Below are 50,106 nucleotides of genomic sequence, written 5' to 3'. Positions count from 1 at the left end.
AGCAGGCGCTCTCCCAGCTGAGCTAAGCCCCCATTATACAATTAAGAGTCGGGAAGACAGGATTCGAACCTGCGACCCCTTGGTCCCAAACCAAGTGCTCTACCAAGCTGAGCTACTTCCCGTTATTAAATTATTAAATAATAAATATAAAATGGCGCGCCCGATAGGAGTCGAACCCATAACCTCTTGATCCGTAGTCAAACGCTCTATCCAGTTGAGCTACGGGCGCATGTTTTATATTATATATGGTGCCGAGGACCGGAATCGAACCGGTACGGTAATCACTTACCGCAGGATTTTAAGTCCTGTGCGTCTGCCAGTTCCGCCACCCCGGCATCATAAAATAAAAATGGAGCAGAAGACGGGATTCGAACCCGCGACCCCAACCTTGGCAAGGTTGTATTCTACCGCTGAACTACTTCTGCATGATTCAGTTATAATCGGAAAACTGATGAGCCATAGAGGATTCGAACCTCTGACCCTCTGATTAAAAGTCAGATGCTCTACCAACTGAGCTAATGGCTCTTGAGATGGTGCCGGCCAGAGGACTTGAACCCCCAACCTACTGATTACAAGTCAGTTGCTCTACCAGTTGAGCTAGGCCGGCTATTTAAATGGTGGAGAATGACGGGTTCGAACCGCCGACCCTCTGCTTGTAAGGCAGATGCTCTCCCAGCTGAGCTAATTCTCCAAATATATATTGCCTGGCAACGTCCTACTCTTGCGGAACGTAAGTCCGACTACCATCGGCGCTAAAGAGCTTAACTTCTGTGTTCGGCATGGGAACAGGTGTGACCTCTTTGCCATTGTCACCAGACAATATTTTAAATTATTTAATTATGTGCGTTTCAATAACTCACTTAAATTATTTTAACTTCTTTCGTTAACATTTGCAATAGTCAATTTTACACTCAGTTAAAATCTTTTTTACAAAATTGTAACGCGTTCTTTTTGACGACCCTTTAATATTACTACATTCGGTCTTTTATGTCAACACTTATGTATCATCTTTTTTAAGAATTTATATTCATGCAAGATTGCTCATAAAACGTTGCTTTATTTCGTAGAACAATTAACAATTATACAGGGTTTTGAAAATTATGCAAGTGCTTTGCGAAAGTTTTTTAAAAGATATTTACATTTGCCGACCTCCCTCTCTTTTTATAAGAGATCATGTGCTTTTTGAGGCCCTTTATACATATAAAAGCAGGCGTGTCTTAAAAGGTGACACGCCTGCTTAATTATTCATTTTGTTAAGTACTCAGCTTATTTTTGACGCATGTATGGGAATAATAATACGTCTCTGATAGATGGTGAGTTTGTTAATAACATAACAAGGCGATCGATACCAATACCTAAACCACCAGTTGGAGGCATACCGTATTCTAATGCTTCGATATAGTCTTCGTCCATCTCGTGTGCTTCGTCATTACCTTGTTCTTTTTCTTTCAATTGCGCTTCGAAACGTTCTCTTTGGTCAATTGGATCATTCAACTCAGTGAATGCATTCGCATGTTCACGACCCACGATGAATAATTCGAAACGATCTGTGAAACGAGGATCTTCCGGATTTTTCTTAGCTAATGGTGAAATTTCAATCGGATGACCATATACGAAAGTAGGTTGAATTAATGTTTCTTCTACTTTTTGTTCAAAGAATTCATTTAAGATATGACCATATGTCATATGATCTGTAATTTCAATGTTATGTTCTTTAGCTAATGCACGTGCTTCATCATCAGATTTTACATCATAGAAGTTTACACCTGTTGCTTCTTTAACAGCGTCTACAATGTGTACACGTTTCCAGTCAGATTCTAAATCAATTTCATAATCACCGTAAGGGATGACTGCTGTACCAAGTACCGCATTTGAAATATGACGGATTGTACCTTCTGTAATGTCCATAATGTCATGGAAATCAGCATATGCCTCATAAAGCTCAATCATTGTGAACTCTGGGTTATGGCGTGTTGATACACCTTCATTACGGAATACACGGCCGATTTCATATACTTTTTCTAAACCGCCGACGATTAAACGTTTTAAGTGAAGTTCAATCGCAATACGCATATATAGTGTCGCATCTAATGCATTATGGTGTGTCACGAATGGACGTGCTGCTGCACCACCAGGGATTTGATGCATCATTGGTGTTTCTACTTCTAAGAAACCTTTGCTGTTTAAGTAATTACGCATTTCTTGGATGATTTTACTACGGTTGATAAATGTTTCTGTACTTTCTTGGTTTGTAATCAAGTCTAAATAACGTTGACGATAACGTTGTTCAATATCTTGAAGACCATGGAATTTATCTGGTAATGGACGTAATGATTTTGTAAGCATGATGAATGATTTCGCTTTGACGCTTAATTCACCTGTGTTTGTTTTGAACATAACACCTTCAATACCGATAATATCTCCTAAATCTGCCATTTTCCAAATATCAAATTGTTCTTCACCGACTTGGTCTTTACGGACATAAATTTGGATTTGACCAGATAAATCTTGAACGTGCGCAAATCCAGCTTTACCTTTACCACGTTTTGTCATTAAACGACCCGCGATTGAGACGTGGCTTTCATCTTCTTTTTCATGTAATTCTTCTTTAGAGAAAGCATCCCATTTTTCGTGTAGTTCAGCTGCGCTTGCTGTACGGTCAAAGCGTTGGCCGAACGGATCAATTCCTAAATCGATTAATTCTTGTAATTTTTGACGGCGGACCTGCATTTGGTCATTCATTTCTTCTGACATGTTATCTCTCCTTATTAAGCTTCTTGTGTTGCTTTATCTGCAGTAATTTCTTTTTGGAAATTCTGCAGGATATCAATCATTTCTTGTTCTGTGTTGGCTTGGTTTAATGCTTTACGGGCTTTTCCGTTGCCTTTAACACCTTTTAGGTACCATGAAGCGTGTTTGCGCATTTCCATAACACCAACCTTCTCACCCTTTAATTCTACTAGTCGGCGCAGATGTAATAAAGCAATTTCTACTTTTTCTTTCACTGTCGGTTCACCCATCAGCTCGCCTGTTTCTAAATAATGGACTGTACGGTAAATCATCCATGGGTTGCCTAAAGCTTCGCGCCCAATCATCACCGCATCTACGCCAGTTTCATCCAGCATTTTTTGCGCGAGTTCAGGGCTTGTCACATCTCCGTTGCCGATAACTGGAATATTAACCGCTTCTTTCACTTGTCTGATAATATCCCAATCTGCTTTACCTTCATACATTTGCACACGTGTACGGCCATGCAATGAAATCGCAGATGCTCCTGCACGTTCTGCCGCTTTCGCATTTTCCACTGCGTAAATATGATCGTCATCCCAACCAATACGCATTTTGCATGTAACAGGTTTATTGACTTTCTCAACAACTGCAGATACCATTTCATAAATCTTATTAGGGTCAAGCAGCCATCTTGCACCCGCTTCACAACGGATAATCTTATTCACTGGGCACCCCATATTAATATCAATAATATCAGCTGTTGTATTTTGATCAACATAAACTGCAGCTTCGACTAAACTTTCTTTCTCACCGCCGAAAATCTGCAACGATAACGGACGTTCATTTTCATCTATATACAACATATTCATTGTTTTCGGGTTATTGAATAAAATCGCCTTGTCACTGACCATCTCAGCGCAAACTAAACCCGCACCGAACTCTTTGACAGTCAATCTGAATGCAGAGTTGCACACCCCAGCCATAGGAGCGAGTACGACTCTATTGTCGATTTCTACATCTCCAATCTTCCACATAATTATTACCTCTCAATCTATCTCTTACGTTTATTGAACTTTTTTCACAGTTTCGTTAGGAACAGTTATATCTTTAATTTTGGTTTGTGTTCTTGGCTCTACCTTATTTGGTGCAATCTCTTGCAGCGGAATCAAGACAAAAGCACGTTCTGTCATTCGTGGATGCGGAATCGTCAAATCTTGTTCTTCAATGATTTGGTCACCATATAACAGGATATCGATATCTAAAGTACGCGGACCCCAACGTTCTTTACGTACACGATGCAGTTGCTGTTCAATCGCCAAGCCCCTTTCAAGGACGGCTTTTGGTGATAGTTCTGTTTGAATTTCCACACATAAATTTAAAAAATCCGGTTGATCGACATAACCGACAGGCTCAGTTTCATAAAATGATGAAACTTTCACTACTTTAATACCAGATTGTTCATCTAATAAACGTATTGCTTCTTTTAATTGGTTTTCTCGGTCTCCGACATTGCTGCCGAGTCCTAAAAATACATCAGTCATTTTGATTCACCCTTGTAATTTCCACACCTACGCCATCATAGTGACCTGGAATCGGCGGTACTTCTTTTGTTATACGTACTTTAGTTTCCAATACCCGATTATAGTGTGAATTTATACGATTTGCAATAAGTGCTGCGAGATGTTCGAGTAAATTTTTAGGTTCCCCTTCCATAATTTCTTTCACATCCGCATAGACTTCCGCATAGTTGATCGTATCTTCTACTTGATCGGACTTTCCTGCTTCAGTTAAATCAGTCGTTAATTCAACATCTACGACAAAGATTTGCCCAATTTCATTTTCTGCTGATAAGACTCCATGATAACCATAAAATCTCATACCATTTAAAAATATACGATCTTTCATCGTTCAATCTCCTTTAAATAATCAATGCCATGTGCAATACGCGCATTGAGTTTTACATTATGTACACGTACCGCTTGCACACCTTTCATCACACCATAAGCAGTCGTTGCTGCTGTCATTTCATCACGATCTTCTGGTCCTTCGTCTGAACCCATCATTTCTTTGATGAAGCGTTTACGACTCGTCGCAAGCAATACTGGATATTCTGTCGCAACTAATTCATCCAGTCGCTCCATAACTTCTCGTTCTTCCAATCTCGTTTTCGCAAAGCCGATACCTGGATCAATCCAGATTTTATTCGTCGCAACCCCTGCTGCTTCTGCACGATGTGCTTGTTTTAATAAATAAACTAGCATTTCATCCATGACAGGATCTTCACGTTGTCCATCTCCATTGTGCATCAAGACAATTTCAGCATCGTATTGTGCAACGACTTCAAACATTTTAGGGTCATATAAACCTGCCCATTGGTCATTAATCATTGTTGCACCAGCCTCTAATGCTGCTTTCGCAACCTCACGGCGAAACGTGTCGACAGACAATTGCACATTAAATTCGGAGAGTGCTTTAACAACTGGAATGACGCGTTCTAATTCATCTTCTAATAACACTTCACTGTGCCCTGGTCTTGTGGAAACACCGCCGATATCTACAATGTCGACACCTTCATCCATCATTTCCTTCACACGTGCAACCGCCGCATCTACAGAATTGTATTTGCCGCCGTCAGAAAATGAATCAGGTGTTACATTCAATATGCCCATGATTTTTGTATGTGCCATGTCTCTCTTCCTTTCATCATAACTGTGATACATTATATCAAAATTTTAACATATGACCGACCCCAAGCGTTCAAAAGGTGTTTGAAATGAAAAAACCGCCGTACCATTTCTCAAAAAGAGAAATGCGAACGGCAGTTCATCAATGTTTAACTTATTTACCTTCAAAAGAATATAAAGGTGTAGATAAGTAACGTTCACCATTACTTGGAAGTACAGTTACAACTGTTTTACCTTTACCTAATTCTTTTGCTTTTTCGATTGCCGCATAAATTGCAGCACCTGAAGAAATACCTGCTAAGATACCTTCTTCTTTAGCAACTCTGCGTGAAGTTTCCATTGCAGTTTCGTTGCCGATTTTAACAACTTCATCATAAATGTTTGTGTTTAATGTGTCAGGAACGAAACCTGCGCCTAAACCTTGTAATTTATGAGGGCCTGGTTCGCCGCCGCTTAAGACAGGAGAACCTTCTGGTTCGATTGCTACGATTTGAATACTAGGGTATTTTTCTTTTAAGACTTTACCTACACCACTTAATGTACCGCCAGTACCGACACCTGCTAAGAATGCATCGATTGTACGGCCTTCGAATTGTTCTACAAGTTCAGGACCTGTTGTCAATTCGTGGATAAGCGGGTTCGCTGGGTTTTCGAATTGTTGTGGTTCATAGTAACCATATTCTTCTTTTAATTCTTTTGCTTTTTTAATAGCACCTTTCATTGCTTCAGATCCAGGTGTTAATACAACTTCTGCACCGTATGCTTTTAATAAGTTACGACGCTCTTGACTCATTGTTTCAGGCATTGTGAATACAGCTTTGTAACCTTTTGCTGCTGCAACAAATGCTAAACCGATACCTGTGTTACCACTTGTAGGTTCGACAATTGTATCACCTGGTTTGATTTTTCCTTCTTGTTCAGCACGCTCGATCATCGCTAAAGCGATACGGTCTTTTACTGAACCACCTGGGTTTTGATACTCTAATTTAACATAAACATCTGCAGCATCTTCTGGTACGATGTTGTTCAATTTAACTACAGGTGTATCTCCAATCAGTTGTACAATGTTATCTACGGGTTTATTTGCCATAAAAAAACGCTCCTTTATTCTTAAAAGATATTTAATTAAGTCACCAGAACCTCATTAATAATACCCCGAAACAATTCAATTCTGATGCTTAGTCATGCCATTATTTCTATTAAACCTTATCTATTTCATCGGATATTATTATTTTATCAGATTTATACATTGTTCCACAAGTTCATTGTCTCTATTCTTTATTATTTCCTCTTTTCCCATAAAAGAAACGTCTTACACTGTGATTCGTTACAGTAAAAAAGCGAGACGTCTGATCGTCTCGCTTTTCAATGTGTTTATTTAGCATGCAATTCTTCGATTAAACCTTTAAGTTCCGCTTCACTATAGTGATATTTCGTACGGCAGAAATGACATTCTGCTTCTGCGCCATGATCTTCATCAATCATGCTTTGAATTTCAGCTTCACCTAAGCCTTTAATCGCATTTAAGAATTTTTCATGACTGCAGTTACATTCGAATTTCACGGGTACTGTTTCTAAGAATTTCACATGTTCTTTACCTAAAATCTCAGTCAACAGTTCTTCTGGTGATAATCCTTGATCAATCAATTGAGATACTGGTGTCATATGTGTGATGGCTTGTTCAACTTTTTCAATTGTCTCTTCTTTCGCATTCGGCATGACTTGAATAATAAAGCCGCCTGCTGCTTTGATAGAGTTATCTGGATTTACAAGCACACCTAAACCAACAGATGATGGGACTTGTTCACTTGTCGCATAGTAGTATGTGAAATCTTCACCTAGTTCACCTGACACAATCGGGCTTGAACCAGAGAAGTAATCTTTCATCCCTACATCTTTAACAACTGTTAATGTACCGTTTGTACCCACTGCACGTTTCACATCTAATTTACCTTGGTCATTTAATGGGAAATGTGTTTGTGGATTCGTAACGTATGCGCGTACGTCGCCTTTCGCATTCGCATCTGCTACAATACGTCCGATTGGACCTTGGCCATCTACAGTGACAGTTAATTTTTGGTCACCTTTCAACATGGCACCCATCATAACAGTTGCTGTCATTGTACGACCTAATGCTGCTGATGCTGTCGGCCATGTGTAATGTCTTGTTTGTCCTTCTTGCACTGCATGAGTCGTTACCGCTGCATACGCACGGATATCTCCATCAAATGCCAGTGCTTTTACTATATAGTCTTGAGTCATATCTTTTTACGCCTCTTTCTTCCACTTAATTTTCAACATTTATGATTTCATCGTTCAATTATTTTCGTTAAAAAATCTCTTTCTGCGTATTCCTAATGATAGCAGAAAGAGATTTTAATCTACATTATTTAGTTTCAGACAATAGAATCGTCTTATTTATCATTTCGAGGGTCAGAGTCATCTTTGTCTTTAGCTTCATGTGGTGTGTCATCTTCAGCTGCTTCATCAGAATGTTTCGTTTCTTGATGTGCTTCTGATTCTTTTTGACGTTTTTCTTGCTCGTCTACTTCAGCCTCTTCTTCTTGATATTCCTTGTCCTCTTCACGGACTTCTTCAAGGATTTCATCATAAGATTTACCGAATTTACCTTCTTGGAACTCTTCATCACCTTGTTTAACAACTTTCGCTTCATCATAGTTCACTTCAGGTAATTTACCTTCGTAGAATAATGAATGGATTTGTTCACGTACTAATGTTTCTTCTGTCAACAATGTCTTAGCGATAAGTTTAAGTTGATCTTCATGTTCAAGCAGGATTTGTTTACAACGTTCATATTGTTCTTTGATGATACGTTGTACTTCTTTATCGATTTCATAAGCGATTTGACCAGAGTATTCTGGTTCGCCTTGCATATCTTTACCTAAGAACACTTGACCGCCGCTCTTCGTAAACTGCATTGGTCCGAGTTTCTTACTCATACCGTATTCAGTTACCATTGAGCGCGCAATTTGTGTTGCACGTTCGAAGTCGTTTGATGCACCTGTAGACACTTCATTGAAGTTGATATCTTCAGATACACGACCACCGAGCAAGCCGCAAATCTTATCAAGCAATTCTGGCTCTGTCATTAAGAAGCGATCTTGTTTTGGTAACATCATCGCATAACCGCCAGCTTGTCCACGCGGTACAATTGTAACTTTGTGTACCACTTCAGCTTCATCAAGCACCATACCGATAATTGTATGTCCTGCTTCATGGTGCGCGACGATATTACGTTCTTTCTCAGAAATAACACGAGATTTCTTAGCTGGACCTGCGATAACACGGTCTGTTGCTTCTTCAATATCTCGCATGTCGATTTTCTTCTTACCGTCACGAACTGCAACTAACGAAGCTTCGTTCAGCAAGTTTTCTAAATCGGCACCAGAGAAGCCTGGTGTTCTTTGCGCAACTGCTTTTAAGTCTACTGTTTCATCTAATGGTTTGTTTCTGGCATGTACATATAGAATCGCTTCACGGCCTTTAACATCTGGACGACCGACTTGGATTTGTCTGTCGAAACGACCTGGACGTAATAACGCTGGGTCAAGGATATCAGGACGGTTTGTTGCCGCAATCATGATAATACCTTCGTTTTCGCCGAAACCATCCATTTCAACTAATAATTGGTTCAATGTTTGTTCACGTTCATCGTGACCGCCGCCGACACCGGCACCACGTTGACGACCTACTGCGTCAATCTCATCAATGAAGATGATACAAGGTGCGTTTTTCTTCGCGTTATCGAATAAATCACGAACACGGCTGGCACCGACACCGACGAACATTTCAACGAAGTCAGAACCACTGATTGTGAAGAATGGCACGCCTGCTTCACCAGCTACGGCACGGGCAAGCAATGTTTTACCTGTACCTGGAGGACCGACTAAGAGTACCCCTTTAGGGATTCTTGAGCCCATATCTTTGAATTTCTTATTGTCTTTTAAGAAGTCGACAATTTCGATTAATTCTTGTTTTTCCTCGTCTGCACCGGCTACGTCAGAGAAACGTACACGACGTTTTTGGTTGTCGTACATTTTAGCTTTGGATTTACCAAAGTTCATCATACGACCGCCGCCTCCGCCGCCTTGCGCTTGACTAAGGAAGAATATGAATAATAAAGCAATAACCAATACTGGAATCAATGTTGAAAGAATACTAACAAATACGCTTTGTTTTTCTTCTTCTTTAACTGTAAATTTTAAATCTTTTTGTTTTTGTGCTTCACCTGTGACTTTTTGTAAGTCTTTTTCGTTATTATATAGCATCGTTGAAGAATAATCTTCACCGTTCTTGGTCTTTCCAGTGATCATATAAACGTTCTGCTCAGGCTGAACTTCGATTGATTTCAAATCGCCTTTTTCAAGTTTTTCGAAGAACTGTGTATATGATAGTTGTTTCGGCATATTGCCGTTACCATTCAGCCAGGAAAATAAACCGAATATAAAAACGCCAATGATTGCGATTACAAGCACATTGCGAAAAGCTTTCTGCATGCGTTTTTTCCTCCTACTCCAATAATAAAACTAACAAAAATTGTAACACAATATAACTTTTAATGGCTAGTATTTCAACTTTGTAGAAAAAGTAAGCCTACTATAGTATTCATTTGTCGATTATTTTTGATAAATCTCTGGTTTCAATGTTCCGATGTATGGCAAGTTACGGTAAAATTCCGCATAATCCAAGCCGTATCCGACTACGAATTCATCTGGGATTTTTCTGCCTACATATTTTGCTTCGATATCTGCTTTACGACGGTTTGGTTTATCTAGCAATGTGACGATTTCTAAAGAATTCACACGACGAGATTTCAATAGTTCAGTAATTGATTTCAAAGTTGTACCCGTTTCTAGAATATCTTCTACGATTAATACATCTTTATTCTCAATAGAGCTGCCTAAATCTTTTAAGATTTTAACTTCTCCTGTAGATTCTGTACCGCCGTGATAGCTTGATACATCCATAAAATCAATTGCTAAATGTGTATCGATGCGTTTGATTAAATCTGACATGAACATTGCTGAACCTTTTAAAATGCCTACACAAACAAGGTCTTTATCGGCATAATCTTCTGTGATTTTTGCTCCCAGTTCACGGCAGAGTTGCTGGATTTCATCTTCCGTCATCAATATTTCTTTTAAATCTTCCTTCATTTCGGCTACACTCCTAAATTTATTATCTCTAATTTCCCTTCATAATCTGCCGCAGTGTACAAAGTACCTACTGCAATAATCTCCCCTTGTTTATTAAGCAATATGGGCAATCGCTCACGTTCAAATTTAGGAACTTTGCGATTGATCATTAAGCGGTTGACTTTCTGATGGCCTTCTTTGTTTGGTAGTACGAAGCGATCTCCCGATTGTCTCGAACGTATTACCATTGGGAAGTCCGAACCCTCAATATCATCATGAACTATAATGCGGTATGTACCATAATCATAATAACCTGGTTGTGTAATCCGCTGTGGTGTCGTCTCGTTTTTTGTGCAACCCATTATTATAAATTTATCATACACAATTTGAATATTCCATTTATCTGTCGCATAAATTATCGCTTGAGATTGAGAATTTTCAATTTGCGCAAACCATTCTTTATACGCTTGTTCAGAAATGGGAGCGCCTGATACATAAGCCTCAAGCAATTGATCCAGCACGATTGTTTTTAACGAATGCGACAATCTATTGAATGCAGTACGGTCTACCTGAATCATTTCTGACTCGTGCGTAACATGTTGGTTGATAAAATCATCTGCTGCTTGATGCAGTAAATCGAATTGCTCATCATGCCAAGCTTTCAACTTTAACAACTGCGCAGTATCTAGGTGGTCATTCGAATCAATGGTTGGAAAAATGCGATTACGAATATCGTTACGTACATAATGATTATCTTGGTTAGACTCATCTTCGAAATACGGCACCTGATACTCAGCTTGATACGCTTTAATAGCTTGTTTATCGGTATGCAGTAAAGGTCTGACTAAGCGATAACCGCTTCTCTCCTCTACTCCCTGCATCCCAAGTCTGCTTCTTGTAGACCGTCCTGTCATAAGACGATAGAAAATCGTCTCTAACTGGTCATCTAAGTGATGTGCTGTCAACAAAACAGTAGCACCTAATGCTTTCATTTCAGACTCAAACCAAGCGTAGCGCTTTTGACGTGCATCTTGTTGAATGCTCTTACCTTTATTAGTCAATGCGGATAAATCCAATTCGTGGGTGCGAAGCGGGATATGATGTTGCTGGCAATAACGTTCTAAGAAAGCCGCTTCTTCTAAAGAAGCCGATCTGATTCCGTGATTGACATGCAACACGGTCAGTTGGCGATATGTATGATGATAGTGTGTGGTCAACATATGTAATAATACCATGCTGTCGACACCTGTGGAAACCGCTAATGCAAGATGGTCATTTTCAGACCAGCCTTCTGTATAAATATTCATATCCTCACCTCGTCCTCATTTGAAATATACGCATGGATAAAATTTCAGACAAAAATAAAAGAGACTGTTCCCTTCGAAACAGTCATCTGCTTTATGTTGAATTATCGTCTTGAACCTCTTCCGCCGCGTCTTGATTCAGCTTGGCGTTTGATAGACGTCATTTTTTCTTCGCTATCTTTTAAGAAGTTGCTTAATTTCTTTTCAAAGTCTTCTGGTTTGTTATGTGATGGTTTGCCATGACCACCATGGCCGCCTCTATGATGTTGTCTTTTCGGACGATCTTTCGCTTTTTTAATTGAAAGACTAATTTTACCGTCGTCAGCAACAGATAGTACCTTAACTTCTACTTCATCTCCAACAGACAAGTGATCTTCCACATTTTCAACATAATTGTCTGCAACTTCACTGATGTGAACTAAGCCACTTTTCCCTCCAGGCAATTCTACAAACGCACCAAATTTTTTGATACCAGTGACTTTCCCTTTAAGCTTGCTTCCTACTTCGATTGACATATCCTAAATAAATCCTCCGATTTCTTTCAATTTTACTTAACTCTATTATATGCTTGTTGTGCTAATTTAACAATGGCATATCAGTTAAAACAGTTAGATATTATACTTTTCTTACATTAAAAACACATTAGACGTTATTTTCCTTCTTTTTTCTTCTCTTCAGGTAATTTAAAAATGACTTCCCCATCATTACTTAAATAATAATCGTCACGTGCGACTTTCTCTATATACTCTTTGTTATTCAAATTATTCAATTGTTCTTTCAAAGCAATTTCTTCATCTTGCTGTTTTTGGAACTTTTCTTCTTTTACTTTACGTTCCTGCGCATCTTCAGCATTGCTTCTTGTTTGAGAGATAACCATGACAGAAAGGACGATAATGATTGCGAGTAAAATCCCCGCAAAGAGCATAATACGACGTTTAACCACACGCTTTTTCATTTCGCGCTGTCTTTTTCTTCGGTTTTCGTTCTCGATATACCTGTTTTCCATATGCTCTACTTTTCTAGCCATGGTATGTCACTCCTTAGTCATTCTCATTAATACGTTCTTCTTTCACTAATTCATACATGCCTTTCGCATTCTCTTTCGACGCATGTTCGCTTAATCCAGTGACACGAATTGTAATCACACGTTGTCCGAAACGAATGACGATTTCATCACCGATTTTGACATCCGTACCTGCTTTAGCTGTGTTGTTATTCACTTGAACACGGCCTTGGTCACTGACTTCTTTCGCAAGTGTACGGCGTTTGATTAAACGAGATACTTTTAGATATTTGTCTAATCTCACGTTATTCCCCTTCTTTCTTTTCCAACAAAGCTTTTAATTCCGCTTCACTATAGTCTTTATTTTTGACTTCATCATACAACGTCATAAAATGGTCTGCAAATACTTTCTCAAATTTCACACGCGGCGTTTTGCCTTCTTTCGCTTTTGCTTCTGACCAAATACCTTTTAAGTCTTCGATATTTTCTGCTTTTGCGTCCGCAAACACATGCGGATGACGTCGAATCATTTTATCATTTAAACTTTCAATCACTTCAGTGATATCAATATAACCTTCTTTTTTGCCGATAGCCGCATGCAACAGCACTTGCAACAAGATATCGCCCAGTTCTTCAATCATATGCCAGTCATCTTCATGATCGATGGCTTCAAATAGTTCAAATGTCTCTTCTAAAAGATAACGTTTCAATGTTTCGTGTGTTTGTACTTTATCCCAAGGGCAACCTTTGTCATCATCTACTAACGTATCAATCACTTTAACCGCATAATCAAAATCACCATGCATTAAAGTTTCATCTTCAATACGCGGAATAAAGACGCTTGTTAAATTACTGAAGATATCGTGACGATCTAATTCGTATAGAGGCGTCTCAATTAATGTCGCTCCTGTGTTACGGGCGCCATCTACAATATAAACGCTATAATCATCAGGATAACGCTCCATCAATGTCAGCTTTAAATCTCCTGCTGTCATTGCGCTATACACTTGCGTAATCAACGTATGCGTACGGATATTCAGCTGTTCTGCTTTTAAAGCTGTTCCATCTAGTAAAGTGAAGCCTTCATTTGGGTCCACTTGTACCGCTTCAAACACATCATCAATGAAACTCTTACCGCCAAGCACTTTCACTTCAACCTCTGGATGTGACTGCGCATAGGCTGTCAGCAACGCTGTTGTCGTTTCTGCCACACGCGGATGACCTGGCACCACATAAACGACATTTTCTTGTTGTGCCGCTTCAATTAATTGATCAACAATCGCTTGGTACACTGCTTCAAACGCATCATGTGCTTCATATACTGGGTCAAAACTTGACCACTCTAATTGCGGTACTTCTGTTTTTAGCGCCTCAACCACAGGATGATCTAATGTACGTGCATAAATATGAGTTTGCTGGGTCAAATAGCGGTAAATCCCTAAAGGCAATTCATCTAAACCATAGTTGCCTAAACCTACAATTGTAATGGTATGACTCATCATTTTCGTCCTTTCTTCAAACGGTATAATTTATCTCCGAACGGCATATGCTGCAATTCACGATAAGTTAATAAATTCAATGTCGCAATCGCGATAATAACTACCGCAACACCAACGAGCGTCGCAAGCAGTAATTCTACCATACCTGTTAAACGCCCTTCTGTCGGTGTCATCCACATAATCAGCTGTACTGCCGCAGTCATCGCAATGACTGTCATAAGCAGCTTCGAGACAAAATTACGCATGTGACGCAAGCGATAGAATTGTAACGTTCGCCACTGCAAGATAAACGCAAACAAACATAATGACAGTACCGTACTGACACTTGCCCCGATAATACCGATGTTCGGAATCAATACAAAATTCATTATTAATTTTATAACTGCACCTAAGCCGAAAGCAATCAGAATCAAACGAGATTGTCTGCGTACTTCTAACAAAGCAATATTCACCATAATCAACGAAACACAAATGACCGTCAACATATAAATAACGAGCGTAGCGGTTAAGACATCATTTTTAAAGAACACACGGTTCATTAAAGGCAATAAATTCATTAATCCTGCGCCCGCCGCAACACTGATAGTCATCGTAATCTTCAACGTCGCATCCGCATATCGGTTCATACGTTCAAAGCGTTGTTCTGCAAACGCATTGGTTAATAAAGGAATCAACACAAAACAAAATGTTGTCGTCACAATCAAACCGATTTGAATAAAAGATGCGCCACGGTCATAAATCCCTTTTTGCACAATCGCTTCTTTAAACGATAAGCCATAATACTGCAAGGTGCGAATCACTGAGAAACTGTCCATCAATTGCCACGTCGTCACAATAAGGTGACTCGCTGAAAAGATAATAATCGCTGCAGTCAAACGTTGCCATACGAATTTAGTCATCTCATCTTCACGCAACGCAAACTCAAATTGAAACGGTCGTTTCACACTTAAGAAGATAGTAGCCGCTAAGAAGCCTAAAGCTGAAGCTAAGATGGCCCAAGTTCCTACTCGATAAATCGACCAATCCAACTGAACAAACACTACAATCAACACCAAGATAATACCGACACGCACAATTTGTTCAATGACTTGTGAAAAAGCCGGCGCATCCATTTGTTGACGTGATTGGAAACTGCCACGCAAGACACCTAAACAACCGACGACCAAGAAACTGCAACTCGCCATACGGATCATCGGCGTCAGATGCATATCACCCATCAGATGGGCAATGACAGGCGCCAAAATGAAAATCAGCGCAAACAAGATGAAACACACACCTTGTATACCAATCATGACATGACTGATTTTACGATGCGTCCAATGTGCACCGAAATTTTGTGTCACAGCACTCGGTATCGCATTCATCGATAAAATCGTCGCAAGCGACAAAAATGGATATACTTGTTGGTACGCATATAGCCCCGCATCACCGAGTACGTTTTGGTATGGAACACGATATATCGCACTCAGTATTTTGACCATCACTAACGCCAAAGTCAGAATGACGACACCGCTGAAGGCTGATTTACGCTTCATCTGGAATGACCATACTTTCTTCTAAAGCTTTCATCAAGAATTTCAAGCGGTCAAACCACGCACCTGCTTTTTTATTTTTCATAAGTGTCACAGTCATCGCACCTTCAGACACACCAACTTTCATATCTCTGCCAAGCGGCAACGTCTGTTTAAAGAGTGCTTCACCATTGATATCTTCTGTTCCTTTTTCAGACAGATAAATTTCAATCGCTTTGCCTGCATCTTTAATTCGCGTTACGCCGACATGTAGGGCATGAATACGGATTTCAACGATGTCTAATAGACGTTCTACTTCAACCGGATAATCGTTGAAGCGGTCGATAAGTTCATCTTTGATATCCATTAACTCATTTTCAGTTTCAATCTGACGTAATTTCTTATAGATTTCAATTTTCGATTGTTCATTCGGTATATAAGATGTCGGCAAGTACGCATCAATATTCAATTCAATTTCAATTTCTGGTGTTTCACTTTCTTGTTTAATACCACGTTTTTCATTAACCGCTTCTTCAAGCATTTGTGAATACAAGTCGAAGCCGACAGAATCGATAAAGCCGTGTTGTTGTTTCCCTAATAAATTACCGGCACCACGGATATTCAAGTCACGCATCGCAATTTTGAAACCACTGCCAAGTTCAGTAAATTCTTTGATCGCTTGCAGGCGTTCTTCTGCAGTTTCTGACAATACTTTGTTTGTCGGATGTAAGAAGTAAGCATAACCAACACGAGAAGAACGACCCACACGTCCACGCAATTGATAAAGTTGGCTCAGACCGAAGCGATCTGCTTCTTCAATAATCAACGTGTTCGCATTCGGCACATCGACACCTGTTTCAATAATTGTCGTCGTCACTAAAATATCGTATTCGCCATTGACGAAACCAATCATCGTATCTTCTAGTTCACGTTCTGTCATACGGCCATGTGCCACACCAATGGTCGCATCTGGCATCAACATTTGAAGCTGTTCTCTCTTTTCGTAGATGGATTGTACACGGTTGTATAGATAGAACGCTTGACCGCCACGCGCAAGTTCACGCTCCAAAGCTTCTTTGATAAAGTTCGTGTTTTGTTCTAACACGTAAGTTTGGACTGGGAAGCGGTTTTCTGGTGGCGTTTCAATCACAGACAGGTCACGTACCCCTAACATACTCATATGGAGTGTTCTTGGGATCGGTGTAGCTGTTAAAGTTAAAACATCCACATTCGTTTTCAGTGTTTTAATTCGTTCTTTATGACGAACACCAAAGCGTTGTTCTTCATCGACAACTAATAGACCTAAATCTTTATACTTCACATCTTTTGCGAGTAATTTATGTGTACCCACCACGATGTCGATGGTACCGTCTTTTAAACCTTGTTTCGTTTCTTTGATTTCTTTAGGTGTACGGAAGCGGCTCATCAATTGAATATTTACCGGGAAATCTTGCATACGTTCCAACAACGTTTCATAGTGCTGTTGCGCTAGAATAGTCGTTGGTACTAAGAAAGCGACTTGTTTCCCTTCCATGACTGCTTTGAAAGCTGCACGTAATGCCACTTCGGTTTTACCGTAACCGACATCACCACATAACAAGCGGTCCATTGGACGTTCTTTCTCCATGTCTTCTTTGATTTCATCAATAGATTTGGCTTGGTCCGCTGTTAAATCATAAGGGAAGTCCATTTCGAATTCGTGTTGTTGTTCTGTATCCGGTCCGAATTGATGCCCTTCTGCCATCTCACGCTCACGATACAGTTCAATAAGTTCATCCGCAATATCTTCAACACTCTGTTGAACTTTGGCTTTGGTTTTCTTCCACTCTGTACCGCCAAGTTTATTTAATTTAGGCGTTTTATCTTCTGATGCCACATATTTTTGAACTTGATCCATTTGATCAACCGGCACAAAGAGTTGGTCTGTTCCCTTGTATTGAATTTTAATATAGTCTCGGTGTACATCACCGACTTCAAGCGTTTCAACGCCTAAATAACGCCCTACACCATGGTGCACATGAACAACATAATCGCCGACTTTCAAGTCTTGATAAGATTTGATGCGTTCTGCGTTAGTCATCGTCGGTGTACGTTTCTTCGCTTTTTTCTGTTTAGATTTAAACAACTCGCGTTCTGTCACGACCGCAAGCGACATATAAGGCAACTCAAAACCTTCAGATAGACTGCCTTCTACAATAACTGCGTGTCCACCTTGAATATTCGCACTCGCACCCGCTTCTACAATCGGAATATGCATTTCATTCATCATGGCTTTGACACGTTCTTTTTTCGTTTCTGTTTCGACTAGTACCACAACCGTATAACCGTTATTGATATAACGTTGGAATTCAGAACGCATAATGTCATATTGGCCATAGAATTGTTGGACAGGTTTACTTGAGAATTTGATAATGTGATCTAATTTCACTGGCATACTTGCGGTAAACAGTGTGAAATAGGTGATGTTACGTGTTTTAATCAAGTTTTCAAAGGCATCATCGTCTAAGAAATATTGACCGATAAACCCTTTACCGCTTTCAATCAACTGCTGCATAAAGTCATTGACTTCAGACATCAATGTTTCTTCTGTATCTTTGACACGGTTATATTCATCAACGACGATGATCGCATTATTACTGATGTAATCGACCAGTGTCGCAGGTTGTTCGTACATAAAAGCGACCAATCTACGAATCACTTGGTGGTCAATAAAGTTCGTATCAAATTGTAAGAAGCTTTCATACGTATCTTTGACATCTTGACGTACAGCTTTTTCAATTTTAGGACGTGTTGTTTCATAAGCCGTTTTAAGTTCTGTTTTAATACGTTTCAAGACGTCCTCTGTGATGATATAGTCACTTGCTGAAGTGATATGAACATCGTCTTGGTTTGCTTCTGAACGTTGGCTTTCCACATCAAATTGACGAATTGAATCCACTTCAGTATCGAAGAGTTCAATACGTACAGGTTCACCAATCAATGGATAAATGTCAATGATGCCCCCACGAACTGAGAATTCACCGATATGTGACACGACACTTTCTCTGCGATAACCCATATTAACGAGTTTGTTGAAGAATGCATCGACATCAATGTCATCTCCGACTTTCAAAGTGATTTGGTGGTTTTGCCACATCTCTACAGGCGTCTGTAGTTTTTTCAGGCCGTTCAAAGGTATGATAAAGAACCCTCGCTGGCCTTGTGCTAAGGCAGTAAGGGTACGCACACGTTCGCTCATCAACTGCGGACTTTGTGTGGAGAATTCTTCAGTCATGATGTCTTGAAGCGGATATTTGTATATGTCTTCTGCTTCGATATACTGTTGTAAGTCTGCTTCTAATTTATCTGCTTGGTATAAGTTATTTGTCACCACGACCATCGGGCGATTTGAAGACAAATATTTTTCTGCCATTACTGTCGCTTTCGCCGCACCGGATAAGCCAGTGACTAAGACATTTTCATGTCCAAATACATCGTTTAACTCTTCATATCGTTTATCTTTATTTAAATAATCTGTAATTATTGATTTCACTTAGCCTCACCATTATATTCATTCATCACATGGTCGAAACGCGAACTCGCGATAAAATCTTCCACCGCATGTGCAGAATGTTCTATTACTTTTTGCATTGTTTCCATTTCTTGTTTTGAGAATTTCTGTAAGACATAATCTGGTACAGACATACCGTTGGTCGGTCTTCCGATACCGATACGGATACGTTTGAATTGATCTGTACCAAGATGTTGAATAATCGATTTCATACCATTATGACCGCCGGCACTGCCCTTTTGACGTAAACGGACTTGTCCTTGTGCTAAATCCAAATCATCATAGAGCACTAATAAATCTTCAACATCTACATTATAGTAATCCATTAACGGACCGACAGCTTCTCCTGATAAGTTCATCAAAGTCATCGGTTCAATGAATAATACTTTGTCACCTGCGACACGTTCAATCGTATATGCGCCACGGAATTTTTGTTTATCTAACTTTAATTGATTAGATTCTAATAAATAATCTATTACTTCAAACCCGATATTATGTCTGGTTTGTTCAAATCGTTTACCGATATTGCCTAATCCGACAATACACTTCATGCTTTTCTGCCTCCATCTCTTCTTTTCTTTTGATTTGGCATCGGTCATCTACACCGATGTCTATGTATCGCTTTATTCCCTATATTAACACAAATCAGGATAAACCCTGACACGTAAAGCATGTAATATGACGCAATAAAAAAGCCGATCACACAAAAATGTGAACGGCACAAATATAAGAAAAAATTATTCTTCTTCTTCGTCTTCTTTGTTTTCTCCAACAACTTCTGGTTCTGGAGTATCAGCGTCGCCTGCTTCAACTTCTTGGATTTCTTCTTCACTTGGTCCTTGAGTTGGAGGTGTTACAGTTACAACTGTATCTTCAGGATCGTTTTCGATTGTGAAGTCGCCTGTTACTTTCAAGTCTTGAACTGCGATAGTGTCACCGATTTCTAATTCAGTGATATCTGCTTCAAGATATTCAGGAATGTTGTCTGGAGTTGCAGTAACTTCAACGTAGAATAATGGTTGGTCAACTACGCCGCCTTCTTTAGCGCCTACTGCTTCACCAACTAAGTGTACAGGTACTTCAACAGTACGTTCTTCAGTCATGTTGATTGCTAAGAAGTCGATGTGTGTAACTTGGTTTTTAAGTGGGTCGTATTGGTAGTCAGCTACCATTACTTTGATTGTTTTAGAACCTACACCTAAGTCAATAACACCGTTACGTCCAACTTCACGGATAACTTTGATGAATTCTACTTCATCAACTTTAACTGATACGTTTTTTTGGCCGTAACCATACATAACTGCTGGTACTTTACCTGAGTTTCTGATTGCTGTTAAATCAGAACGTCTTTGTTTACCTTGACGGATAATAGACTTTAATGAAGCCATTTCCTTTTTCCACCTTTCGTATATGAGATATCAGATCGTTGCTTATAATAAGCGTTCAATAGTCAATCTCTCCGGCACTTGCCCATCGGTTGTTTGACCGCTTGCAAGTGTTTGATATGTTCGTTACAGAAAGTCACGAACGGAATTATTATACACATTTTTACAAATTACGTCAACTGCTCATTTGATTTAATACCGTGAAAATGAAAAAACTGCAGCCAAAGACTGCAGTTTTAATCATTAGTCGAATAATACACTCACTGATTCTCTTTCGTAAACACGAACGATTGCTTGAGCAATTAATCCAGCAATTGATAATTCAGTTGTGTTTTCTGGTTTGCGACCATCGTCAAGACGGATTGAGTTTGTCACAATCAATTCTTTGATTGCTGAGTTTTCAATACGTTCTTTCGCTGGTCCAGAAAGTACAGCGTGTGAACAACAAGCATAAACTTCTTTAGCACCTTTGTCTTTCAACGCTTGTGCTGCTAATGTGATTGTTCCAGCTGTGTCGATAATGTCGTCAATGATAATTGCAGTACGTCCATCAATATCACCTACGATATTCATAACTTCTGCAACGTTTGGTTTTGGACGACGTTTGTCGATAATTGCGATTGGTGTTTTCAAAATGTCTGCTAATTTACGTGCGCGTGTCACGCCGCCGTGGTCTGGTGAAACCACAACTGTTTCTTCTGGATCGATATCAGGATTGCTCTTGAAGTATTCCGCAAGAATCGGTACACCCATTAAGTGATCGATTGGAATATCGAAGAATCCTTGAATTTGTGGTGCGTGCAAGTCTAAAGCGATCATACGGTCTGCGCCTGCTACTTGAATCAAGTTAGCAACTAATTTCGCAGTAATCGGCTCACGGCTGCGTGCTTTACGGTCTTGACGTGCATAACCATAATAAGGAACCACAATGTTAATTGTTGCCGCAGAAGCACGTTTACATGCATCTATCATAATCAACAGTTCCATTAAATGTACGTTAACTGGATAAGATGTAGGTTGGATAATGAAGACGTCGCAACCTCGGATACTTTCTTCAATATTGATTTGGATTTCGCCGTCACTGAAACGTTTTACCGAACATTTCCCTAATTCAATTCCAATGTTATCCGCTACTTCACGTGCAAGCGGCTCATTTCCTTTCAACGAGAAAATCTTTAAAGATGAATTTTTATATTCATTAGCTAACATTTATAGTCCTCCATTTATTTGCATTCATGCGTCGTTCAGGTCGAACTGATACATAACATCCTATTTAATTTTACTGAATTGGACAAGATACATCAATAGTTGTTAGTCGTTATTTTTATTTAAATAGCCTGGTTTTGTTGTTTGTCTTGCGCGTGCAAGGGCTAAACTGTCATTTGGAATATCGTCTGTAATCGTTGAGCCAGCGGCGATTAAGACACCATCACCGACTGTTACAGGTGCAACTAGATTTGTGTTGCAACCGATAAATGAATCTTTTCCGATAATTGTTTTAAATTTATTTTTACCATCGTAATTGACTGTAATCGAACCACAACCGACATTCGTACGTTCGCCGATTTCAGCATCTCCGATGTAACTTAAGTGCGATACTTTCGCACCATCTTTAAGTTCTGCTTTCTTCACTTCGACAAAGTTGCCGACTTTCACTTCATTACCTAAATGTGCGTTTGGTCTTAATTGTGCGAATGGGCCTACTGTTGTATCATCGCCGACTGTCGCATCATTGACCACTGATTGTTTAATTGTCGTACGATTACCGATAGTACTGTTATTAACATCTGAGTATTGACCGATAACTGTATCTTCACCGATGACAGTGCCTTTACCTAAATGCACACCTGGTTCAATAATTGTATCCATACCAATTTGTACATCGGCTTCAATATACGTTGAAGCTGGATCAATTAAAGTGACACCATTACGCATATGATACTCATTCACACGTTCACGATAAGCCGCTTCTGCTTTACTTAACGCAACACGGTCGTTCACTCCCATAATTTCATCAAAGTCATCTGTACGATAAGCGTCTGCGATTTTACCCGCTTCAAGCGCTAACGTAATGACATCTAGTAAATAATATTCACCTTGTGCATTATCGTTTTTAACTTTTTCTAATAACTCGAATAATAAAACATTATCGAATGCGAAAATACCTGTACTGATTTCATCGATTTCGCGTTCAGCTTCTGTCGCATCTTTTTGTTCTACAATTTTAGCCAAACGGCCATCTTGATCTCTGACAATACGACCATATCCGAATGGATTGTCAGCTGTCGCAGACAGCACTGTAACACCTGCTTGTTGTGCTTCATGGTAATCTGCCAAAGCTTTTAATGTTTCAGGTGTGATAAGCGGAGTATCGCCGCACACGACCAACGTTGTGCCTTCTTTACCTTTCAATTCATCAGCTGCCATTTTCACAGCGTGCGCTGTACCTAATTGTTCCTCTTGGAAGCTATAAGATGATTGACTTCCTAAAGTTTCTTTCACACTTTCAGCACCGTGTCCGACGATTGTGACAATTTCATCTGTTCCTGCTTGTTTCACGCTGTCGACCACATGCTCAATCATACTTTTGCCCGCTACTTTATGTAGCACTTTGTAAAGTTTCGATTTCATTCTGGTACCTTTACCAGCTGCTAATACTACCGCATATCTCTGCATGACTGCGAACCCTCCAATAATTTTACACTTCGTTATTATTATAAATTAAGGTAAGTTGCACTTTCAAGACTCACCCTTACATCCGTTTGAGGAGATAAGCTGAACAAGTCCGTTTTATCATAGCATATCTTTTAATGTTTTACACAATATTGTTCGGCGATAAAAAAGACTCGTGTATTCAAGTTATCCAGCCCATCAAATGGTATAAAAAACCCTCGATCACATGACCGAGGGTTTAAAAGTTACATTTCTATCTTTAAGCTTTTAATTAAGCTTCTTCGTTATCATTATCTTCTGATTCTGATGGTTTCGCATTCTTATCTGGAATAACTTCATCAGTTTCATCATATACTTTCATCACTGCATCTTGAATTTCTTGTCTCATATCTGAATTAATCGGATGCGCGATGTCACGGAATTCACCATCTGGTGTGCGTTTGCTCGGCATTGCGACGAATAGACCTGAGTTGCCTTCAATTACACGCAAATCATGGACTACGAATGCGTCGTCTAGTGTGATTGACACTAGTGCTTTCATTCTTCCATCAGTTTGTATTTTTCTAAGTCTTACATCTGTCACTTTCATGTAGTGAGCCCCCCTAGTATATCTCTCTATTGTCTTATAGAAGCTTACAATATTTAATTAAAAATTATTTTCCTTTAACTTGAGCGATAACCTCAATCTCAACCTTTACGTCTTTTGGCAGACGCGCAACTTCCACACAGCTTCTTGCTGGTTTATGCGCATCGAAGTATAAGCCGTAAACTTCGTTGATTTCTTGGAAATCGTTCATATCTTTAATAAAGATATTTGCTTTAATCACTGAATCCATATCGGCACCCGCTTCTTGTAAAACCGCTTTAAGGTTTTCAAGTACTTGACGCGTTTGTACCTGTACTTCATCACTGACAAGTTCATTAAATTCATTTAGTGGAATCTGTCCTGAAGTGTAAACCAAATCATTCACGACAACTGCGTGTGAATAAGGGCCTAAAGCTTCAGGCGCTTTATTACTGTGAATCGTCTTCATGTTGTTGACCGCTCCTTTATGAGAATTTAGATAAAACATTACCTTGTTCGACTTTAAAGTCCTGATTGTATTCATCTACATCAGACAGTCTTACCAAGGAAGTATAATCTTCAATCAATCTTTGTTTGACTTCTTTAGATTCTACAAGTACTGATACCCCCTTGACATGCGCTTTAAACTCATTCATTAAATTCATCACGCCATTTATCGAGCCGCCCGCGCGCATAAAGTCATCGACAATTAATACATTCGAATTTTCTTTTAATGTGCGTTTCGACAAGACCATTGTTTCGATCTTGCGCGAAGAACCCGATACATAGTTGATAGAGACTGTAGAACCCTCAGTTACTTTATTATCCTTTCGAATAACAACTACTGGTAAATTTAATACATTTGCTACGGCATTGGCAAGAGATATCCCTTTTGTCGCAATCGTCACAATCGCATCTAAGTCTTCATCCATATAAATTGTCGCAATCAAACGTCCAACTTTATTCAACAATTCTGGATTGCCCATCAAGTCGGATAGGAATAAATATCCACCTGGCAATAAGCGCTCTTTTTCTTGAAGATGTACAATCACTTCATCAATCACTTGTTCTGCTTCTTCTTTGCTCATTGTCGGACGATATGTCACACCACCGCTTGCACCTGCAGTCGTAATCACTGTACCCAGCTTTTCTTTATGCAAGGTTTCGCGAACAATGTGGATGTCCTCACTGATTGATGATTTCGCTTGTTTAAATTTCTTCACAAAATGCGTCAATGGTATCAACTTGTTTGGATGGCTCATCAAATAATGAGTCATATACACAATGCGTTCGCTTCGTTTATAACGCAAGAGAATCCTTCCTTTCTTAACCTAGTAATCTGACTAAATAAACCTCGTTACAGCACCCGTGAACCGCGTTATATATGTTTTGTGCTTGCTTATAATGTTTCGCTAAGCTATATACCGTCGGGCCGCTGCCGCTCATCAACGCGCCATCTGCACCGCTGTTAAGCATATTTTGTTTCAGCTTTTGAATGTCTGGATGCATGTCCATGGAAATCGCTTCTAAGCTATTAGATAACGATGCACAGATTTGCTTATAATCTCCGTCTTCAATTGCTTTGATACATGCATCTGATTGTGTCGCTTGCTGCGGTGTTTCTTCAATACGCAACGCTTGAAACACACAAGGTGTTGAAATGCCGACGTTCGGCTTTGCGATGACTACCCAAGCTTTCGGTGGGCGTTTCAACAAACGTACTTTTTCACCATGTCCTGTACATACCGCTGTTTTGCTGTAAATACAAAAAGGCACATCGGAACCGACCTGACTTGCCAAACGACTTAAATCATCTAAGGACAAACCAAGTTCAAATAACCGATTCATTGCACGCATTGTGGCTGCTGCATCAGCAGAACCACCGCCAAGGCCTGCTGACACTGGGATTTCCTTTTCCAGCACAATCGTCACACCTTGTTGGATTTGATATGTTTCTTTCATCAGCATTGCTGCTTTATACGCTAAATTCTTCGCGTTTTCAGGCACAAAATTATAATCCACTTGTACAACAACACGTTGATCTTCACGCTTTTCAACAGTAACGCGGTCATTCAAGTCCACCGTTGTCATTACCATTTCAACTTCATGAAACCCATCATTTCTTTTATAAAGTGCATCTAAAGTGAAGTTAATTTTGGCAGGTGCCTTTTCATATATCATCTTACCGCCCACCTTTACTGTTAAATTTGCTTTAGTTCAGAAATGTCTGCTTCGCCTATCAGGCGACGAGAGAGGTTCCCTCTTCTTTCACAGCATTAAAATGACGTTCATCATTTGCATTAGTGTTATTATAACACGAACATTACCATATATCACAGTGCTTAATGTTATGAAAATGAAAAAGTTTTAACTAAGTTGCGAAGATGTTTTATATTCACGCTTCGTAAAGAGATACTTGCTGTTACTCAACTTCATACCTATGCATACAAATTTAAAATTTACATAGGAATTCCAATTTTCGATTCACAAAGCAACCCGCATCATCACAGTGAATAGCAAAACCACTACCACAAACTTAAAATTCTGTATAATGGCTAGCGCAATCTGTACAAGTATTCAGAAGACCTTTGAGATCTGAAGGTCCTCAAACCTAAAATAAAGCAAAATAAAAAAGAGGAATCCTGAATCAGGATTCCTCTTTTTTATACGAAGCATATAGCTTCAATGTTATGATATTCTAGTGTGCAACTGCATCCTGGTGATTTTCATCCACAAACGAAACTTGGACGTTTTCTGTCAACACATCAGTGTATGTATAAGATACACGTTCAAAGTTGTGTTTATCTTGGTCTAATTCAACAACGAATACCGCTGGATATGTTTCTGATAACACGCCGCAACGTTCGATTGTTTTTTTACGACCACCATTTGCTTTAAGTACAATACGGTTTCCTAAATGACACTCAAGTGCATTTTTGATTTCCCAAATTGATTTTGGCATATTGCTCCACCTCGCTACAAATTGTATTATAACACATTTATAGCGATTCAGTCAAATAAAATTTAAATTTTAACAATCGACGGGCAGCATGTCAACATTTTAAAACTCTAATTCCGGGAAATTTTTCAAGTTAGTGTACAAATTCGCAAATTCTTTAATAGATAATGTTTCTCCACGACGTCTTGGATCAACTCCACTCTCATCTAGCCAAGTTTTAATCTTGTCTTTCAGTTTTTTACCATCGAAAAATAAGCTTTGATAATTATTTGCGATTGTTTTTCGACGTTGGCTGAATGCTGCTTTTGTCATTTTAAAGAAGCGATCTTCATCGTCTACAGAGACAATCGGTTCAGTACGTTTCATCAGTTTAACCACAATCGAATCTACATTCGGAGGTGGCATAAAGACTGTTTTAGGCACAGTCAGTACTTTAGATGTTTCAGTATAATACTGCGCCACAATCGATAATGAACCATAAGCTTTTGTGCCGACAGCCGCATTTAAACGTTCTCCAACTTCTTTCTGCATCATCACCACATAGCCATCAATCGGTAAAGACTGAGACATCAAGTTCAATAAAATAGGTGTCGTTATATAATACGGTAAGTTCGCAACGACCATAATCTTATCGCAGTCTGAAAAATGTGTTTGCACTGCATCTACCACATTTGCTTTTAAAATGTCTTCATTAATCACAGTCACATTGTCATAATCTGACAAAGTATCATCTAAAACAGGAATCAAGCGTTGGTCAATTTCAAACGCTACGACTTTTTTCGCATGTTTCGCTAATTGTTCTGTTAAAGACCCCATACCAGGACCGACTTCAATAACACCCGTTGTTTCGTCAATGTTGCTCGCTTCGATAATTTTATGAATAATATTCACATCAATTAAGAAGTTTTGACCTAAACTCTTCTTAAAATCGAATTGATATTTATCTAACAAGGCACGCGTACGTGTCGGTGTTGCTATATCTTTTTTCATCACTTACGTTTCACTTCCTTTATCTTCATTCAAAGCAGCTCTGACATCTGCTTCTGTATAACCAAACGCATTTAATTTCTTTAAAAGTTGTTTGCCGTTGGAATGACCAATATGTAATTTACGCCCTAATACTTCTCGTTTATGACGCGCATCAGGCCCGACAATTAAACCTAAATCAATCAAAACAGCTTTGCTGATAGATTCCATGCCTTCTTCAAAGGGCGAAGATACATGCATTAACGCTTCTCTGATGGCTTCAAATGAGGCATGTTCCACCCCGATTTTACCACGTTTATTTTTCGCTTGTTCACGATCAATATACGCATGTTTCACACCTGGTACATGATCACGAATCGTATTTCGAATTTTATCACCCGGGAAATCTGGGTCTGTTAAAACAATTACACCTCTTGTTTCTTGCGCATATCGAATCACATCTAACGTTTCTGCATTAATGGCACTGCCATTTGTTTCTATCGTATCGCACTCTACTGCACGTTGAACACGCTCTGTATCATCGCGGCCTTCTACCACAATAAACTCATTTATTTTCATCGCTTTCGTCACCTTTCACAGTGTTAACTTTAATACTATACCATATCTGTCAGCATGAAAAATAAAACATCGTCACGTTATATCGTATCTTGTTTAATTATATATTTTGACGTCCAAAGCCGAAATCTTTATTATTTACATTAAGATGGAGAACAACATGCGCTAACATGTTATCACTCTGGGCCCGTTAAAAAGAGATGGCGAATGTTATAGCTATTCAACCAAAGTTGGATAGTTATTTTTTATGCCTTTATTTCCTTTGTTGACTACTCACAAGGATTAAACCTATCATCGTCAAGAAGACCATAAGCATTCATAATCACTCATCGTGTATCCTCTCTGGAGTTGTGCATCATAGACATCAGCCCTTTGAATGGATTAGCCACCATCTATCCAACTTGCTTGAAAAGGTTACAATATGAACAGAGCTTATATTCTTATATAAAAATATGATTTTAATATCATAAAAATGATACATTCAAACATGACGAAAGCGCCCTTCTGATGTAGAACGGCGCTTTCTCTTTATATTATTGATTTAAGTTAAATAATCTTTCCGCATTTTCAGTCGTTTGTTTTGCGACTTCTTCGTAACTGATATCGCGTAATTCTGCGATTTGTTCCGCAACTAATGTCACGCGCATCGGTTCGTTACGTTTACCTCTATAAGGGTGCGGTGATAAATAAGGTGCATCTGTTTCTACTAATAGACGATCTAATGGCACATGTTTTGCGACTTCTTTAGGCTGTTTCGCATTTTTGAATGTGACAGGTCCGCCTAATGAAATATAGAAGCCAAGTTTATTAATCACGACATCTGCGATTTCAGGTGAACCGCTGAAACTATGCATAATACCGCCGACTTCTTCTGCGTGTTCCTCCATTAGAATATCCACACAATCTTGTGTCGCTTCACGATTATGAATGACAATCGGCAAGTTCACACGTTTTGCGAGTGCGATTTGTTTACGGAACACTTCTTTTTGAACATCTTTTGGTGATTTATCCCAGTGATAGTCTAAGCCCATTTCACCGATGCCGATCACTTTAGGGTGCTCGGCTAATTTTTCAATCCATTGTTCACGTTCTTCTGTGTAATCAATCGCATCCACTGGATGCCAACCAATAATCGCATATAAGAAATCATATTGTTCCACAAGTTCCATCGCACGTTCAATCGTTGGTGTATCAAATCCAACGACAAACATGCGATCGACACCTGCATCTCTTGCACGGTCGATGACTTCTTGTAAATCTTCATCATATTGTTCTGCGTTTAAATGTACATGTGTATCAATTAACATGATGTGTACTCCTTTCATTACTGCTTTTCTCAGTGTTCATACACTATGATTATACCCATTCTTTCTATGAAACATTTGAAATTATGAGTAAGCGTCAAAGAAGCGGCTCAAACAGCATTCGCTGCAAGCCGCTTGTCTTGATTGTTCAATTATTTAATCACTGCACCGTTAGGAATCGCATTCGGCAAGCTGACAAGTGTTAAGACACCGTCTTTTTCTGCTGATAGAATCATACCTTCTGATTTACGGCCCATTAATTTTGCTGGTTTCAAGTTCGTCACAACTGCGACTTTTTTACCGATAATATCATCAGGTTCATAGAATTTTGCGATACCTGAAACGATTTGGCGTTGTTCTTCGCCTAAATCTACTTGAATTTTTAAGAGTTTATCTGATTTCTTCACATTTTCTGCATCCATTACTGTTGCAGCTTTGATTTCAACTTTATCGAAATCTTTAATTGTGATTTGAGGTTTCGCGTCTTCTTGTGCTTCCTCTTTTGTTTCTTCTTTTGCTTCTTCAGCTTGTGGTGCTGAACCTTGCATTGAGTCTTTAATAAATGCGACTTCTGCTTCTGTATCTAAACGAGGGAAAATCGGTTTAGGTTTTTCAGTTACTGTAATCGGTTCAGTTAATGCACCATATGAATTTAAGCTGTCTAGTTCATATAGTTCAGGACTATTGATGTGTAATTGCGCAAAGATTTCACGTGGTGCGTGTGTTAAGAATGGACGTAATAAGACAGCTGCGAAGCGGATATTTTCCACTAAGTGTGCCATCACGTTGCCAAGCATTTCTCTTTGGCTGTCATCTTTAGCTAAAATCCATGGTGTTGTTTCATCAATATATTTATTCGTACGGCTGATGAACTTCCATACTGTTGAAAGTGCAACAGAGAACTGTAAGTTTTCCATATTTTGATGGTATTCTTTGACTGTATCTAATGCGAATTGTTCCATCTCAGCATCTAAGTCATGTTTTGGTCCTTCATACGCAGGCAACTCGCCGCCGAAGTATTTGTTGATCATCGCAATCGTACGGTTGACTAAGTTACCTAAGTCATTGGCTAAATCAAAGTTTGTACGGTCAACGAACGCTTCTGGTGTGAAGACACCGTCAGAACCAAATGGTAATTCTCGCATTAAGTAGTAACGTGTCGCATCTAAGCCATAACGATCGATTAATACGTTCGGATCTACGACGTTACCTTTAGATTTACTCATTTTACCGTCTCTCATTAAAATCCAACCGTGTGCGAAAACGCGTTTTGGAAGCGGTAAGTCTAGCGCCATTAATAAAATCGGCCACACGATAGAGTGGAAGCGCACAATTTCTTTCGCCATTAAGTGTAAATCAGCCGGCCAATATTTTTGGAATAGGCTATCATCATCTGATAAATAACCAAGAGCTGAAATATAGTTCACCAACGCATCAATCCATACGTAAACAACGTGTTTAGGATTAGACGGTACTTGTACGCCCCAATCAAATGTCGTACGTGAGACAGCCAAGTCTGTTAATCCTGGTTTAATAAAGTTGTTAATCATTTCGTTCTTACGAGAAGGAGGTTGAATGAATTCAGGGTTCGCATCATAGAATTCTAATAAGCGATCCGCATATTTAGAAATATTGAAGAAGTAACTTTCTTCTTTAACTAATTCTACTTCATGTCCAGAATCCGGGCTTTTACCGCCGATAATATTGCCATCATTATCGTATTCTGGATCATCAAGTTGAGATTCTGTATAGTAAGTTTCATCCGGTACAGAATACCAGCCTTCATATTCACCAAGGTAAATATCACCTTGTGCTAATAGACGTTCAAAGACTTTCTCTACAACTTCTTTGTGACGTTTTTCAGTTGTTCTGATAAAGTCATCATTTGAGATCTCTAATTTTTCCCATAACGCTTTAATACCTTTAATCATGTCATCTAGGTATTCTAATTCTGTAAGGCCAGCTTTATGTGCCTTTTCTTGAATTTTTTGGCCATGTTCGTCTGTACCTGTCAAATAACGTACATCATAGCCTTGCATGCGTTTGTAGCGCGCAATGACGTCGCCTGCTACAGTTGAATAGGCATGCCCAATGTGTAATTTACCACTCGGGTAATAAATAGGTGTTGTTATATAAAATGTATCTTTCGCCATTCCATGCTCCTCCTTGTATCTTACATAATTAATATATCTAAATTCAGTATTGATTTCAATGCAGAGTCCCCGTCATGACAGTCTCATAAACACACTCAACATGACTTCTAACGCAAAATAAGTCCTTGTACTCTTCATATAAGTTCGACTGATTTGATTCCATATGTATATATTGTAACAATTCTAATGAACGGTGCATATAGAGACGATGTTGATTATGTAAAATTGACATAAAAATAAAAAGAAACTCACAAATGTTTATTTATGAGCCAAAACGATTTGATGTAGTTTTTTCTTGGTTAGTGATTATTAATAGGAAATAAGCTGACTATATCACCTATTATCTGCATTGAACTTATTCATTTGATTTATTATTCCTTAATCAACCCCTTGTATTGATAAAAGCAACAGAACCCGAGAAAGCGTTCTGTTGCTGAGAAATTAAGTAAATAATCTTATAATCGCAAACGTCACACTGACCACTGTAACGATGATTGCGATATTTAATAATTTTCCGCCTTGTTCTTGTTGGTATTTTTTGTATTTCGCACTACAAATAATACTTCCAACTCCAAAGATTGGCATAATTAATGAGAGGACAATAAAAACCCAAGCCCAAACTTTTAATGTTTTTCCTGCTTCTTTCACTTTTTCTGCCATGTTGTTGCGCTCCTTATATGTTTATTCTCCTGCTTTTTAGGAACAGGACACACCTATCTACTCATTTAGGAATACACACGTGTGTCCGTTCCTATGAAGCGTTATTTCACTCTTTTCAGTGAACCTTGTGCGTCTTTTTTGTAATGCAACTCATGTTTTTGATCTTTGAATTCATACTTCACTACTACTTGGTCGACGTCATCATTTCCAGAGAAAGGCATGGATGACATGCTGCCGATGAGTTTAGTCGGGAGGTCTACGTCTTCGTTGAAGTGAAGCGGCACAGTCAATTTTTTATCTTTCTTATCATAAACAACCTGTTTATGATCAATCTCAAATATTTTTACAGCTTCTAACTTTCTATCGGCTTTATGCAAATCATTTTTTACAGAACCAGGAAGAGGATCCCCCTTCGCGCAACCCATTACGATAACCATCAATAGGCATAAACTCATCAAACAAATTTTCTTCATAGTTTACTCCTTCGATTTAAATTATTAAATAATGATTGAATAGAAGATTAACAAAATCAACGTTCCTAACGGTCTGAGTGTGATAAACGAAAATTTTCCTCTTCTAACTGCTAATACAATATCAATAACCAAATAAATAATAACCATTAAAAATAGGATAAGATCTATTGTGAAAATACCGCCTGCTAAATCATCTTTTAAAACAGGCGTTAACTTTAATTTAATCGCAATCATACAAACAATAGAGATAATTGCTGAAATAATACCTTTATACTTAGATGAAGCAAGATTAATTTGAATACTTTCAATGTCTTCATACTGTCCCTTAGTTACTGAATGTTCTGAGAGAGGATCCAAACTTCTTAGCTTCACTTTATAAGGACGTGTCCAAAACGATTTAATCGCCAACCATCCGTATACCACTACACTTATAATGAGCACAAGTATGTAATTCTGTAATGAACTAAAACTAGAATCTACAAAGAAGAATGTAATCAAAAAGATTAACGCAGATATACCATAGGCAATCCATTGCAGTAATTTAATACCTTCCGCATACATTACCGAAGTAATATACACCACGTAATACAAACCTGCCATTAAAATTAATAATAAATATGTCATATGTTTTCTCCTACATTTCCATAACCTTTACTTTCAACATCTCACCTTGCCAATATTCAGGTTCAACTGAAAATTCTACCTTTGCCAAATTAGGCATGATTAGAACATCTAATTCTATAATGCTTTTACTTCTTTTTTGTTGGCGGGACTTAATTTTAGAATTTATTTTTTGAAGAAAGAATTTACTTCTGCCAGTTTATAATTCTTCGAAATCATAATATGAAGTTTTAAAAATAAAACATTTAAAAATGATTGTTTACCATTAGAATATGAATCAACTAATATTTTATATTATATATTGGTATTACTCTTTTAAATCATATTTTTTCCTGTACTCCATTTCCGCTTTGATATATTCATTAAAAATAATGATACATGTTGCATTAATAGAAAGTATAGTAAAGTTAGTAACATTTATTAAAAAGCTATTATCCCAAACATTTGGAACCAAAATGAACTCTACTATTTTTTGAGCATAAACTATCCATGACAATAATTGCACGCTGATTATCCAAATAAATTTTCTATTGTTTCTTTCTTTTCTCGTTTTTCCTTTGTATTTATCAGGATGCCTCAAAAAAAGTAAAATACTCCCTATATGAGCAAAATAACTTAATACCATAGCAGATATACCAATAATCCATATTCCATACAAATTATAACCTTGATGGGATGCAATTATATAAAATGCGTTATAGAGTACAAAGGTAAAATTATAAAATGATAACACACATACACCTGTACTAATTCTTAATTTTTTTTGGAAGCTTTCATAATTTTTAGGTTGCTTTTTTATAAAAATAGGCAACAAGCTAATTAAACAAATTAGTATTTCTATTCCTGTTACAATTTTAAGATGATTAGGTAATCCTGCAATTTTGGGACCACCATATAAATACGGCACAAAACTAAACAATAAAAATCCTAAAGCAAATAAAGCTACAATTTGAGAAACTGGTGTTCTTAATTTTCTATACAAATCTTCCATCGTTTCCATCCATCCTTATTTAAAATATGCTACCAAGCTTTTGCCAAATCCACCTGTCAAAGCACTACCAACTTTGAATGTAAGAAAAAGGCATAACCAATATACTGCCGATAAGTTTGGACAGGGGTTCTACGTCTTCGTTGAACTGAAGCGATCACGTCAATTTTTTATCTTTCTCATCATAAACAACCTATTTATGTTCAATCTCAAATATTCTTATAGATTCAAACTTTCTATTAGCCTTATGCAAATCATTTTTACAAACCCAAGAAGAGAATTACCCTTTAAAATTAGCAATAAATATATCATATGTTTTTTCCTACATTTCCATTACCTTTACTTTGATATCAACCTAACTCATGTCATCCATTTCGTGAATAACGTGATAATACGGTGATACAAGTTGAAATTGATATTTTTCGCAAAACCTTCAATTTCAGCTAAAACTTCTTTTTCTTCAGTTTCATATTGATTGATCTTTAATCGCCCTTCTAACATCTGATCAATATAAAGAACGTTCTAAATTCTAAGTCATCACTGGTCACAAATTGTGTATAAGTCGCCATCATTAAAGTAACATTCACTCGGTTATCTTTCATAAACCGTGTGTACACAAAAATTAATAATCCTTTCTTATTCAATCCATAACTCATCATAAGTTCTACAAAGTGTTTCGTGCATTTTCCCAGTTCCAACACGTTATAATCTAAATATTCTTTTCAAACTACAGGTCTATACATCATCTGCGAATCACTCACCTCTTTCATTCTAATTTGCACAGATTTCATATAATATAGTTAATATATACAACAGTTACATCTAGTTGGAATAACTCAATCATTTTTCATTTCACTATTTATATTATGTTCTTTTTCATAATCTAGCTTAGCATTCACAACCCCCAAAAAATCACAAATGTGAAAACGTTCGATATTAGTATTAAAAAATTAGTTGCGTTTATTATGAATTTGTTATCTTTCGCGTTTGGAATAGTTAAAAACTCAATGATCTTTTGAATATATACACACCATGAAATAATTTGGATTGATGTAACCCAAATTATTTTTTGATTATTTCTATCTCTTCTTGTTTCACCTTTGTAGCGATCTGGATGTCTAAAAAACAACAGTATGCTAGAGACATTAGCTATATAACTTATTAACATAAATGTTATTCCTACAACTCAGCAACCAAATAATTTATAATTATTTAATTTCCCAACAATAAAGAATATATTATAAATAATAAAAATTACATTATAGTACGAACATATAGTAATACCTGTCGAAATCCTTAGACTTTTCAAAAACGTTGAATAGTCAACAGGATGTTTTTTGAAGAATAAAGGAACAAAATCTAATAATATAACTATAATTTCAACAATTGATGAAATCACTAAATAATTTGGTGTATCTCTAAGATCTTTCCCTAAGAAAAAAGGATCACAACTAAACAACAACATTGCTATACTGAACACATTTAACACCTGGGTACTGGCATTCTTAATTTTCTATATATATCTTCTCGCATAAACTCATCTTTCATTAAAATAGGTTACCAAACTCTTAACAAAACTATTGGTTGTTATAACTAAACTCTCTTTAATTTATTTCTTCAAAATGTTTGAAAACCTGACATCCCCTATTTGCTGAAAATTTACCTTGTCATGGGTTAAGTCTGGTAAAGTACATCTAATTATTACTACAAGATTATGATTTAGCTCTTATCTCTTCTTAACTTATTTTATTTAAGCCATTGCACTTCATAACCCTATTTGCTATCTTAAGTTTTAGAAAATACTATTTACACTTTATTTGTTAATTAGTATTTTTAAAATTATCATATAAAACTTTACATGTTTTGTATAGAGCGTTTACAGTTTTTTTACACTTTGTTTTATCTCACTCTCTTTATTTTAATATCTTTGAAAAGGACTTTATAAATAATGAAAAACACAAAATTAACATTATCTTTTTTATCACTAATCATTTCCAATTCATTAACTTTAAGTAATGTTGTATCTTTTGAAACTCTAGAAGAAGCTATAAGTAAGCATTCGAATGCAGCTTTTAAAGTGAATACTTGAGATGACTCATTTACATACAGTTATGGTCAAAATGTTCTATCATAACCACAACATTCTGAACCAAGTACCATTCATACCAACCAACAAGCAAATAATTTATATACGCCGAGGCAATATACCTTATAAACGTGCAGCAGATGGTAATACTATCAGCACATTTTGGGGAGATGCTAAAAACTGAGCAAGCCAAGCACAAGCTGATGGTTTTATAGTTAATAATCAACCTAAAAAAGGTGCTGTTTTCCAAACACCCATAGGCGTTTGGGGACATGTGGCTTATGTAGAACGCGTCAATATGGATGGTAGTGTGTTTATTTCCGAAATGAACTATATTGCACCATACATCGTGTCTACACGTACTATTTCTGCTTCAGAAGCACGAAATTATAACTATATCCATTAATAATATGCAATATTAATAAAATATATTTAACCAAAATAATTAATGAGGTGACCTATGAAAAAGATATGCAGCACCATTATCATTTCTACTTTATTACTAGGAGGATGCAACAATTTGAATAATTCTTTCACAAACAAAGTTCCTGATACTATGCCTGTTAATGAATATAAAGGCCAAGGTTTTCAACCTCATGCTGAAAAGAAAGTCATTGAATTAGCAAAGAAACATTATAATGAATATGCAGAATTAGGAGAAAGATTCTTTCAAGATAATTTCGGTTTGAAGGTTAAAGCTACTAATGTGGTCGGCAGCGGAGATGGTGTGGAAGTGTTTGTCCATTGTGATGATCATGACATCGTATTTAATTCTAGTATTGTTTTAACATCAGACTCTTTAGGTCATAAAGGATCAATGCGTGCTAAAGGAGAAAGCGACGAACTTTCTACTCAAATCGGAAAAGTAGTCAGCGGCTTTGACTACAAAGCCAACAAGAAAGAATACGATGAACTTTATCAATACTTCAAAGATAATCAAAAAAAATACAGTTATTACGGGTTTACTAAAGAAGCTATAAATAAAACTCAAAATTCAGGTTATCAAAACGAATTTTTTTGGATTAATGGAAATCCTATGACATTAAAAGAGTATCATGAAAAACTTTATCCTTTGATTACTGAGAATGGAAAAACGTTCAAAGATAAATATTACAGCGTTCAAACATCACTGTATAATCAACCTAAATTTGAAATCGTCACTAACTTATTCTCTCGTAATAAAAGCTATAATAGAAAATCTATGTCAAAGAAAGTAGTAGAAATATCTAATGATATTGAGAAATCTATACCTAAAGAAATTCAAGTAAATATATTAGCTACTGATCAAATAATCAATTCTAACTCTGCAAGATATAACCAAAATTATGATCATAGAGTTGAATGGAGTATAAATAATGAATGAAATTACAGAACGCGATAAAATTGAATTAAGTAGCTATTGGCATATCAAGATATGAATAATAAAACTCGAATAAATGTTAATGGAAAATATTTTAAAATCATAGATTCATACCATTCCGAAAATTATTCAAATAAGAATGGTAGCCTCGATGCGGTTACGTTTGAATTATTAGATAAAGACAAAGGAACTGGCCAACAATTCATTGCTTTTCAAGGTACAGATAACACTGAAAAACCAAACCCAATCAACCCTTTAAGAGCTTTTTTAGCTGATGATTGATTAGAAAACATCAAGCTGGCGAATAACAAAAACAAAACAACTCCTTTATTAAATCAAACCAATGATTATATAAAAGATTATAACAGGAAAATTGCAGACGCTAAGTTACTAAGCGAAAAAGAATTTTTTCATAAGTATTATATACCTATTTCAACATATGAAAATAAACAATTAATTGGTATTGGCGGCAATTCTCAAGGAGGCGCTTCAGCTGCCTATCAAGGTATTCAACATTGTAGTATCCCAGTAACTATCACAAATAGTGCGATGTTGCCCTTATCATCATTTGATTATTTAGATGTACCTTACTATAAAAATATTATTAGATACCATAGTCATTATGACATCTTGTCTTGGATTCAAGATCCTTTTGTAAAACATGTGCCATCAAAGCGTGTCAATGTGGATAGTGGGGTACCGACTTTAAAAGGGCTAATCGACAGTCATTTAGGCTATAAAAGAAAATTCGATTCTAAGACTAATGGTTATAAAAACATGCCAATTCATACTGTAACATCAGTAAAAGATTTCGTATTAAAAAATGGAATGTACGCGCCTCTGACAATCAATATTATGATTGAAATGGACGAACGTCTCCCTATGAATGTATGGACTGGTGATGCGATTTCTGTTTCTGGAAATAGCGGACTGATTAAACTGGATATTGAAATCTAAATAAATTATCTCAAATGGTTTCGGGTGAAATGAGTACCATGCTACAAGAATGTGTATCTTATTTAAATGAAAGTTACAATATCTCCGAAAAGGAAAATGGTCAATTCGATACACGTAAATATAAATTAAAGGACCATTTTGAGAAAACGATTAAGCTTAATGAAGTTGAAGGCTGGTCAACATCCTATAAAGAACGTAGTCGTAACGTTGAAAGTAGCTTAAATGATTTAATGGACACAATAAATTCTATAATTTTAGCCTCTTTGATTATGCCCACATTTAAATCTGTTACGCTTTTTCTAACAAATGCTAAATTGCTAAAATCCCAAGTCGAAAAATTTATTGAAGAGATTTATGATCAAACAGAAAAAAAGATTAGTGAGCTCTTTAAAAATATTGAGCATGATATGCAAGATGGCATACCTGAAGAAACAATGAAGCATTTAAAACTTACCAAAGAAGGCATTTCAAAAATCAAACAACAAAACGATATTTTTGGTCAACAAATCAATGATTGCCATAGCGCAATGTTACAAAAAGATTTGACTGTCATGGAAGGAGATCTCTCTATACCTAATGTTGGTGAACATATGGTAACTCAATTCATTGAACCTTCCCCCTATATGCTTAAGAATATGTCTATACTTAAAAGTCATATAGATACTAGCATCAAAGATTTAGCTAAATATATTCAAAAATTATATAACGAACACGGTAAAATTATCAGTGTTTTACTTGAAACATTAAGTTTTAATTTATCGAGCATCGCTTCTGATTTAGATATATTAGATACCATGTTAAACAATCCAACAACTGAAATTTTAAGCAAAACTTCTCATATTTCATTAGGCAACATTCGTCAAAAATCCGAAAATGCTAGGCATTACTTGCGTAGCCTAGAAACAGTTTTAAATGATGGTAAAGAAATTTCACCTATACTCAATAATCATTTAAGTGATATTTTAATTAATATGAAACCCTTCATTGTACAGATGATTTTTGAGCCATCTCATTATGATGATATGTTTATACTTAATAAACAAGCTCAAGCACGATTAGATCAAATGACACAACAATTAGAAGTCGTAGTGAATGGATTAAAAGAAAATGAAGGTGCTGCTATTCGTGCTTTAGATACTTCAGCTAACACGATTCAAAAGAATATGAAGCTGATTAATAAAGAACTTAAAAAGCTATCATTATATTAATTCATCAATATCATAAGAGGTCACCTATGAAGAAACTATTTTTTTATTACCATTATTTTTGTTTTTATATTCAGTGGATGCAACAATTTGAATAATTCTTTCACAAACAAAGCTACTGACACTATGCCTGTTAACGAATATAAAGGCCAAGGTTTTCAACCTCCTGCTGATAAAAAGGCAATTGAATTAGTAAAAACATAGAGAGGAATTCGCAGAACTAGGAGAAAGATTTTATAAAGATAACTTTGGCTTGAAGGTTAAAGCTACCAACGTGGTTGGCAGTGGAAAAGGCGCAGAAGTATTCGTACATTGTAATGATCATGACATCGTGTTTAATTCCAGTATTGTTATCTCCACTGATTCTTTAGGCTATAAAGGCTCTGCATGTGCAAAAGGAGAAAGCGATGATTTATCTACTCAAATTGGAAAAGTAGTCAGCGGCTTTGACTACAAAGCCAACAAGAAAGAATACGATGAACTTTATCAATACTTCAAAGATAATCAAAAAAAATACGGTTATTATGGTTACACAAAAGAAGCCATAAATAAGACTCAAGAATCTGGCTATCAAAATGAATTCTTTTGGATTAGTGGTTATCCTATTGACTTAGCCCAATACGATAAATACTACAAACCTTTGATTCAAATGAATCAAAAAGAATTCAGCGAAAAGTATCATCAAGCTAGATACAATGCCACTGGTGGTGTAACTAAAACACACGTTATCACTACATTTTTTGATACTAACTCAGATTATAATAAAGATAAGGAAGACTATAAGTTATTAGATCTTGCAGATGCCATTCAAAAAAATCAACTTGGCCCTGATAAAAGCGAAGTGAAATATACATTAACCTATACAAGCAATGAAATCACCACTTATGACGGCACAAAGAATGGAAATAACGAAATGTCTTATGGGGTTTATAATAGTGAACAATAAATTTTCAGAACAAAATAAATGCTTTGATAATGTTCATTTTAATAAATAAACATTAATAACGCACCGAAATCACTTGGATAACGGTGCGTTATTGATTAGATATCTAATTCTTCTATACGCATCATATGATTAATCAAACCTGCATAAAAGCCTTGTAATTCTTGGCCTGTGTGTTTAAAGTCTAAGGTATCTAGACCGACAAAATCTAAATGATCCCAACCTTTCATAACCGGTGTCACTTGCCAGATGCCTTTTTTCAAGCCATCTGTAAATTCAGTGAAATCTTGCCCTGTTGGATAGAGTGAAGATACTACAGAAACGATACCGTCATTTGGACGCAATGCTTGGTTCTCCTCACTTCCAATGACACGACTCGTTGAATCAAAAAGGAAGAATTGTCCAATATCAGGGATATGATTTCCCGTTAAACCTTCATGACTCGCCAAACCTGTATAAGTAGTATAAACAATGTTAGGGTTCATCGGTGTCATTTGATTTAATTTTTCTGAGCCTTCTGATGTTAAATCATACATCGCATTATCATCAGTATCCCAAAGTTTACTTTGAGCAACACGTTGTGCGTATTCAATATAAGATTCATTTTCCCTTTGTTTGAATCCCCATTTTTCAAAACCAAAATCGATATTTGCGAGTTTACCACCGCCCATACGTCCTAACGCATAAACAATATCTTTAAAGGCTTTTTCATTACCAATTCGATCCGCTGCAGCTGAACCGTTATGCGGTGTGCCTAAAGTTGTAATAGAGGCAATCATATGGTCTTTCCCTCCTTCAAATAAAGAGGAGATTGTTCCACCATGTTGACGTTGGTAATCTATTTCTTCTTGATTACCAAAGCGTAAAAAATGTTCTAAAAGCCGGATTGTTTGTCCACCCATACTGTGGCCGACCATATGCACCTTTTTGCCAGGCGCCCATTCATGAAAGACCCCTGCATAAGTTCTGCCATATCGAGAATGTCCATATTTCTCCGCATGCGCTGCACCATAATCTACTGTGCCGCCTTTAATATAATAATATAACTCTATTGCGCGATCATAATTACTGCTAAAAGCACCTACACTCGCTTCATAAGCTTCGTACCCTTTTTCACGCAGTCCATCTATCACACGATACTTATCTCCACCCCAATAATTGGGATATAAGTCTGGCTTTATTTCACCTGTAAAGCCCATAAATCCATGTACAAATATAACTGGATATTGATTAATCGCTTGTTGTGCTTTATTAGTTTTTAAACTTTCTGTATGTGGAACAGGTGCTTCTACTTGTTGGATGACATCTTCTGTAACCTTTTGTTCTTCATAGTTTGTCACAGAATCATTATCTACTGGCGCTGGTTGTTCGTACTGTTTTGGTTTTAGTGGTTCACTATGATTAGGTTTTTCTTGTTTTGTTTGTGATCCTTCATGAATCTGAGATGAGGATGCTTCTTGTTCAAGGTTAGTAGTATTTTGTTCCTGTATATTTTTTTCTGAAGATGGTGTATTCACATGACTTGTTTGTGTTTCAGAACGCTTGGTAGAAATATCTGGTTGTGTTTCAACCTGTTGTGCTGTCATTATATCTTTTGATGGTAACAGTTGTTCATTTTCTTGTGTATGTTCCGCTTCTACCTGTGTTTCGTGGTGTGTTTGTGTGGATTCTTCCGCATGTGCTGATGTGCTTAGACCCATAACTATAAAGGATGCGATAAGTGTTGATCCAGCTCCGACTGTAAACTTTCTTATCGCATAGTGATGGTGTGTTTGATTATTTTTCTTCATTTTGAATTACTCCTATTCTAGTGGTGTCCTTCACTAAAGAAAAATAATAACGTGCTCCCATAATATAGATGAATAATTAACTGTACAACTTTAAAAATAACATATTTCTGCGTCACTCAGTGTTAATTTTCTTATTTGTTATATTTCTTTTACATCATTTTTATTTTATCTGATGGTAAATATCGTAAACTTCTCCTGTTTTCATCTGACGGTCTTCAGCGACTTGTTTAATCGCTTTTTTCGGTTTCATATTTTGACGGATATAATGTTCAACATGTTCATGAATATCTAACTCACTGAACCATTCTGTCTCTTCTTTTGGTGCTGCACCCTCTATTAAGATAACAAATTCACCTTTAGTCGGAATGTCACCATTTGTGACCGCTTCTAACAATGTTTGAACTGGTGCCGTCTGAATCTCTTCAAACTTCTTAGTCAATTCTCGACCAAGTGCTACTGGTCGTGTTTCATCAATTTCCGCTATAGCTTTTAGTGTATCTGCCACACGAAACGGGCTTTCATAAATAATTACAGTAGAGTCTTCAAACATACGCTGTTCAAGTGCTGCTTTTTTATCTTTGGCTTTTCTCGGTAAGAATCCAACAAACGTATACACAAACGAAGGTAAACCGCTCCCCATCAACGCAGTCAACCCTGCATTCGGTCCAGGAATCGGCACAACATCAATGCCTGCTTCACGCGCACGCACCACTAATTCATAACCTGGATCACTGATTAACGGTAAGCCAGCATCAGAGACTAATGCGATACTTTGCCCTTCTAATAAAAGTTCAATTAAAGGTTCAGTCTGCGTCTCTTTATTATGTTCATGATAAGATTTTAAAGGTGTCTCAATCTCATAATGATGACATAATTTCTTTGTGACACGTGTATCTTCACAGGCAATCATATCGACAGATTTTAAAGTGTCTACTGCACGAAATGTGATATCTGCTAAATTTCCGATGGGTGTTCCGACTAAATAAAGTGTTCCCATGTTATTGCTTGCCCCTTTCAATGAGCTGTAATTTTTGTGTTCTCGTGAATGTTTTAATTTCATACTCACGTTTCATTGCTTCTGACTTTGTTTCATAACCTTCTTGATAAACTAATACAACGGGACGTCTAGTTTTAGTATACTTGGCACCTTTACCCGCATTGTGTTTTTCAATTCTTGCTTGAACGTTATTGGTATACCCAGTATATAATGTGTCGTCCTTACATCGTACGATATAAATATAATGTTCAATTGCCATAATAAATCGCACTCATTTCTTTTGTATATTGGCCATCTGCTGTATACATATAAAATGGCGGCGCAATATCCAAACCAGGTTTGCCGTCTTTACGTCCTTCTACAAGAATCGCATGCGCTGCTTTACCAGGTTTACTATAAACCATTGTCAGTTTCTTTGGTTCAATACGGTGCTGTCTGAATTCAAATAATACATCCATTAAACGTTCTGCACGATGTACCATGACAAAACGACCGCCTTGTTTCAATAAATGTTTCGCAGCATTCACACAATCAGCCAGTGTACACATTACTTCATGACGTGCAATTTTATGTGCTTCTTTTTGATGTTGATGCGTTTGAATGGTTTTGAAGTACGGCGGATTACATGTGACAACGTTATAGCTTGAAGGTTGAAAGTGTTGTTGAACATGTCTTAAATCCATTTCATACATTTGAATACGCGCTTCTAAATGATTATGGCGAATACTGCGTTCAGCCATATCCACTAATTGTGGTTGGATTTCAATCGCATCTATCATGTGATTTCCTTTGTCTGAAAGTAATAAAGGAATGACGCCGTTACCTGAACATAAATCCATTACTTTGTCACGTTTTCTAAGCTGGGTAAAATGGCCTAATAATAAAGCATCCGTCGAAAAGGAAAAGACTTCATCATTTTGAATTATTTCTAACTGTTCTTTTAATAGACAATCTAAACGTTCATTTTCTTTCAACATGATTTTCTCCAATTTTTGATTAAATATGTATAAATGAGAACCTCTTCAGGTTCTCATTCAAGCTTTCAAATAGAATATGACATTCTTTTGATATATTAAAACAATCGCTTTTAGGATTGTTCTTCTAATGTTTGTAAACAAAATAAGCAATCTTCACCATTACGATGTTTACCGAATAAATCGCCTTTACAGATATGGAAGCCTTCTTGATATAAAATCGCTAAGTTCTCCTTACTGCTTAAACGAGGTTTCTTTTTTTCTTTAGACTTTTGCTCAGGCTTATCTGAAACATCTGTTGATTCAGATCCTGTTTCTTGTGAACGGCCGATTAATTGTTTCAAATGTTTGTTTTCAACTTCCAACGCAACATTTTCTTCTATAAGCTGCATGGTGATGGTCTTTAATTCTGCCGTGTCTTGATACAATTGTTTAACATTGGTTTCAAGACGCAATAGTCTCTCCATTATTTCTCTGCGTTCCAAAAGCCTGTGGCCTCCCTTAATAGATTGCTTCTAAATCATCAACTGAGTATTCTAAAGGTTGTTCTAAACCTTCAACTTTGACTTGCATTGAAATATCTAACATATTCAAGCCTACCACTGTACCTTGACCATCAGGTGTATCAATTTTTGTTCCCACATCAGGTAATTGTTCTCTGGCAGCTTCATATTGATCATTTTCATATTTTAAGCAGCACATTAAACGACCGCAAGCGCCTGAAATTTTTGTAGGATTTAATGATAAGTTCTGATCTTTTGCCATTTTAATCGATACAGGTTCAAAGTCACCTAAGAACGTTGAACAACATAGCGAACGGCCGCAAGGACCGATACCACCAAGTAATTTAGCCTCATCGCGCACGCCGATTTGACGTAATTCAATACGTGTTCTTAACTTTGCAGCTAAAATCTTTACCAACTTTCTAAAGTCGATGCGATCATCTGCAGTGAAGTTGAAAATCACTTTTGATTTATCTAATGTATACTCACAATTGACTAAACGCATTTCTAAACCTAATTCTTCTACAGATGCTTTACAGAAATTCATTGCAGCATCTGCATCTTCTTCGTTACATGCACATTGTTCTAAATCATTGTCAGTTGCGACACGAATGATTTGTTTTAACGGTAATGTAACATCTTCCTCATCTACCGTTAGTGAAGCATCTTTGACATCACCGACTTCTACACCACGTTTAGACTCTACAACAACTCTGTCACCACAACAAAGTTCAGCATCTTCAACCGGTGCATAATACTCAAGCTTACCAGCTTTTTGGAATTGTACGCCAATCACTTGAAGCATTTAGCCCACCCCCTTAATTACGATTTGTTCAAATACGAGTGTTGGATTCACATTTTGTGTTAACTTCTTATGTGCCTCCGTTATATGATCATACATATGTGTTAATTGGTCATATGTTAAACGTTGTGCATATTGTTTAATATCTGTTTCTAATTCAGAGAATACCAAGTATCCTGAAATGTCTGCTTTTTCATGCATAATATCTTGGAAGAATGCATTCACGACTGACAATGTCAGTTGCTGCAGCTTTTTATTTTTAGCTGCTTTCATTAAATCGACCAAAGCAATTAAAGCCATTGCACGATTCGTCAGCAGTAATTGGCACCAATTGATAATATTTTTGCGTAAATTTGCTAAATCATATTCCTCATTCAGCGCACGAGCTTCTTCGATTTGTGAGGTATAAGTACTCAACATTTCAGCAATCGGTTTAGATATCTCTTGTTCTTTCAGACGTTCCACGAGTTGTGCTTGTGACATCGGTTTAAAATAAACATGCTGACAACGCGAATGGATTGTACTGAGAATTTGTTCTGGTTTCGTCGACAGCAATATCGCAATCGTATTTTCTGGCGGTTCTTCTAAGAACTTTAAAATACTATTCTCACCTTGAACAGTAAGTTTCTCAAAGCCATTAATAATATAGACTTTGTGACTGCCTTCAACGGGTAATTGATTCATCACATGAACTAACGCTTCAATCTTTTCTTTCTTCAGATTTGCCTCATCTGTTGTGACATATCTGAAATCAGGATGATTGAAACCGTCAACTTTCGCTTGGCATATTTCATTGTCATTGCATAGTATCAACTTCGCAAAAGCCATAGCCGTTTGCTGCATCGTTTGTGCATCATCGCCTTCAAATAAATAGGCATGCGAAAGCTTTCCAGATTGATACGCATTCGTCAATCTTGATAATTCATCCATTCAATTTGTCACCTTTCCATAATGAAAAAGGGCAGGAACTCATGAGTTTAATCATTGATTGTCTCTTTACAATCTCGATTACACGCTCGTCCCGACCCCCACTATTTATAGACTGTTATTTATGTCGAATCATAGATTCATGTCATGTTTATCATTAAAATCTGTGGAACGCATCAACAGGCATTACGAATACTGTCGCGCCGCCGACTTCTACTTCAACTGGATATGGAATGTAAGAGTCTGCACTGCCGCCCATTGGCGTAATTGGTGATACAAGTTGTTCTCTGTTTCCACATGTTTTATTGATAACATTTAGTAAATCATCTACTTTGTCATCATCAACACCGCATAGGAATGTTGTATTTCCTGCGCGTAGGAATCCACCTGTTGTCGCGAGTTTAGTAGCTCGGAAATTATTTTTGACGAGTTGGTCAGACAACTCTTGACTATCTTGGTCTTGAACAATTGCAATTACCATTTTCATAACTAACACCTCTTTGTAATATTATAGCATATTGTGATGGTAGAGCCTGTTTAAAACTAAATAGAAATAACTAAAATGATGTCTGATTTCTTGATGTTTTCTATTAATATTTTACCTTCATCTTTTAGGTCTGCTGTAATTAAAGTTTAACAAATTATACTACGTGAACCCGCACGCTTGCAACAACTTCCAAAGCAATCATCTAAAGCTTATGCTTGGTTAGACAAATGTTGGACAATTGCTTGATAAGCAGCATCAACAACCGCCTCAATAGATTGATTTGCATCAATGACCGCAAAACGCTCTGGTTCTTGTTCGATTAATTGATGATACCCTTCAATAACCCGTTGATGAAATGCGATACTCTCATGATCCAAACGATTCATGTCTCGCGCATTACTTTGAATCCGTGCTCTTCCCGTTTCAGCCGTAATGTCTAGATACACTGTTAAATCCGGATACAAACCATTAATCGCAAATTCATTAATTGCTCTGACTTCCTCTACACCAATACCTCTCGCATAACCTTGGTAAGCAAGCGAACTATCGATATAGCGGTCACACAATACTACTCTTCCCGCTTTTAGCGCTGGTAAGACTTTTTCTACTAAATGTTCTCTGCGTGATGCCGCAAATAATAAGGCTTCGGTACGCTCATCAACAGCTTCGCCTTCTAATAAAATTTCTCGAATTTGTTCTGCAGCGGGTACCCCGCCAGGTTCTCTCGTTGTTAAGACTTCAAATTGTGCTTGTAAACGTTCAGAAACTTGGTTTAAAACCGTTGTTTTACCGGAACCTTCTGGTCCTTCAAATGTGATAAATGCTGACATGTTATTCATCCTTAATATTTATAGTTCTATGCTTTATACCTTCTACTCTAATTCCTTGTGCTACCCAGTCTTCCATAATATCGATCATTTCTTGATGAATGCGTTCACCTTTATAAAACACCGGTATACCTGGAGGATAAGGTACAATATGTTGAGCTAACAATTCACCTGCAGCTTCACTAAAATCGATACGTCTCATTTGGGTTAACGTCACAGGCTGATAATATCCAACGTGTTCAGGCATTTTGGGGATAGTTACTGAAACCTCATTTGTCGTCTTCGGTAACTTTAATGCTTTAATTCGTTCTAATAATGATTCAAATGGGAACCGATCACCTTTATGCCACATCGGCAACACTAACAATACTTGTGTTTCATCTGCGAGTTCTACATAAAGATGTTGTGCTTCTAACCATTGTTGGATGTCATAGCCTGTATACCCTGCGTATGTCAAAGTTATTTTAAGTGGATCATCCATCTCATGAACTTCTAATCCTTTAGCGCTTAATGCATCAAGTAGACGTTGACGTTGTGTGAAAAAATAAGTGCTTTCATATGTTTTATAAAATTGATGTGCACGCTCTAAGCCTGCCATTAATAAATACGAAGGACTTGATGATTGAAAGTAAGTTAAATACTCCATCACTTGTTCACGATAAGGCGCATTTTTATGTATAAAGATTACAGAGCTCATAGTCAAAGCAGGTAAACTTTTATGATAAGACTGTACGACGTAATCTGCCCCAAAAGAAAGTGCAGAGTTAGGGAAACCATTTAATCCAAAATGCGCACCATGCGCTTCATCTACTAACACAGGTGTACCCTTCGCGTGCTGTTCTTTAATAAATGAAGCAATATCGAATAACTCACCGTAATAGTTAGGATATGTCACAATCGCTAGACTATTTGTACTTTCTTTTTGGTCTATGCGTGGCGCTACATATTGATGGGTTGTATCACTGATAGTCATCGGTAAAATTTCTGCATCTTTTTGAGCTAAATCTAAACCATGAAAGACTGATTTATGTACATTACGACTCATCACAATCGGTGCTTCTTGTTTTGCGGTTGCTTGAATCACTGATAAAAGACCTGAAGTTGTGCCATTTACTAAATAAAAGGCATCATAATCTGGATGCTTATCTAAGGTATGCATGCTTTCTTTTAATATGCCTTCAGGATGATGCAAGTCATCAAAATCAGTAATCTCAGTAATATCCATGGCTAAATCCATCTCATGTAATGTGCCGATTGTCATGTTTTTATGGCCAGGTACATGAAAAGAAATAGGTTGTTGTTTTAGAAAAGATTTAAGCTGATGATTTAATGGCAAATTCATTTTTCCACTACCTTCAATTTGGTAATTAACTCTTATTTTAACATATTTGAATCTAGTTCAACGATGAGAAATGAAAGAATTCTTCTCATTTCATTATCAAAAATTAAAAAATGGCATAAAAAAAGAGACCCTTTACAGGATCTCGT

General features: G+C 37.2%; 49 protein-coding genes, 7 tRNA genes, 1 rRNA gene and 3 pseudogenes. 6 read left to right on the top strand and 54 right to left on the bottom strand.

The features are described from left to right. Positions 1–48 precede the first annotated feature (48 nt). From HMPREF2603_RS09865 to HMPREF2603_RS13835, 44 genes and pseudogenes are all read right to left on the bottom strand, one after another. Positions 49–122, bottom strand: a tRNA-Pro gene (locus tag HMPREF2603_RS09865). A 30-nt stretch (positions 123–152) separates the two neighbouring features. After that, positions 153–229, bottom strand: a tRNA-Arg gene (locus HMPREF2603_RS09860). Between the two features lie 17 nt (positions 230–246). Then, a tRNA-Leu gene (locus HMPREF2603_RS09855) sits at positions 247–335 on the bottom strand. A 15-nt stretch (positions 336–350) separates the two neighbouring features. Next, positions 351–425: transfer RNA gene (locus HMPREF2603_RS09850), tRNA-Gly, on the bottom strand. Between the two features lie 27 nt (positions 426–452). Next, positions 453–525, bottom strand: a tRNA-Lys gene (locus HMPREF2603_RS09845). A gap of 6 nt (positions 526–531) precedes the next feature. Next, a tRNA-Thr gene (locus tag HMPREF2603_RS09840) sits at positions 532–607 on the bottom strand. A gap of 8 nt (positions 608–615) precedes the next feature. Beyond that, positions 616–691: transfer RNA gene (locus HMPREF2603_RS09835), tRNA-Val, on the bottom strand. An 11-nt stretch (positions 692–702) separates the two neighbouring features. Next, positions 703–817 (bottom strand): 5S ribosomal RNA (gene rrf, locus HMPREF2603_RS09830). 449 nt (positions 818–1,266) lie between these two features. Further along, the gene (gene lysS / locus HMPREF2603_RS09825) at positions 1,267–2,754 is read right to left on the bottom strand and encodes a lysine--tRNA ligase (RefSeq protein WP_002481933.1); all 1,488 of its coding nucleotides are present in this window, start codon (positions 2,752–2,754) and stop codon (positions 1,267–1,269) included. 14 nt (positions 2,755–2,768) lie between these two features. Further along, a complete protein-coding gene (dusB, locus tag HMPREF2603_RS09820) occupies positions 2,769–3,764 on the bottom strand; it encodes a tRNA dihydrouridine synthase DusB (RefSeq protein ID WP_070462580.1) in 996 nt (331 codons plus the stop codon). Positions 3,765–3,794: 30 nt separating this feature from the next. Further along, positions 3,795–4,271, bottom strand: coding sequence for a 2-amino-4-hydroxy-6-hydroxymethyldihydropteridine diphosphokinase (folK, locus tag HMPREF2603_RS09815; protein ID WP_023016267.1), 477 nt, complete (start codon positions 4,269–4,271; stop codon positions 3,795–3,797). After that, a complete protein-coding gene (gene folB, locus HMPREF2603_RS09810) occupies positions 4,264–4,635 on the bottom strand; it encodes a dihydroneopterin aldolase (protein WP_023016268.1) in 372 nt (123 codons plus the stop codon). The genes folK and folB overlap by 8 nt, the downstream gene beginning before the upstream one ends. Next, positions 4,632–5,417 (bottom strand): dihydropteroate synthase, encoded by a 786-nt coding sequence (gene folP, locus HMPREF2603_RS09805; RefSeq protein WP_060804573.1) that lies wholly within the window; start codon positions 5,415–5,417, stop codon positions 4,632–4,634. The genes folB and folP overlap by 4 nt, the downstream gene beginning before the upstream one ends. Before the next feature lie 151 nt (positions 5,418–5,568). Beyond that, entirely contained in the window at positions 5,569–6,504 is a 936-nt protein-coding gene (cysK, locus tag HMPREF2603_RS09800) for a cysteine synthase A (RefSeq protein WP_002481928.1), read from the bottom strand. A 284-nt stretch (positions 6,505–6,788) separates the two neighbouring features. Next, the gene (gene hslO, locus HMPREF2603_RS09795; protein WP_023016270.1) at positions 6,789–7,676 is read right to left on the bottom strand and encodes an Hsp33 family molecular chaperone HslO; all 888 of its coding nucleotides are present in this window, start codon (positions 7,674–7,676) and stop codon (positions 6,789–6,791) included. Positions 7,677–7,828: 152 nt separating this feature from the next. Further along, complete coding sequence (ftsH, locus tag HMPREF2603_RS09790) at positions 7,829–9,931, bottom strand: ATP-dependent zinc metalloprotease FtsH (RefSeq protein WP_023016271.1); 2,103 nt, start codon at positions 9,929–9,931, stop codon at positions 7,829–7,831. A gap of 120 nt (positions 9,932–10,051) precedes the next feature. Beyond that, positions 10,052–10,591: a hypoxanthine phosphoribosyltransferase gene (hpt, locus tag HMPREF2603_RS09785; protein WP_002481925.1), complete on the bottom strand. Its 540-nt coding sequence runs from the start codon at positions 10,589–10,591 to the stop codon at positions 10,052–10,054. Positions 10,592–10,596: 5 nt separating this feature from the next. Continuing rightward, positions 10,597–11,877 carry a tRNA lysidine(34) synthetase TilS gene (gene tilS / locus HMPREF2603_RS09780; protein WP_060804577.1) on the bottom strand — a complete coding sequence of 427 codons (1,281 nt, stop codon included), beginning with the start codon at positions 11,875–11,877 and terminating at the stop codon, positions 10,597–10,599. 101 nt (positions 11,878–11,978) lie between these two features. Next, positions 11,979–12,389, bottom strand: a complete 411-nt coding sequence (locus HMPREF2603_RS09775; RefSeq protein ID WP_002481923.1) for a S1 domain-containing RNA-binding protein — start codon at positions 12,387–12,389, stop codon at positions 11,979–11,981. 134 nt (positions 12,390–12,523) lie between these two features. Beyond that, on the bottom strand, positions 12,524–12,901 hold the full coding sequence (locus HMPREF2603_RS09770; RefSeq protein ID WP_002481922.1) for an FtsB family cell division protein: 378 nt from the start codon (positions 12,899–12,901) through the stop codon (positions 12,524–12,526). Positions 12,902–12,914: 13 nt separating this feature from the next. After that, positions 12,915–13,181, bottom strand: coding sequence for an RNA-binding S4 domain-containing protein (locus tag HMPREF2603_RS09765; RefSeq protein ID WP_002481921.1), 267 nt, complete (start codon positions 13,179–13,181; stop codon positions 12,915–12,917). A 1-nt stretch (position 13,182) separates the two neighbouring features. Then, entirely contained in the window at positions 13,183–14,376 is a 1,194-nt protein-coding gene (locus tag HMPREF2603_RS09760) for a MazG nucleotide pyrophosphohydrolase domain-containing protein (protein ID WP_060804579.1), read from the bottom strand. Then, positions 14,376–15,911, bottom strand: coding sequence for a polysaccharide biosynthesis protein (locus tag HMPREF2603_RS09755; RefSeq protein ID WP_060804582.1), 1,536 nt, complete (start codon positions 15,909–15,911; stop codon positions 14,376–14,378). Before HMPREF2603_RS09755 ends, HMPREF2603_RS09760 begins: the two co-directional genes overlap by 1 nt. Then, complete coding sequence (gene mfd / locus HMPREF2603_RS09750) at positions 15,901–19,410, bottom strand: transcription-repair coupling factor (RefSeq protein WP_373879035.1); 3,510 nt, start codon at positions 19,408–19,410, stop codon at positions 15,901–15,903. Before mfd ends, HMPREF2603_RS09755 begins: the two co-directional genes overlap by 11 nt. A gap of 5 nt (positions 19,411–19,415) precedes the next feature. Then, positions 19,416–19,988, bottom strand: a complete 573-nt coding sequence (pth, locus tag HMPREF2603_RS09745; protein WP_002481917.1) for an aminoacyl-tRNA hydrolase — start codon at positions 19,986–19,988, stop codon at positions 19,416–19,418. Between the two features lie 186 nt (positions 19,989–20,174). After that, positions 20,175–20,825 carry a 50S ribosomal protein L25/general stress protein Ctc gene (locus tag HMPREF2603_RS09740; protein WP_002481916.1) on the bottom strand — a complete coding sequence of 217 codons (651 nt, stop codon included), beginning with the start codon at positions 20,823–20,825 and terminating at the stop codon, positions 20,175–20,177. A gap of 240 nt (positions 20,826–21,065) precedes the next feature. Then, positions 21,066–22,031 carry a ribose-phosphate diphosphokinase gene (locus tag HMPREF2603_RS09735; protein WP_002481915.1) on the bottom strand — a complete coding sequence of 322 codons (966 nt, stop codon included), beginning with the start codon at positions 22,029–22,031 and terminating at the stop codon, positions 21,066–21,068. A 102-nt stretch (positions 22,032–22,133) separates the two neighbouring features. Then, a complete protein-coding gene (glmU, locus tag HMPREF2603_RS09730) occupies positions 22,134–23,498 on the bottom strand; it encodes a bifunctional UDP-N-acetylglucosamine diphosphorylase/glucosamine-1-phosphate N-acetyltransferase GlmU (protein ID WP_060804587.1) in 1,365 nt (454 codons plus the stop codon). Between the two features lie 268 nt (positions 23,499–23,766). After that, positions 23,767–24,084: a septation regulator SpoVG gene (spoVG, locus tag HMPREF2603_RS09725; protein WP_002481913.1), complete on the bottom strand. Its 318-nt coding sequence runs from the start codon at positions 24,082–24,084 to the stop codon at positions 23,767–23,769. A 64-nt stretch (positions 24,085–24,148) separates the two neighbouring features. Then, positions 24,149–24,529 (bottom strand): RidA family protein, encoded by a 381-nt coding sequence (locus HMPREF2603_RS09720; RefSeq protein ID WP_002481912.1) that lies wholly within the window; start codon positions 24,527–24,529, stop codon positions 24,149–24,151. A gap of 16 nt (positions 24,530–24,545) precedes the next feature. Next, positions 24,546–25,370, bottom strand: coding sequence for a pur operon repressor (gene purR, locus HMPREF2603_RS09715; protein WP_002481911.1), 825 nt, complete (start codon positions 25,368–25,370; stop codon positions 24,546–24,548). A 16-nt stretch (positions 25,371–25,386) separates the two neighbouring features. After that, positions 25,387–26,241, bottom strand: coding sequence for a 4-(cytidine 5'-diphospho)-2-C-methyl-D-erythritol kinase (gene ispE, locus HMPREF2603_RS09710; protein ID WP_023016276.1), 855 nt, complete (start codon positions 26,239–26,241; stop codon positions 25,387–25,389). Between the two features lie 517 nt (positions 26,242–26,758). After that, entirely contained in the window at positions 26,759–27,022 is a 264-nt protein-coding gene (gene veg / locus HMPREF2603_RS09705; RefSeq protein ID WP_002481909.1) for a biofilm formation stimulator Veg, read from the bottom strand. A 99-nt stretch (positions 27,023–27,121) separates the two neighbouring features. Next, complete coding sequence (gene rsmA, locus HMPREF2603_RS09700; protein ID WP_060804616.1) at positions 27,122–28,009, bottom strand: 16S rRNA (adenine(1518)-N(6)/adenine(1519)-N(6))-dimethyltransferase RsmA; 888 nt, start codon at positions 28,007–28,009, stop codon at positions 27,122–27,124. Between the two features lie 3 nt (positions 28,010–28,012). Next, complete coding sequence (gene rnmV, locus HMPREF2603_RS09695) at positions 28,013–28,564, bottom strand: ribonuclease M5 (protein ID WP_060804589.1); 552 nt, start codon at positions 28,562–28,564, stop codon at positions 28,013–28,015. Positions 28,565–29,094: 530 nt separating this feature from the next. Beyond that, complete coding sequence (locus tag HMPREF2603_RS09690) at positions 29,095–29,868, bottom strand: TatD family hydrolase (protein ID WP_057510606.1); 774 nt, start codon at positions 29,866–29,868, stop codon at positions 29,095–29,097. A gap of 149 nt (positions 29,869–30,017) precedes the next feature. Continuing rightward, positions 30,018–32,051, bottom strand: a complete 2,034-nt coding sequence (gene metG / locus HMPREF2603_RS09685) for a methionine--tRNA ligase (RefSeq protein ID WP_257243559.1) — start codon at positions 32,049–32,051, stop codon at positions 30,018–30,020. Between the two features lie 408 nt (positions 32,052–32,459). Next, complete coding sequence (locus tag HMPREF2603_RS09680; RefSeq protein ID WP_002481904.1) at positions 32,460–32,678, bottom strand: hypothetical protein; 219 nt, start codon at positions 32,676–32,678, stop codon at positions 32,460–32,462. Between the two features lie 101 nt (positions 32,679–32,779). Next, positions 32,780–33,151 (bottom strand): hypothetical protein, encoded by a 372-nt coding sequence (locus tag HMPREF2603_RS09675; RefSeq protein ID WP_231724117.1) that lies wholly within the window; start codon positions 33,149–33,151, stop codon positions 32,780–32,782. Positions 33,152–33,175: 24 nt separating this feature from the next. Beyond that, the gene (locus tag HMPREF2603_RS09670; protein ID WP_070502093.1) at positions 33,176–33,775 is read right to left on the bottom strand and encodes a DUF5080 family protein; all 600 of its coding nucleotides are present in this window, start codon (positions 33,773–33,775) and stop codon (positions 33,176–33,178) included. Positions 33,776–34,079: 304 nt separating this feature from the next. After that, positions 34,080–34,772, bottom strand: a complete 693-nt coding sequence (locus HMPREF2603_RS09665; protein WP_081600409.1) for a DUF5079 family protein — start codon at positions 34,770–34,772, stop codon at positions 34,080–34,082. A gap of 348 nt (positions 34,773–35,120) precedes the next feature. Next, positions 35,121–35,261: a DUF5085 family protein gene (locus HMPREF2603_RS13675; RefSeq protein ID WP_237449265.1), complete on the bottom strand. Its 141-nt coding sequence runs from the start codon at positions 35,259–35,261 to the stop codon at positions 35,121–35,123. Next, positions 35,255–35,470: pseudogene (locus HMPREF2603_RS13780) on the bottom strand (hypothetical protein); the annotation flags it as partial. The gene HMPREF2603_RS13675 and the pseudogene HMPREF2603_RS13780, both read right to left, overlap by 7 nt. A 476-nt stretch (positions 35,471–35,946) precedes the next feature. Further along, complete coding sequence (locus HMPREF2603_RS13835) at positions 35,947–36,249, bottom strand: hypothetical protein (RefSeq protein ID WP_373879034.1); 303 nt, start codon at positions 36,247–36,249, stop codon at positions 35,947–35,949. Positions 36,250–36,939: 690 nt separating this feature from the next. Here HMPREF2603_RS13835 and HMPREF2603_RS13830 point away from each other — a divergent pair. From HMPREF2603_RS13830 to HMPREF2603_RS09645, 6 genes and pseudogenes are all read left to right on the top strand, one after another. After that, a pseudogene (locus HMPREF2603_RS13830) lies at positions 36,940–37,252 on the top strand (CHAP domain-containing protein); the annotation flags it as partial. Between the two features lie 54 nt (positions 37,253–37,306). Further along, entirely contained in the window at positions 37,307–38,209 is a 903-nt protein-coding gene (locus HMPREF2603_RS09655; RefSeq protein ID WP_070462490.1) for a DUF1672 family protein, read from the top strand. A 51-nt stretch (positions 38,210–38,260) separates the two neighbouring features. Next, a complete protein-coding gene (locus HMPREF2603_RS13085) occupies positions 38,261–38,488 on the top strand; it encodes a hypothetical protein (protein WP_083278222.1) in 228 nt (75 codons plus the stop codon). Positions 38,489–38,755: 267 nt separating this feature from the next. Continuing rightward, positions 38,756–39,163 carry a hypothetical protein gene (locus HMPREF2603_RS13080; RefSeq protein WP_083301624.1) on the top strand — a complete coding sequence of 136 codons (408 nt, stop codon included), beginning with the start codon at positions 38,756–38,758 and terminating at the stop codon, positions 39,161–39,163. A gap of 14 nt (positions 39,164–39,177) precedes the next feature. Continuing rightward, entirely contained in the window at positions 39,178–40,371 is a 1,194-nt protein-coding gene (locus tag HMPREF2603_RS13075; RefSeq protein WP_148130319.1) for a hypothetical protein, read from the top strand. Between the two features lie 123 nt (positions 40,372–40,494). Continuing rightward, positions 40,495–41,314, top strand: a pseudogene (locus HMPREF2603_RS09645) (DUF1672 family protein). A 95-nt stretch (positions 41,315–41,409) separates the two neighbouring features. On the opposite strand, the gene lip reads toward HMPREF2603_RS09645, so the two are convergent. The 10 genes from lip to HMPREF2603_RS09595 form a co-directional block, all read right to left on the bottom strand. Next, the gene (gene lip, locus HMPREF2603_RS09640) at positions 41,410–43,101 is read right to left on the bottom strand and encodes a YSIRK-targeted triacylglycerol lipase (RefSeq protein WP_060804605.1); all 1,692 of its coding nucleotides are present in this window, start codon (positions 43,099–43,101) and stop codon (positions 41,410–41,412) included. Between the two features lie 160 nt (positions 43,102–43,261). Further along, a complete protein-coding gene (gene rsmI, locus HMPREF2603_RS09635; protein WP_060804607.1) occupies positions 43,262–44,098 on the bottom strand; it encodes a 16S rRNA (cytidine(1402)-2'-O)-methyltransferase in 837 nt (278 codons plus the stop codon). 1 nt (position 44,099) lies between these two features. Beyond that, the gene (locus tag HMPREF2603_RS09630) at positions 44,100–44,357 is read right to left on the bottom strand and encodes a GIY-YIG nuclease family protein (protein ID WP_060804609.1); all 258 of its coding nucleotides are present in this window, start codon (positions 44,355–44,357) and stop codon (positions 44,100–44,102) included. Next, a complete protein-coding gene (locus HMPREF2603_RS09625) occupies positions 44,347–45,075 on the bottom strand; it encodes a tRNA1(Val) (adenine(37)-N6)-methyltransferase (RefSeq protein WP_023016291.1) in 729 nt (242 codons plus the stop codon). The genes HMPREF2603_RS09630 and HMPREF2603_RS09625 overlap by 11 nt, the downstream gene beginning before the upstream one ends. A gap of 110 nt (positions 45,076–45,185) precedes the next feature. Next, positions 45,186–45,557: a DNA replication initiation control protein YabA gene (gene yabA, locus HMPREF2603_RS09620; protein ID WP_023016292.1), complete on the bottom strand. Its 372-nt coding sequence runs from the start codon at positions 45,555–45,557 to the stop codon at positions 45,186–45,188. A gap of 16 nt (positions 45,558–45,573) precedes the next feature. Next, on the bottom strand, positions 45,574–46,380 hold the full coding sequence (locus HMPREF2603_RS09615) for a PSP1 domain-containing protein (RefSeq protein ID WP_060804612.1): 807 nt from the start codon (positions 46,378–46,380) through the stop codon (positions 45,574–45,576). Then, positions 46,381–47,307 carry a DNA polymerase III subunit delta' C-terminal domain-containing protein gene (locus tag HMPREF2603_RS09610; protein WP_023016293.1) on the bottom strand — a complete coding sequence of 309 codons (927 nt, stop codon included), beginning with the start codon at positions 47,305–47,307 and terminating at the stop codon, positions 46,381–46,383. Positions 47,308–47,461: 154 nt separating this feature from the next. Further along, entirely contained in the window at positions 47,462–47,791 is a 330-nt protein-coding gene (locus tag HMPREF2603_RS09605; protein WP_002481885.1) for a cyclic-di-AMP receptor, read from the bottom strand. Positions 47,792–48,000: 209 nt separating this feature from the next. Continuing rightward, positions 48,001–48,621, bottom strand: a complete 621-nt coding sequence (tmk, locus tag HMPREF2603_RS09600; RefSeq protein WP_023016294.1) for a dTMP kinase — start codon at positions 48,619–48,621, stop codon at positions 48,001–48,003. Position 48,622: 1 nt separating this feature from the next. After that, positions 48,623–49,960, bottom strand: coding sequence for an aminotransferase class V-fold PLP-dependent enzyme (locus HMPREF2603_RS09595; RefSeq protein WP_060804614.1), 1,338 nt, complete (start codon positions 49,958–49,960; stop codon positions 48,623–48,625). Positions 49,961–50,106: the final 146 nt, after the last annotated feature.

The organism is Staphylococcus sp. HMSC055C03, assembly GCF_001809385.1.
In the GTDB taxonomy this organism is placed as follows: domain Bacteria; phylum Bacillota; class Bacilli; order Staphylococcales; family Staphylococcaceae; genus Staphylococcus; species Staphylococcus simulans.
This window is presented reverse-complemented; position numbering and strand designations above follow the sequence as displayed.

Bases quoted from the DNA above. Each gene is read 5' to 3' on its own strand.
- HMPREF2603_RS09755 (WP_060804582.1), bottom strand. From the start codon at position 15,911: ATGAAGCGTAAATCAGCCTTCAGCGGTGTCGTCATTCTGACTTTGGCG.
- tmk (WP_023016294.1), bottom strand. From the start codon at position 48,621: ATGTCAGCATTTATCACATTTGAAGGACCAGAAGGTTCCGGTAAAACA.
- HMPREF2603_RS09775 (WP_002481923.1), bottom strand. From the start codon at position 12,389: ATGTCAATCGAAGTAGGAAGCAAGCTTAAAGGGAAAGTCACTGGTATC.
- HMPREF2603_RS09615 (WP_060804612.1), bottom strand. From the start codon at position 46,380: ATGCTTCAAGTGATTGGCGTACAATTCCAAAAAGCTGGTAAGCTTGAG.
- rsmI (WP_060804607.1), bottom strand. From the start codon at position 44,098: ATGGGAACACTTTATTTAGTCGGAACACCCATCGGAAATTTAGCAGAT.
- HMPREF2603_RS13080 (WP_083301624.1), top strand. From the start codon at position 38,756: ATGTTGCCCTTATCATCATTTGATTATTTAGATGTACCTTACTATAAA.
- HMPREF2603_RS13075 (WP_148130319.1), top strand. From the start codon at position 39,178: ATGGTTTCGGGTGAAATGAGTACCATGCTACAAGAATGTGTATCTTAT.
- HMPREF2603_RS09675 (WP_231724117.1), bottom strand. From the start codon at position 33,151: ATGAAGAAAATTTGTTTGATGAGTTTATGCCTATTGATGGTTATCGTA.
- HMPREF2603_RS09665 (WP_081600409.1), bottom strand. From the start codon at position 34,772: ATGGAAACGATGGAAGATTTGTATAGAAAATTAAGAACACCAGTTTCT.
- tilS (WP_060804577.1), bottom strand. From the start codon at position 11,877: ATGAATATTTATACAGAAGGCTGGTCTGAAAATGACCATCTTGCATTA.
- lysS (WP_002481933.1), bottom strand. From the start codon at position 2,754: ATGTCAGAAGAAATGAATGACCAAATGCAGGTCCGCCGTCAAAAATTA.
- HMPREF2603_RS09630 (WP_060804609.1), bottom strand. From the start codon at position 44,357: ATGGCAATTGAACATTATATTTATATCGTACGATGTAAGGACGACACA.
- dusB (WP_070462580.1), bottom strand. From the start codon at position 3,764: ATGTGGAAGATTGGAGATGTAGAAATCGACAATAGAGTCGTACTCGCT.
- HMPREF2603_RS09770 (WP_002481922.1), bottom strand. From the start codon at position 12,901: ATGGCTAGAAAAGTAGAGCATATGGAAAACAGGTATATCGAGAACGAA.
- lip (WP_060804605.1), bottom strand. From the start codon at position 43,101: ATGAAGAAAAATAATCAAACACACCATCACTATGCGATAAGAAAGTTT.
- HMPREF2603_RS09605 (WP_002481885.1), bottom strand. From the start codon at position 47,791: ATGAAAATGGTAATTGCAATTGTTCAAGACCAAGATAGTCAAGAGTTG.
- HMPREF2603_RS09720 (WP_002481912.1), bottom strand. From the start codon at position 24,529: ATGAAGACGATTCACAGTAATAAAGCGCCTGAAGCTTTAGGCCCTTAT.
- HMPREF2603_RS09735 (WP_002481915.1), bottom strand. From the start codon at position 22,031: ATGTTAGCTAATGAATATAAAAATTCATCTTTAAAGATTTTCTCGTTG.
- ispE (WP_023016276.1), bottom strand. From the start codon at position 26,241: ATGATATATGAAAAGGCACCTGCCAAAATTAACTTCACTTTAGATGCA.
- rsmA (WP_060804616.1), bottom strand. From the start codon at position 28,009: ATGAAAAAAGATATAGCAACACCGACACGTACGCGTGCCTTGTTAGAT.
- HMPREF2603_RS09595 (WP_060804614.1), bottom strand. From the start codon at position 49,960: ATGAATTTGCCATTAAATCATCAGCTTAAATCTTTTCTAAAACAACAA.
- HMPREF2603_RS09680 (WP_002481904.1), bottom strand. From the start codon at position 32,678: ATGGCAGAAAAAGTGAAAGAAGCAGGAAAAACATTAAAAGTTTGGGCT.
- HMPREF2603_RS09610 (WP_023016293.1), bottom strand. From the start codon at position 47,307: ATGGATGAATTATCAAGATTGACGAATGCGTATCAATCTGGAAAGCTT.
- folP (WP_060804573.1), bottom strand. From the start codon at position 5,417: ATGGCACATACAAAAATCATGGGCATATTGAATGTAACACCTGATTCA.
- HMPREF2603_RS09655 (WP_070462490.1), top strand. From the start codon at position 37,307: ATGAAAAAGATATGCAGCACCATTATCATTTCTACTTTATTACTAGGA.
- hpt (WP_002481925.1), bottom strand. From the start codon at position 10,591: ATGAAGGAAGATTTAAAAGAAATATTGATGACGGAAGATGAAATCCAG.
- hslO (WP_023016270.1), bottom strand. From the start codon at position 7,676: ATGACTCAAGACTATATAGTAAAAGCACTGGCATTTGATGGAGATATC.
- HMPREF2603_RS13085 (WP_083278222.1), top strand. From the start codon at position 38,261: ATGAATAATAAAACTCGAATAAATGTTAATGGAAAATATTTTAAAATC.
- rnmV (WP_060804589.1), bottom strand. From the start codon at position 28,564: ATGAAAATAAATGAGTTTATTGTGGTAGAAGGCCGCGATGATACAGAG.
- ftsH (WP_023016271.1), bottom strand. From the start codon at position 9,931: ATGCAGAAAGCTTTTCGCAATGTGCTTGTAATCGCAATCATTGGCGTT.
- spoVG (WP_002481913.1), bottom strand. From the start codon at position 24,084: ATGAAAGTGACAGATGTAAGACTTAGAAAAATACAAACTGATGGAAGA.
- veg (WP_002481909.1), bottom strand. From the start codon at position 27,022: ATGCCAAAATCAATTTGGGAAATCAAAAATGCACTTGAGTGTCATTTA.
- cysK (WP_002481928.1), bottom strand. From the start codon at position 6,504: ATGGCAAATAAACCCGTAGATAACATTGTACAACTGATTGGAGATACA.
- HMPREF2603_RS09690 (WP_057510606.1), bottom strand. From the start codon at position 29,868: ATGTTAATTGATACACATGTACATTTAAACGCAGAACAATATGATGAA.
- folB (WP_023016268.1), bottom strand. From the start codon at position 4,635: ATGAAAGATCGTATATTTTTAAATGGTATGAGATTTTATGGTTATCAT.
- folK (WP_023016267.1), bottom strand. From the start codon at position 4,271: ATGACTGATGTATTTTTAGGACTCGGCAGCAATGTCGGAGACCGAGAA.
- glmU (WP_060804587.1), bottom strand. From the start codon at position 23,498: ATGCAGAGATATGCGGTAGTATTAGCAGCTGGTAAAGGTACCAGAATG.
- HMPREF2603_RS09740 (WP_002481916.1), bottom strand. From the start codon at position 20,825: ATGGCTTCATTAAAGTCTATTATCCGTCAAGGTAAACAAAGACGTTCT.
- HMPREF2603_RS13675 (WP_237449265.1), bottom strand. From the start codon at position 35,261: ATGTTAGAAGGGCGATTAAAGATCAATCAATATGAAACTGAAGAAAAA.
- HMPREF2603_RS09760 (WP_060804579.1), bottom strand. From the start codon at position 14,376: ATGAGTCATACCATTACAATTGTAGGTTTAGGCAACTATGGTTTAGAT.
- pth (WP_002481917.1), bottom strand. From the start codon at position 19,988: ATGAAGTGTATTGTCGGATTAGGCAATATCGGTAAACGATTTGAACAA.
- HMPREF2603_RS09670 (WP_070502093.1), bottom strand. From the start codon at position 33,775: ATGACATATTTATTATTAATTTTAATGGCAGGTTTGTATTACGTGGTG.
- HMPREF2603_RS09625 (WP_023016291.1), bottom strand. From the start codon at position 45,075: ATGTTGAAAGAAAATGAACGTTTAGATTGTCTATTAAAAGAACAGTTA.